The sequence below is a fragment of the Chromobacterium alticapitis genome, from assembly GCF_002924365.1.
Taxonomy (GTDB): Bacteria; Pseudomonadota; Gammaproteobacteria; order Burkholderiales; family Chromobacteriaceae; genus Chromobacterium; species Chromobacterium alticapitis.
On sequence record NZ_PQWB01000042.1, the window covers coordinates 1 to 57671 of the forward strand.

At 61.9% G+C, this 57671-nt stretch carries 52 protein-coding genes and 1 pseudogene (1 of these 53 running past the window's edge); 32 read left to right on the forward strand and 21 right to left on the reverse strand.

Annotated features, from left to right (window positions below):
- Positions 1-131, forward strand: a pseudogene (locus C2I19_RS10870) (IS5/IS1182 family transposase); the annotation flags it as partial.
- A gap of 399 nt (positions 132-530) precedes the next feature.
- Positions 531-1292, forward strand: a complete 762-nt coding sequence (locus C2I19_RS10875) for a substrate-binding periplasmic protein (RefSeq protein ID WP_103902718.1) — start codon at positions 531-533, stop codon at positions 1290-1292.
- A gap of 94 nt (positions 1293-1386) precedes the next feature.
- On the opposite strand, the gene C2I19_RS10880 is transcribed toward C2I19_RS10875, so the two are convergent.
- Positions 1387-3372: a methyl-accepting chemotaxis protein gene (locus C2I19_RS10880; protein WP_103902719.1), complete on the reverse strand. Its 1986-nt coding sequence runs from the start codon at positions 3370-3372 to the stop codon at positions 1387-1389.
- 372 nt (positions 3373-3744) lie between these two features.
- On the opposite strand from C2I19_RS10880, the gene C2I19_RS10885 reads away from it, so the two are divergent.
- The 5 genes from C2I19_RS10885 to C2I19_RS10905 are packed head-to-tail and all read left to right on the forward strand — an operon-like array spanning position 3745 to position 8852.
- Positions 3745-6114 carry a HAMP domain-containing protein gene (locus C2I19_RS10885; RefSeq protein ID WP_103902720.1) on the forward strand — a complete coding sequence of 790 codons (2370 nt, stop codon included), beginning with the start codon at positions 3745-3747 and terminating at the stop codon, positions 6112-6114.
- Positions 6111-7088 carry a chemotaxis protein CheX gene (locus C2I19_RS10890; RefSeq protein WP_103902721.1) on the forward strand — a complete coding sequence of 326 codons (978 nt, stop codon included), beginning with the start codon at positions 6111-6113 and terminating at the stop codon, positions 7086-7088. Before C2I19_RS10885 ends, C2I19_RS10890 begins: the two co-directional genes overlap by 4 nt.
- Positions 7089-7114: 26 nt before the next feature.
- Positions 7115-7483, forward strand: coding sequence for a response regulator (locus tag C2I19_RS10895; RefSeq protein ID WP_103902722.1), 369 nt, complete (start codon positions 7115-7117; stop codon positions 7481-7483).
- A 14-nt stretch (positions 7484-7497) separates the two neighbouring features.
- On the forward strand, positions 7498-8286 hold the full coding sequence (locus C2I19_RS22470; protein WP_103902723.1) for a methyl-accepting chemotaxis protein: 789 nt from the start codon (positions 7498-7500) through the stop codon (positions 8284-8286).
- Entirely contained in the window at positions 8283-8852 is a 570-nt protein-coding gene (locus C2I19_RS10905) for a hypothetical protein (RefSeq protein WP_103902724.1), read from the forward strand. The genes C2I19_RS22470 and C2I19_RS10905 overlap by 4 nt, the downstream gene beginning before the upstream one ends.
- A gap of 88 nt (positions 8853-8940) precedes the next feature.
- On the opposite strand, the gene C2I19_RS10910 is transcribed toward C2I19_RS10905, so the two are convergent.
- Both C2I19_RS10910 and sgrR read right to left on the reverse strand, forming a co-directional pair.
- Positions 8941-9675, reverse strand: coding sequence for a dienelactone hydrolase family protein (locus tag C2I19_RS10910; protein WP_103902725.1), 735 nt, complete (start codon positions 9673-9675; stop codon positions 8941-8943).
- A 65-nt stretch (positions 9676-9740) separates the two neighbouring features.
- Positions 9741-11426 (reverse strand): HTH-type transcriptional regulator SgrR, encoded by a 1686-nt coding sequence (gene sgrR, locus C2I19_RS10915; RefSeq protein WP_103902726.1) that lies wholly within the window; start codon positions 11424-11426, stop codon positions 9741-9743.
- A gap of 86 nt (positions 11427-11512) precedes the next feature.
- On the opposite strand from sgrR, the gene C2I19_RS10920 reads away from it, so the two are divergent.
- Positions 11513-11728, forward strand: coding sequence for a hypothetical protein (locus C2I19_RS10920; protein ID WP_146056783.1), 216 nt, complete (start codon positions 11513-11515; stop codon positions 11726-11728).
- A 3-nt stretch (positions 11729-11731) separates the two neighbouring features.
- On the opposite strand, the gene C2I19_RS10925 is transcribed toward C2I19_RS10920, so the two are convergent.
- From C2I19_RS10925 to hflK, 5 genes are all read right to left on the reverse strand, one after another.
- Entirely contained in the window at positions 11732-14122 is a 2391-nt protein-coding gene (locus tag C2I19_RS10925; RefSeq protein WP_103902728.1) for a chitinase C-terminal domain-containing protein, read from the reverse strand.
- A gap of 282 nt (positions 14123-14404) precedes the next feature.
- On the reverse strand, positions 14405-15490 hold the full coding sequence (locus tag C2I19_RS10930) for a TerC family protein (RefSeq protein WP_103902729.1): 1086 nt from the start codon (positions 15488-15490) through the stop codon (positions 14405-14407).
- 22 nt (positions 15491-15512) lie between these two features.
- Positions 15513-16766 carry an NRAMP family divalent metal transporter gene (locus C2I19_RS10935; protein ID WP_199181148.1) on the reverse strand — a complete coding sequence of 418 codons (1254 nt, stop codon included), beginning with the start codon at positions 16764-16766 and terminating at the stop codon, positions 15513-15515.
- On the reverse strand, positions 16763-17641 hold the full coding sequence (hflC, locus tag C2I19_RS10940) for a protease modulator HflC (RefSeq protein WP_103902730.1): 879 nt from the start codon (positions 17639-17641) through the stop codon (positions 16763-16765). Before hflC ends, C2I19_RS10935 begins: the two co-directional genes overlap by 4 nt.
- Complete coding sequence (hflK, locus tag C2I19_RS10945) at positions 17641-18672, reverse strand: FtsH protease activity modulator HflK (RefSeq protein WP_103902731.1); 1032 nt, start codon at positions 18670-18672, stop codon at positions 17641-17643. The genes hflC and hflK overlap by 1 nt, the downstream gene beginning before the upstream one ends.
- Between hflK and C2I19_RS10950 the strand changes: the two genes are divergently transcribed.
- From C2I19_RS10950 to C2I19_RS10965, 4 genes are all read left to right on the forward strand, one after another.
- Positions 18665-18895, forward strand: coding sequence for a hypothetical protein (locus C2I19_RS10950; protein ID WP_146056784.1), 231 nt, complete (start codon positions 18665-18667; stop codon positions 18893-18895). The two genes, hflK and C2I19_RS10950, sit on opposite strands and share 8 nt — an antisense overlap.
- Positions 18896-18907: 12 nt before the next feature.
- On the forward strand, positions 18908-19807 hold the full coding sequence (locus C2I19_RS10955) for a prohibitin family protein (protein WP_103902733.1): 900 nt from the start codon (positions 18908-18910) through the stop codon (positions 19805-19807).
- 104 nt (positions 19808-19911) lie between these two features.
- Entirely contained in the window at positions 19912-20127 is a 216-nt protein-coding gene (locus C2I19_RS10960) for an HP1242/YdcH family protein (RefSeq protein ID WP_103902734.1), read from the forward strand.
- Between the two features lie 113 nt (positions 20128-20240).
- On the forward strand, positions 20241-20522 hold the full coding sequence (locus tag C2I19_RS10965) for a hypothetical protein (RefSeq protein ID WP_103902735.1): 282 nt from the start codon (positions 20241-20243) through the stop codon (positions 20520-20522).
- Positions 20523-20525: 3 nt separating this feature from the next.
- Here C2I19_RS10965 and C2I19_RS10970 read toward each other — a convergent pair whose 3' ends face one another.
- The 3 genes from C2I19_RS10970 to C2I19_RS10980 form a co-directional block, all read right to left on the reverse strand.
- A complete protein-coding gene (locus C2I19_RS10970) occupies positions 20526-20918 on the reverse strand; it encodes a YybH family protein (RefSeq protein WP_103902736.1) in 393 nt (130 codons plus the stop codon).
- Between the two features lie 18 nt (positions 20919-20936).
- Positions 20937-21683, reverse strand: coding sequence for a substrate-binding periplasmic protein (locus C2I19_RS10975; RefSeq protein WP_233201166.1), 747 nt, complete (start codon positions 21681-21683; stop codon positions 20937-20939).
- A 66-nt stretch (positions 21684-21749) separates the two neighbouring features.
- Entirely contained in the window at positions 21750-22526 is a 777-nt protein-coding gene (locus tag C2I19_RS10980; protein WP_103902737.1) for a 2OG-Fe dioxygenase family protein, read from the reverse strand.
- A gap of 167 nt (positions 22527-22693) precedes the next feature.
- Here C2I19_RS10980 and C2I19_RS10985 point away from each other — a divergent pair, with 167 nt between their 5' ends.
- Positions 22694-23377, forward strand: coding sequence for a DUF1345 domain-containing protein (locus tag C2I19_RS10985; RefSeq protein ID WP_103902738.1), 684 nt, complete (start codon positions 22694-22696; stop codon positions 23375-23377).
- Between the two features lie 60 nt (positions 23378-23437).
- Here the strand turns inward: C2I19_RS10985 and C2I19_RS10990 are convergent, their stop codons facing one another.
- The 3 genes from C2I19_RS10990 to aceB form a co-directional block, all read right to left on the reverse strand.
- Entirely contained in the window at positions 23438-24049 is a 612-nt protein-coding gene (locus C2I19_RS10990) for a glutathione S-transferase (RefSeq protein ID WP_103902739.1), read from the reverse strand.
- 90 nt (positions 24050-24139) lie between these two features.
- Positions 24140-24832, reverse strand: a complete 693-nt coding sequence (locus C2I19_RS10995; RefSeq protein ID WP_103902740.1) for an SIMPL domain-containing protein — start codon at positions 24830-24832, stop codon at positions 24140-24142.
- A 145-nt stretch (positions 24833-24977) separates the two neighbouring features.
- Positions 24978-26573, reverse strand: coding sequence for a malate synthase A (aceB, locus tag C2I19_RS11000; protein WP_103902741.1), 1596 nt, complete (start codon positions 26571-26573; stop codon positions 24978-24980).
- 129 nt (positions 26574-26702) lie between these two features.
- Here aceB and C2I19_RS11005 point away from each other — a divergent pair, with 129 nt between their 5' ends.
- Together C2I19_RS11005 and treR are read left to right on the forward strand one after the other, a co-directional pair.
- Entirely contained in the window at positions 26703-27599 is an 897-nt protein-coding gene (locus C2I19_RS11005; RefSeq protein WP_103902742.1) for a LysR family transcriptional regulator, read from the forward strand.
- Between the two features lie 79 nt (positions 27600-27678).
- The gene (gene treR / locus C2I19_RS11010; protein ID WP_103902743.1) at positions 27679-28383 is read left to right on the forward strand and encodes a trehalose operon repressor; all 705 of its coding nucleotides are present in this window, start codon (positions 27679-27681) and stop codon (positions 28381-28383) included.
- Positions 28384-28573: 190 nt separating this feature from the next.
- Here treR and C2I19_RS11015 read toward each other — a convergent pair whose 3' ends face one another.
- Positions 28574-29989, reverse strand: a complete 1416-nt coding sequence (locus C2I19_RS11015; RefSeq protein WP_158253692.1) for a TolC family protein — start codon at positions 29987-29989, stop codon at positions 28574-28576.
- A gap of 165 nt (positions 29990-30154) precedes the next feature.
- Between C2I19_RS11015 and C2I19_RS11020 the strand changes: the two genes are divergently transcribed.
- From C2I19_RS11020 to bcaP, 16 genes are all read left to right on the forward strand, one after another.
- Positions 30155-32287, forward strand: a complete 2133-nt coding sequence (locus tag C2I19_RS11020; protein WP_158253693.1) for a type I secretion system permease/ATPase — start codon at positions 30155-30157, stop codon at positions 32285-32287.
- Between the two features lie 430 nt (positions 32288-32717).
- A complete protein-coding gene (locus C2I19_RS11025) occupies positions 32718-34136 on the forward strand; it encodes an HlyD family type I secretion periplasmic adaptor subunit (RefSeq protein WP_103902746.1) in 1419 nt (472 codons plus the stop codon).
- Between the two features lie 281 nt (positions 34137-34417).
- A complete protein-coding gene (locus tag C2I19_RS21745; protein WP_146056785.1) occupies positions 34418-35020 on the forward strand; it encodes a hypothetical protein in 603 nt (200 codons plus the stop codon).
- 2 nt (positions 35021-35022) lie between these two features.
- Complete coding sequence (locus C2I19_RS22800; protein WP_146056786.1) at positions 35023-35412, forward strand: hypothetical protein; 390 nt, start codon at positions 35023-35025, stop codon at positions 35410-35412.
- Between the two features lie 107 nt (positions 35413-35519).
- A complete protein-coding gene (locus C2I19_RS21755; RefSeq protein ID WP_146056787.1) occupies positions 35520-35783 on the forward strand; it encodes a hypothetical protein in 264 nt (87 codons plus the stop codon).
- Positions 35780-36478 carry an SPM autocatalytic domain-containing protein gene (locus C2I19_RS11030; protein WP_146056788.1) on the forward strand — a complete coding sequence of 233 codons (699 nt, stop codon included), beginning with the start codon at positions 35780-35782 and terminating at the stop codon, positions 36476-36478. The genes C2I19_RS21755 and C2I19_RS11030 overlap by 4 nt, the downstream gene beginning before the upstream one ends.
- A gap of 94 nt (positions 36479-36572) precedes the next feature.
- Entirely contained in the window at positions 36573-37463 is an 891-nt protein-coding gene (locus tag C2I19_RS11040) for a helix-turn-helix domain-containing protein (RefSeq protein ID WP_146056789.1), read from the forward strand.
- 84 nt (positions 37464-37547) lie between these two features.
- Positions 37548-37961: a hypothetical protein gene (locus tag C2I19_RS21760; protein ID WP_146056790.1), complete on the forward strand. Its 414-nt coding sequence runs from the start codon at positions 37548-37550 to the stop codon at positions 37959-37961.
- A gap of 953 nt (positions 37962-38914) precedes the next feature.
- On the forward strand, positions 38915-39328 hold the full coding sequence (locus C2I19_RS11045) for a hypothetical protein (protein ID WP_103902750.1): 414 nt from the start codon (positions 38915-38917) through the stop codon (positions 39326-39328).
- A 7-nt stretch (positions 39329-39335) separates the two neighbouring features.
- Positions 39336-43274: a calcium-binding protein gene (locus C2I19_RS11050; RefSeq protein WP_146056791.1), complete on the forward strand. Its 3939-nt coding sequence runs from the start codon at positions 39336-39338 to the stop codon at positions 43272-43274.
- Positions 43275-43350: 76 nt separating this feature from the next.
- The gene (locus C2I19_RS11055; RefSeq protein WP_199181150.1) at positions 43351-44583 is read left to right on the forward strand and encodes a glycosyltransferase family 4 protein; all 1233 of its coding nucleotides are present in this window, start codon (positions 43351-43353) and stop codon (positions 44581-44583) included.
- 380 nt (positions 44584-44963) lie between these two features.
- Complete coding sequence (gene treP / locus C2I19_RS11060; RefSeq protein WP_103902800.1) at positions 44964-46418, forward strand: PTS system trehalose-specific EIIBC component; 1455 nt, start codon at positions 44964-44966, stop codon at positions 46416-46418.
- On the forward strand, positions 46411-48060 hold the full coding sequence (treC, locus tag C2I19_RS11065) for an alpha,alpha-phosphotrehalase (protein WP_103902752.1): 1650 nt from the start codon (positions 46411-46413) through the stop codon (positions 48058-48060). Before treP ends, treC begins: the two co-directional genes overlap by 8 nt.
- A 105-nt stretch (positions 48061-48165) precedes the next feature.
- On the forward strand, positions 48166-49431 hold the full coding sequence (locus C2I19_RS11070) for a carbohydrate porin (protein WP_103902753.1): 1266 nt from the start codon (positions 48166-48168) through the stop codon (positions 49429-49431).
- Between the two features lie 109 nt (positions 49432-49540).
- On the forward strand, positions 49541-50005 hold the full coding sequence (locus C2I19_RS11075) for a hypothetical protein (RefSeq protein WP_146056792.1): 465 nt from the start codon (positions 49541-49543) through the stop codon (positions 50003-50005).
- 269 nt (positions 50006-50274) lie between these two features.
- Positions 50275-51672, forward strand: coding sequence for a branched-chain amino acid transporter BcaP (gene bcaP, locus C2I19_RS11080; protein WP_103902755.1), 1398 nt, complete (start codon positions 50275-50277; stop codon positions 51670-51672).
- Between the two features lie 65 nt (positions 51673-51737).
- On the opposite strand, the gene C2I19_RS11085 is transcribed toward bcaP, so the two are convergent.
- The 6 genes from C2I19_RS11085 to C2I19_RS11110 all read right to left on the reverse strand — a co-directional run bounded on the left by C2I19_RS11085 (position 51738) and on the right by C2I19_RS11110 (position 57312).
- Entirely contained in the window at positions 51738-52478 is a 741-nt protein-coding gene (locus C2I19_RS11085; protein WP_103902756.1) for a hypothetical protein, read from the reverse strand.
- 202 nt (positions 52479-52680) lie between these two features.
- Entirely contained in the window at positions 52681-53169 is a 489-nt protein-coding gene (locus C2I19_RS11090; RefSeq protein WP_146056793.1) for an AAA family ATPase, read from the reverse strand.
- A 209-nt stretch (positions 53170-53378) separates the two neighbouring features.
- A complete protein-coding gene (locus C2I19_RS11095; protein ID WP_103902758.1) occupies positions 53379-54836 on the reverse strand; it encodes a DegQ family serine endoprotease in 1458 nt (485 codons plus the stop codon).
- Positions 54837-54959: 123 nt separating this feature from the next.
- Positions 54960-55592 (reverse strand): endonuclease III, encoded by a 633-nt coding sequence (nth, locus tag C2I19_RS11100; RefSeq protein WP_103902759.1) that lies wholly within the window; start codon positions 55590-55592, stop codon positions 54960-54962.
- Complete coding sequence (gene rsxB, locus C2I19_RS11105) at positions 55589-56359, reverse strand: electron transport complex subunit RsxB (RefSeq protein WP_103902760.1); 771 nt, start codon at positions 56357-56359, stop codon at positions 55589-55591. The genes nth and rsxB overlap by 4 nt, the downstream gene beginning before the upstream one ends.
- Before the next feature lie 26 nt (positions 56360-56385).
- A complete protein-coding gene (locus C2I19_RS11110; RefSeq protein ID WP_103902761.1) occupies positions 56386-57312 on the reverse strand; it encodes a LysR substrate-binding domain-containing protein in 927 nt (308 codons plus the stop codon).
- A gap of 107 nt (positions 57313-57419) precedes the next feature.
- Between C2I19_RS11110 and C2I19_RS11115 the strand changes: the two genes are divergently transcribed.
- A protein-coding gene (locus tag C2I19_RS11115) for a carboxymuconolactone decarboxylase family protein (protein WP_103902762.1) crosses the window boundary here: on the forward strand, positions 57420-57671 show its 5' portion. Its footprint extends 63 nt past the window's final position; 252 of the gene's 315 nt are visible here — the first part of the coding sequence; the start codon lies at positions 57420-57422; its stop codon lies beyond the right edge, outside the window.

Genomic DNA, 57671 nt, shown 5'->3' on the forward strand with positions numbered 1-57671 from the left:
TCGGAGGCCTTCGCAAAACCAAACTGATCGGCCGGGCCAAACTGGCCGGGCAAACTTTTTTAGCGTTTGCGACATATAACCTGATCCGCATTGGCAGCCTGTCCGGTTGCTGGGGCGGATCGCATGTATAGGGCGTATTGCGCCCAAAATCGCCGGATAACCGGCAAACAGCCTGAAAACCCAGGCAGAGAACGGATTTATTGGCATTCTGCCCGCTGAAACCGCCCATTTTTGTTCATATGGAAATGGGTTGGGGCAATATCGACGTGTTTCTCAACGGCCTGCTAAGCGGAAAAAATGGGCGGGTGGGGGCACTGTTGCATAAATCCAGAACAGGGCGAGGCTCGGTCATCAAGCAGAACAGGGCGGAGTGGATATCAAGCCGGGTGGTTGGCTCGCGGTGCGTTGGTAAGTTTGACCGGGCTCATGGGGGCGGACCGTGCACGGGAAGCCGAATTCTGCAAGTCCGGCTACGATGAGGAGTAGCCTGCGGTTCTGTTGAGTCGCTTTGCCGTGGCGGGAAGGGGGTTATGAGGTCCATTCTGTTTTGGCTCGTCGCTCTCCTGGCGCTCTGCGCGCTGTCATCGGCGCGCGCCGCCGCGGTGGTGACGCTGGCCTCCGATGACTGGTGCCCTTTTATCTGCTCCGGCCCAGGCGGCATTGACGGCGGGTTCCTGGTCGAATTGGCGCAGCAGGCGCTGGCGACACAGCGTTATCGCGTGGATTCCAAGCTGATGCCCTTAAGCCGAGCGATGGCGATGAGCGAGAGCGGCGAGCTGGATGGCGTGTACGCGCCGCCTGTCGACGACACTTTGTTGCAAAGCAAGCCGCTGGCCTATTCCCGCGCCTGTTTCTACACGCCAAAGCAAAGCCATTGGCGGTATGCCGGTCTGTCCTCGCTGCGGGGGCTGAAAATCGGCGCCATCGTCGACTATGGCTACGATGGGGGCGAATTCGACCGCTTGTTGGCCGCCAAAGGGCATGGCGGATTGACCCTGGACTTCAATACCGGAGAAAAGGCTGGCAACAAGAATCTGCGCAAGCTGCTGCTGGGGCGCTACCCCGTTCTATTGGAGCACGAGGCGGTAATGGCGCATATAGAAAGCGCGGTGCCGGGCGGCGGCCAGGTGCGCGAGGCGGGATGCCTAGAGCGGCCGTTGCCGCTGGTCATCGGTTTCGGGCGGCATGGCGAGAGTGGCGTCGAAATGGCGCGCGCGCTCGACGCGGGCATGGCGCGTCTCTCTGCCTCCGGCCAACTGGAAAAACTGAAAAGAAAGTACCGGATCAAATGAGGGCGGGGGCCTTGGCGTCTGCCAGGCCCGCGGCCGGTATCGCCTGAATAAAGCGCCGGACTGGGCGCGGCGGGGCGGGCCGCGCGCGGGATGCTTAGTCTTGCAGATGCTGGAAGCGGTCCACCAGCTTGACCAGCTCGCTGGCCGAGGCGTTGAGCCGGTCGGACAGCCGGGCTACCTCCTGCACCAGGCTGGCATTGTCTTCGGCCAATGAGGCGATCACGCTGATATTGGTGGCCACCTCATTGCTGGCGGCGGTTTGCTGCGCCATGGCGCTGGCCGTGTCCTGGCTTTTGCTGGCCGCATGGCCCGCCTCGGTGTGGATGTGCTCCAGATCGTCCACGGTGCGGCCGACCAGCTGCAGCCCCGATTCCATTTTCTCGCGCGCTTCCAGCATGTGGCGGGCGGCGGTTTGCGTTTCGCCGCGGATATCCTCGATCAGCGCGGCGATGTCCAGCGTTTCCTTGCCGGTGCGCTCGGCCAGCTTGCGCACCTCGTCCGCCACCACGGCGAAGCCGCGGCCGGTTTCGCCGGCCCGGGCGGCCTCGATGGCGGCGTTCAAGGCCAGCAGATTGGTTTGGTCGGCGATCTCGCGGATGGCGGTGATGATGGAGCGTATGCCCTCGGATTTCAGGCGCAGCGCCTCTATGCGGTTGCCGGCGTCGCCCAGCACCGATGAGGTCTGGTTCATGGCCGAGGTGGTGTCGCCCATGCGGCTGCGGCCGTCGCTGACGCTGTGCTGCATCTGCTTGGCCAGGCTCAGCGATTGCTGGGTATTGGCGGTGACGGACTCGATGCCGGCCGACATCTGCTCGACGGCGGCTGCGATTTCCGTCGCCGACTGGCTCTGCGTTTCCGATGCCTTGGCCGCGCGGTCGGCGATGTCCAGCATGGCGTGGGCGGCCTCCACCAGCGTGTGGGCGTTGTGGTTGACCTGGTTCAGCGTATGGGCGAAGGCTTCCACCAGGTGGTCGAAAGCCTGGCCCATGCGCGCGATTTCGTCCTGGCCGCGTATCGCCGCGCGCGGCCGCAGATCGAAGTCCTGGCTCATCGTCGTCATCAGCGTTTCCAAGCGGCGCACCGGCGAGTGGATGCCGCGGTAGATGGCGAAGCCCAGGCCGCCCAGCAGCAGGATGACCAGCGCGGAGCCGCCCAGCGTCAAGGAGAGATCGGCGCGCGCCTGCGCCAGTTTGGCCGCCACTTGGCCTGCCATTTGCTCCAGCAGCTGGTCCTGCTCTTTCTTCAGCGCGTCGATGCGCCGACTGGTGGTTTGGAACCATTCGGCCGGCGTCACGCCCACCGGCTGTCCCAAAGGCTGGCCCATCACCTTGGCGCGCAGCGCCTGCGCCGCGCGGCTTTCCTCGCCTTCATCCAGCGCCTCCTTCTGGCTGCGCAGCGCGTCGTCCGCGATCAGCTTGAACTGGCTGGCGCAGGCATCCTGCTTGGCGCTTAGCCCGGCGAGTTGGGCCAGGTTCTGCTGGTTCAGCGAGCCGCCCTGCAGCAGGCCGTTGACGTAGCCGCGCTCGCGGCCGGCGAATTCCTTTTCGCACTGCAGGTTCAACAGGGCCATGGTGCTGCGCAGCAGGTCGCCGTCGTCATTGGCCTGGGCCAGGCCGGCGATCAGGCCTATCAGCGCGTCGATGTCTTTGGAATAGGCGGCGAAGGCGCCGGGGGCGGCGACGCCGCGCCGCTCGACGTCGGCGCGCAGCTGCGCCAGCGCCTGCAATTGCCCGTTCAGCGCGCCAAGACGGGCGTCCAATCGGGCATCGCCTTGTTCGCCGCTTGCGGAGGCGAAGCCGGCCAAGGACTTATCGGCATTGGCGCGGGCGGTTTGCAGCGCTTGGGGCAGCGCGGTTGCCTGGCCGCTCAAAAAGCCGTTGCTGAGACCGCGCTCGGTCTGCAAATCGTGTATCAGCTGGCTGGCGCCGCCGGCGATGACGATCAGCCGATCGGAATGCTGCAAGGCGCGCAAATTATGCGCGCGATCCAGCGACAGAACCGCGGCGAGAAAGATCAATGCGCAAGAAAAAGGGAGCAGCAACAGCAATAGCTTGCTGGCGATGGGCAGTCTGGACAGCATGGAGCCTCCCGCGGCGGATGGACCGGGCGCCGATTCCTACTATAGGAAAAATTGCCGCCTATGCGCATGCGGTGGGTTCGGATAGCTTGCGATGCGTCCCATGCATGGCGGTCAGTCGCTGGCGACGCGGATTGGCTTTCAGGGCGGGGGTAGTGCTGGTTTCTCAGGGCGGGATAGCTTCTATTCATGATTTTTTTGAATGAATGGCTGCCTGGATGGCTCGTGGGATGGTTAAGCATTGGCTTAGCAATCCAATCGATACTGCATGGATGGTTGTCATAAGGGTGTCATCGAGGTCTGAAAAAATGGCTTGCGTAATTATTACCAAGCAGACTGTTTAAACTTTGACAATCTCTTTGCCTTGGGCAAGCCATGAATATACGTAATAGGATTCTCTTGCTGGTGTCGGTCAGTTTCTTGTCCATCTTGGGCGTGGGCGGCTATGCGGTGTGGAAGTCTCATGCCGGCGCCGCCGCCGTGAAAACGGTGACTGAAGTGGAGGTGCCCAGCGCTTTGGCCTCGGCCGATCTGATTTCATCGCTGAAGGACGTGCAATTGGCCATGATGGCGTTTTTGCAGGCTACGGACGCCAATCCGCGCGCCCAGGCGCAAGAGCAGCTGGCCGCCGCCGAGAAGGCCTTGCAGGCGCAGCTGGCTTTGCAGAGGAAGATGGCCGGCAGCCCAACCCAGCGCGGCCTGGTCGATCAAGCCCAGGATGTCTACGACAGCTACGCGTCTTCCATCAGCGACACCATCAAATTCAAGCAGGGCGGCCAGAACGATATGGCCGACGCTAGCTACGCCGGCGGCGTGCTGCAATACCATGACAATCTGCAGCAGATCGTCTCCACGCTGCGCGTGGAAAAGAACCGCAACAAGGACGAGGCGATCCAGGCCCTGAACCGCAACCTGGCGGGCGCCGTGATGACGCTGGCCCTGGTGACGCTGGCGACGCTGCTGGCGCTGGGCCTGCTGGGCTGGCTGCTGTACCGGCAGATCGCGCGGCCGATACGCCATATGCAGGACACCATGAGCGAGATCGCCGACAGCCAGGATTTCTCGCGCCGCATGCCGGTGGAGCGCGAGGATGAAATCGGCAAGTCCATCGTCGCTTTCAACAGCATGGTGGCGCGCATCGAGGAGAGCAGCGCGCTGGTGCGGCAGAAGAGCAACGATATCCAGGCCATGCTGCAGAACATTCCGCAGGGCATCCTGACCATAGTCGACGGCATGAAGGTGCATCCGGAATACTCCGCACACCTGGAAGCCATTCTGGAGCGCCGCGACATCGCCGGCCGCGACATCATGGATGCCCTGTTCGCCGGCTCCAGCCTGGGCGCGGACGCGCTGTCGCAGGTGGGGGCCGCCATCGCCTCCTGCCTGGGCGAGGACAGCATGAACTTTGAATTCAACCGCCATCTGCTGGTAGGGGAACTGGAGCGCCAGGGCAAGGTGTTGGACCTGAGCTGGTCTGTGATCGTGGACGAGCAGGACCGCGTGGAGCGACTGATGCTGTGCGTGCGCGACGTCACCGAGCTGAAGGCGCTGGCTGCCGAAGCCAATGAGCAGAAGCGAGAGCTGGCCATCATCGGCGAGATTCTGGCGGTGAGCCAGGACAAGTTCCATGACTTCATCGCCGGCGCGGTCCGTTTTATCAGCGAATCCGAGCAGCTGATCCGCCAATACCCCAACGGCGACGTGGAGGCGGTGAAACAACTGTTCCGCAATCTGCACACCATCAAGGGCAACGCCCGCACCTACGGCCTGTCGCAGCTGACCGATATCGTCCACCAGGCCGAGCAGAGCTACGAGCGGCTGCGCCAGCCCAAGCCGGATATCGCCTGGGATCAGACGCAGCTGCTGCAGGAGCTGGAGGCAGTGCGCGACAGCGTGGAGCATTACGCCCGCGTCAACGAAGTGAGCCTGGGCCGCAAGGGGCCGGGCCGGGTCGGCGGCGCCGATTTCCTGCTGGTGGACCGCGGCTTGGTGCGAGAAATGCTGCAGCGCCTGGAAACCGTCAACACCGGCAATCTGCATGAGTTGATATCCGTGCACAACAGCGTGCGCCATGTGCTGAGCCGCATGGGCACCGAGCCGCTGACGGAGATTCTGGCCGGCGTGCTGGATTCGCTGCCCTCGCTGGCGCATGAGCTGGGAAAGGACGCGCCGCAAGTGCGGATCCGCGACAACGGCTACGCGCTGCGCAACCAGGCCTCCGCCACGCTGAAGAACGTATTCATGCATTTGATGCGCAACGCGCTGGACCACGGCCTGGAAATGCCGGACGAGCGCGTGGCGCTGGGCAAGCCGCCGCAGGGCGCCATCGCGCTGGACTTGCGCGTATCCAATGGCCGGCTGGAATTGGCGCTGGCCGACGACGGCCGAGGCCTGGCTTTGGGCCGCATCCGCGAGCGCGCCATCCAGCAGGGGCTGATCGCCGCCGGCGAGACGCTGAGCGACGAAGACACCGCGCAGCTGATTTTCCGCCCAGGCTTTTCCACCGCCGCCAAGCTGACCGCAGTGTCCGGCCGCGGCGTGGGCATGGACGCCGTGCAGGCCTTCATCAAGCGCGAGCAGGGCCGGATAGAACTGCGCTTCCTGGACCGTGAGCAGGGCATGGACTTCCGTCGTTTCGAGACGGTGGTGGTGTTGCCTGACAGCCTGGCGGTGGCCATCGAGGCGCGCGCCGGCGCGGCGGAATCCGCTCCGGCCGCCATCACGCCTGCGGCGAACCCGGCATGAGAGAGGATGCGATGGAAAACCACCTGCGCACCAAGATGCTGGCGCTGGAAGACAGCCAGGCCTATGTCGGCAGCCTCAAGCACTTCTGCCGCGACCACGAGCTGATCTGCATCCGGCCGCAGAAGGCCGGCGCGGACAGCGTGATGAATATCCTGCGTTCCAACGTGGACTTGGGCGGCATCCTGCTGTTCGAACATTACGGCGGCCGCCAGGCCGGGCTGGAGCTGGCGCGGCAGATCCACGCCGCGCGGCCGGAATTGCCGATTTTCCTGCGCCGCGAGCAGACGCCCAGTCTGGCGGGCCTGTCCGAACGCGACGCGCCGCGTTTTTGCTGCGCCTACACGCTGAATGATTTGCACATTCTCAGCGACGCGCTGGCTTCGTCCATTTTCAGCCGCGTGTATCCGAATCAACTGGTGCGCGGCATCGCCGAGATGAGCCGCGACGCGCTGGCCCAGCTGTTCCCGCGCTGCGAGGTGACCGCGCAGTCGCCTTTCCTGGCGGTGAAGGACCGGCTGGTCTACGGCGAGATGTTCACCTTGATCGCCATCGAAAGCGGCTGGTGCCGCGGCTACATGATGTTGCAGGCGGAGGAGGCGCCGCTGATGGCGTTGCTGGAGCCGGCCGGCGAGGCCGCAATGGATTTCCGCCAGCTCAACGCCGCGCTGGGCGAGGCCACCAATTTGATCTGGGGCGCGTTCAAGAACCGCTACGCCGGCGGCGGCGCGCAGAATCCTGCGCTGTTGACCCAGGTGCCCATCATCGTCAATCACCAGCGGCGCTACATATCGTTCGGTTCGGAAGACCCGCAGCTGTGCATCAAGTACCAGCTGCGCGAGCGCGATGCGGCCGATGGGCGGCACGTCACGCTGATGCAGCGTTTCGTGTTCAACCTGTGCTGGTCGCCTGGCGATTTTCAGGAAACCCCTAGCATTGAGTCGCTGGTCGAATCCGGCGAGCTCGAATTGTTTTGAAATTCTAATCAAGAAGAGGAAGTGAAATGGCTCAAGTTCTGATGGTGGATGACTCCAGCACCGTGCGCAACGAAGTGGCGGATTTCCTGAAGGCCAACGGCCTGACCGTAGTGACCGCGGTGGACGGCAAGGACGGCCTGGACAAGTTGCGCGCCAACCCCGGCATCAAGCTGGTGGTCAGCGACGTCAATATGCCCAATATGGACGGCCTGACCATGGCCGAGAAAATCCGCAACGAGCTGAAGAACGCCGTGGTCAACGTCATCATGCTGACCACCGAAAACAGTCCGGCGATGAAGGAGCGCGGCAAGGCCGCCGGCGTCAAGGGTTGGATCGTCAAGCCTTTCAACGGCGCGGCCGTAATGCCCACCTTCAAGAAGCTGGTAGCCGGCTGAGCGGAAAGAACGAGATGGACGCAGTCAGCATGATCGCTTTCGCCTGCGCCGGCTTGTGCCTGGCGCTGTTCGTCGTGGCTTGCGCGTTGGCGCGGCGGGCCTCTGGCCGACATCGACGCTCGCTGGCCGAGCGCGACGCCCGCATCGTCGAGCTGGAGCGGCGGGAGCATCCGGATGCCGTGGCCGAGCGCTGGCGGCGGCAACTGGAAGCCGCGGAAGCGGCGCATGGCCGCAAGCTGGACGAAATGAAGGCCCAGCTGGAGCAACTGGAGGGCAAAGCGCTGCAACTGGCTGAGGCGGCCAGGGATGCCGCTCGCAGCGAATCGCGCGAGGAGGCATTGCGCTCGCTGCAAAGCGTGCGCGCCGAGATGCGCCAGGAGCAGGCGGCGCTGGCTGGCGATGTGGAGCTGCTGTTGGGTCTGGTGCAGACCATAGAGCGCTGGCACGAGGAAATGCAGGGCATACTGGTCAACAACCGGCGCTTGAAGGAGCAGAACGAGGACTTCGCCACCATCGTCAAGAGCGTGGTGATGCTGGCCTTGAACGCCTCCATCGAAGCCGCCCGCGCCGGCGAATACGGCCGCGGCTTCTCGGTGGTGGCCGATGGCGTGCGCCAGCTGGCCAGCAACGCGGCCGACCTGTCCGGCGAGTACAAGAAAAACCTGGAGCGCAATGATCTGGTGACCACCACCACCTTCCAGGACCTGCAGGCCTGCGGCAATATGATCCGCACCGCGGTGTTCGGCCTCAAGGCCTCCAGCGAGCGCATCCTGGCCAAGCTGGAGAACGGAGAGGCGGCATGATCAGCGCCGCCGCGGCGGAGTCGCTGGAGAGGATTTGCGAGCAGGCGCTGCGCGAAGGCTGCGGGGGCGGCGAGGACGGCCCTTGCGTGGTTTCGCCGCTGGGCGAGCGGCTGCCCAGGCTGGAGGCCATCGGCGACGAACTGATTCTGCTGAACATTTCGTCCTACCATTTCCGTTTCGCCATGCTGTTCCAGTTCGAGGACGATGCTGCGATGAAGGACAGACTGGCGCGCTGGGTGCGCAGCGGCTCGCCGCTGACGGCCGCCGCGCTGCGGGACGCCCACGGCGAGCTGGCCAATATGATTTGCGGCGCGGTCAACCGCGCCTTGTGCGCCGTGTTCCGCCACGTGGGCATGTCCACGCCGCTGAGCGTGGGCGCCAGCTGCCTGCAGCACCTGGAGTTGTTGAACAGCGCGCTGCGCCGCAGCTGGCACGTGGACATGGGCGGCGGCGCGCATTTCTGGCTGACCGCCTGCCTGTCCTTGTCCAAGGGCGCCAGCCTGGATTTTCGCTATCAGCCGCCGGCGGCGGAGGAAGAGGGCGTGGGCGAGCTGGAGTTGTTCTAAGCCCGGGCCTTCTCTGACCCTGCATCGGGCCTCTTGCTGCGCGGCTCGCGCTGCCGTAGTCGGCTGGCGCGCTTGGACCCTGAGGGCGTTAAGCCAGCAGGCTGGACAAGAAGTCCGCAGTCAGCGCCCGCGCTTCGGGCAGGTTGTACAGCGTGTGCGGGGCCTGCGGCAGCAAGACCAGCTTCGCCCGAGGCATGCCGGCCAAGGCGCGCCGGCTGTCGCCGTCCACGTCCAGGCTGCGGTTGTATTCGCTGTCGCGGCCGAAGAAGGGGTCGGCGTCGGATAGGACATTCAGCAGCGCGCAGTCTGGGTCAAAGCCGTTATCGGCTTGTTCAACGAAGTAATTGTCCTCGCAGCTCCAGCCGTAGACCAGGCGCCCGGCGAACTCGCGTCCTCGCCAGCGCGCTACGGCCACGCCGCCCTCGCTGCTGCCGGCCAGCAGCAATTGCCGGGCATCCACCCACGGCATGAGCGGCAGCGCCGCCAGCGCCATCTGGATCTCCGCCAGCCGCAACGCATGCACCGCCTCGTATTCCGCCACCGGCGCCGGGCTCTGATAGCGAGGCCGATTCGGGCGAGCGAAGCTGTCCGGCGCCAGCGAGGCGAGGCCGAGCGTGTCCGCCAGCCAGCGCTGGTAGGCCTGGGTTTGCTCGTTGAGGCCGGAGGAACCATGCAGGAACAGCAGCAGGGGGCGCGGCGGGCCTGGGACATGGCTGGGCAGCGCTTCCAGCCGGCCTGCCCAGGCTGGTTCGCCGCAGGCATGGGCAGGCAATGTCAGCATGGCCTGGCGCAGCGGCGGTGGCAGATCGTCGAATTCGGGCATGGCGTTTGAGGCGTAATCAGCTTGTATGAATTGTGCCCGCCGCAGCGCGGGCGGGCAACGCCGCGTCAGCCGTCTTCTGGTCGCAGCCAGGCGGATTTGAAGTCGAACCAGCCCATGCTGTTGAGGCGGAAGTCTTCGATCTGGCCGGGGCCTTTCAGGCGCAGCCAGTTATGGAACAGCGGCAGTATCCAGTGCCGCCGCACGGTTTGCGCCGCCAAGCCGGCGGCCGTCTGTTCTCCGCCGCGCCAGCCGCGCTGCCAGTCGTCCAGCGGCAGAGCAGACTCCAGGCCGCGCCGCAATAAGGGCATGCCCAGCAGCCAGGCCGGCACCGAGTAATCCACGCCGCTGCTGAAGTTGATTGTGCCCAGCCATAGGTCAGCCTCTGCGTTGCCCAGTTCCCAATCGTTGTAGCTGAGCACCTCGCAGCGCAGCGCGATGTCGTGTTCGGCCAGGCATTGCGCGATGGCGTCTGCGATCTGGCGGTATTCCGGATGCTGTTCGTAATAGGCCAAGCGCAGTTGTTTGATCGGCGGCGCGCAGGGGACGGACTGCGGCTGGGCGTGGTGCCAGCGCGGCAGGAGGCCTGCGGCCGCCACCCAGTATTGCCGCGTGTCCGGCGGCGTGCGCTGCATGATGGCCAGCGGCGATAGCGCCTGCGCTAGCCACTGGCGGACGGCGTCGTCTCGCATGGCGGCGGCGCGGCCATCGCACAGCAGGTAGTAGACGCCGGTTTCCAGCGCCATCTCGGTCTGTTCTTCCACCGGCAACGGATTGATTTCCACGGATAGGCCACAGGTGCCGCTGACGTTGAGAGATAGCTGATCGCCCAGCTGCGGCATCATCCAGATGTCTACCTGATCCAGCAGCGCGCGGTAGCCGAAGTAGTCGTCGAAGGCGGCGAGCGACAGCCGGCGCGCGTCGTTGGCCGCCACGCGGTAAGGTCCGGTGCCTACCGGATGAGAGCTGAAATCCGGCCGGGACGCGTGATCCTCCGGCAGGATCAGCGCCGCCGGGTCCGCCAGCAGCCAGGGCAGCCAAGGGTCTGATTCATCCAGCTCCAGCGCGATGCTCTGCGGAGATAGCCGGCGCACGCCGCGCAGATGGGCGAAAAAAGGCTGTTGCCGCAGCCTGGCCACAGTGGCGGCGATATCGTCCATTCGCAGTTCGCGGCCATCGTGCCAGCGTACGCGCGGCCGCAGGTGAAAGTGCCACTCATGAGCGGAGTATGGTTCCCAGTGGTGAGCCAGATCGCCTTCTATTTCCCCTTTTTCCTCGTTTAGCCGGGTCAGGCCATTGAAAATCTGTCCGACCAGATGGCGCTCGGAGCGCCTGAGCGGCGCGCCGGGATGCAGCGTGGGCAGGGGGCGGTAATAGGGCACGCCCAGCACTTGGCGGTCCGCGTTCCAGCGGCGGCCCAGCCGCGACAGCAGCAGCGGGGCCAGCTGTTGCGGATCGTCCTCCAGCAGCGCCACCGCCTGCTCCACCCGGCCTTGCTCCAGCAGCTGCGAGGCTTGCAGCCGCTGCAGTTCGTCAGCCTCGCGTAGAAAGCGCAGGCCGGAGCGGCTGCCGCGGCCGGCGCGGGCGCGCCAGTCCAGCCAGCCCAGTTCCTGCATCTGCGCCAGCAAGTTGCGCATGTGGCGGCGGGTGCAGCACAGCAGATCGGCCAGCTGCTGCAGCGAGGCGGCGCTGTCCTGGCCTGCGTAGTGCCGGTGCAGGCGGCTGTATTGTTGCAACAGGCGTTTATGGCTCATAAAGAGGAATTTTGTAGGAAAATGTCAGCAATTTTTCCTTCATGTTATCAGCGCGACAATACGGTTTCCACCGCAAGGAGCGCAGCATGAAGACCGAAACATTGTCCCGTTTCTTCCAGCAATACCTGGGCCGGCAGCGCCGGCTGTTAGGCATGGATCCGGCCGAGGCCCTGGCCTGGCTGAACGAAGTCATGCAGTGGCAGGAGGACGACGCAAAAAAAGCGGCCGGGGACGAAACCCGGCCGATACGAGGGGAGCAGCAGAGGAAACTCGCCGGCCCGCCGTCGAGGCGGGCCGGATAAGGCTTATTGCAGATAGGGCAGGTAGGGCGACTCGTCGCGGATGGCGTAGGTCTTGCCGTTCAGGCCCACCGTGTAATGGCTGGGGCCGGAGATCGGCAGGTAGTACACCACGTCCAGCGTCACGCTTTGGCCAGGGGCCAGGCTCTGCCAGCTGGGCAGCTTCACCGACACGCGGTTGAAGTCGCCCTTCAGGCCGCCGACATTGCTGCCGCTATGGCCGACGCTGATCACCTTCAGGCCGAAGCCGGACTGGTCGGCGATATTGGCCGGCGCCGAGGTCGGCACGTCGAACTGGAACTCGGTGCCGCCGGGCAGCGTGGTCTTGGTCGAACGGTTGACGATGGTCAGCTTGGGGTTGATCGGATAGTTCTGATCGCCCAGGGCGAAGCCGCCCAGGCTGAAGCCCACGTCTATGGCCGCGGTCGGCGCCGGCGCGATGTCTGCGCGCTTGGCGCTCGCCTTGGCCGGCTGGCTGAAGGTGTTGTAGAGCAGGTTGGTCAGGGTGTTGCCCATGTAGTACTCGCCCTGGCCGTTGTTGCGCTGCGCGTTCCAGTCGTAGTCGCCGGCCAGTTCCCAGAACATCACGCCGCCCACGTTGTTGGCGTCAATCCAGGCCGCCTTTTGCGCGATGGACTGTTCGTCCTCGGTGGACAGGAATACGTTCTTGCTGGCGTTCCACAGCCACGGCGCGGCCAGCGCGCTGTTGTAGTTGCGCTGGTAGTTGCCGCTGAGCTGGTTGATGGCTTGGCTGGTGTCGATGCCGTAGGACGCGAGGTAGCTGCCGGCGATGCCTTTCTCCAGGTTCTTGGCGTGCCACATCGGATTGGAGCCGCCCGGGATCTCCTTGCCGTTGTCGTCCAGGTCATGCCAGATATTGTCTATGCCCACCGCGCCGTCGCCGCACTCGGTGAGTCCGGTCGGGCAGTTGCTGCCCACCGCGCTGCCCCACAGGCCGTTGCTGCCGCCGGTGACGTTTTTCCAGCCGCGGGTGTAGTAGGGCACGCCCATATTGACGCGGGAGGCTGGCAGGCCGCCGCGGTAGTAGTGGTAGGCCCAGTCGGTGTTCAGGTAGCCGATATTGCCGTACTGCGCGGTGCCGTAGACGTTCCAGAACGAGAGTTCGGCATCCTTGCCATCGTCGTACAGCGCGGCGTTGGGGCCGACAAAGCGGTTCCACGAGCCGTGCAGGTCATACGACATCACGTTGACGAAGTCCAGATACTTCAGGCCCGGGAAGGTTTCCATGCCGCGCAGCAGGTAGCCGGAGGCCGGCACTGCGGCGGTGATCTGGTAGTAGTGGCCGTCCTGGGCGGCGGCGCGGTCCATCCGGTCGCGCAAGGTCTGCAGCAGCGCCACATAGCCCTTGGTCAGGGAGCCCAGGCGGGCGTTGGAGAAGCTCCAGTCCAGCGGGTTGCCGGCGTTGCTCATCGAGGTCGGGTATTCGAAGTCGATGTCCAGGCCGTCGAAGCCGTATTTGCGCAGGAAGGCGACGGCGGAGTCGGCGAAGACGTTGATGCCGGCCTGGTTGACGCTGCCGTCGGCGTTTACGGTCATGCTGTAGAAGCCGCCGCTGGCCACGCGCTTGCCGCTGGCGTCGAAGTAGCCGCCGGTTTCGGCCCAGCCGCCCACTGAGATCAACGTCTTCACGCCCGGGAATTTGCGCTTGTACTGGGTCAGCAGGTTGAAATGGCCCTTGTACGGCAGGTTGGGGTCCATCTCGGCGCCGGCCACGCCGGGCCAGGTCATGTCAGTGGCGGAGTTGCCCGGCGCGGTCTCGTTGGCCGACAGCTTGTTGCTGCCGTCGACATGGGCGAAGGCGTAGTTGATGTGGGTGAGCTTGCCCCAGGGGATGTTGTTCACCAGATAGGCCGGGCTGCCGTCCTTGCCGGTGCGCCAGCTGGTGAAGTAGCCGATGATGCGGCGGCGGCTGCCGTTGGCCAGCTGTTCCGCGCCGCCTTGCTTGTAGGCGGCGCAGTAGGGCACGTCCACGCCGCTGGTCTGCGCCAGCGCTTCCGGCCGGCACAGCGCGTTGCCGGTGGGGGCGGGCACTTGCACCAGCGGCGGGTCAACCGGCGGCGGATTGGTGCCGCCGCCGCACTGGCCGATCAGTTGCCAGGGGCTGGCGTCGCTGCTGGCCGGGGTATTGCCTTGGGTCCACCATTTGGCTTGCCAAGTCTGGTCCTGGTAGCTGACGCGCTGGCCGCCGTTGTAGACGGAAGACGCGTTCCAGGCAGGGTCGGTACAGCTGCTGGCCGCAGTCTTCACCAGATTGGCGGCCGACATCGGCAACGCGGCCGAGCCGCTATTCAGCGCGGCGTGGCCGGCCAATAGCGCGGCGCCGCCGACGGCTCCGGCGGCCAGGCCGCCTTTGATCAACATCAGGGTCTTGCTCACACAGTTCTCCTCTGTAGTGGATGCAGCCAAACGAGTCCAACTTGTATTTAATTGGTATTAATGTGGACTGTAGATGGTCTGCATGAAGGAGGGACTGTACTTTTTGACAGGATGGCGCGTGGGAATAATCACATTGGCAAGCGGAGGGCTTGTCGCTCTGCGCGCTGCGCGGGCGTTCAGGAGAGGGGGAAGGTCTGGCAGGGTGGCAAAAGGACGGCCGCGCCGGCGCGGACATCGAAGCCGCGCGGCGTGGCCGCATGACGCAGAGAGGATGGAGCAGTCTTAGCGCAAGGTCTTGGGGGGATGCTTGGGCGCGGGCAGGAAACCCTGGCTCAGCAAATGCCAGGCCAGCCACAGCAGCGCCAGCGTGCCCAGCAGGGCCGCCACGCCGACCAGCAGCTTCAGCGCCGGGCTGAGCCGATTGCGGCCGCTGCGGTCTTCTTCCTGCTGTTCGGCAGCTTCGGCGGGGGCGTTTCGAACGGCGACACTGGCCTGCTCAGCCTGCGGGGCGGCGGCGGGCGGCGTTTCCGGCGCCTTGAAGGCGACGGTCGGCGCGGTATCGGTCGGCGCGGGGAGCGGGAGCGCGGCCTCATCCTGCAGGATGGCGGCCTCGCCCAGGCTGCTCAGGCGGCGGGTCAGCGGCTCCAGCGGCCGCCAAGGCGGCATAGGCGCGAGCTTCCGCCGCTGCTCGCGGATGATGCGGCTTTGCAGCAACACGAAGATGGCGCCGAGCATGGGCAGCACGACTTGCAGCGCGGGCGCTTGAGCGGCCACCCAGTCCCCCCACAGCGCGTCGCTGGCCGCCAGGCTGCCGGCAAGCCAGCCCAGCACGGCGGAGCCGGCGGGGATCAACAGCGGGTAATCGTCCATCAGCCGCGACAACAGCAGGCTGCCGTACATCAGGAGCGGCACGCTGAGCAGCAGGCCCAGCAGCAGAAACAGCACGCTGCCCTGGGCCGCCGCGGCCAGCGCCACCACATTGTCCAGGCTCAGCGCCAGGTCTGCGCCCACCACCAGCATCACGGCGTTCCAAAGCTGCTGGCTGTGGCCGGCCTGCTCCGCCAGCGCGGCGCCGTCGTCTTCCTCGTCCTCTCCCAGCAGCAGCTGGATGGCGATGAACAGCAGGATGGCCGCGCCGGCCAGCTTGAGCAGGGGCACCATCAGCAAGACGCCGGTGACGGCGGCCAGCAGCGCGCGCAAGACGATGGCGCAGCCGGTGCCCCACATTACGGCGCGGCGGCGCAGCGCTTCCGGCAGCGAGCGGCAGGCCAGCGCGATCACCAGCGCGTTGTCGCCGCTGAGGATAAGGTCCAGGAACGATACCTGGAAGGTCAGCCCAAAGGCGTGGGCGAAGCTGTCGGGTTCCATTTTTGAATCCTGAAGTCGGGGGTCAGCCCAGGCTGCCCATCATGCCGGCGTACAGGCTGAAGCCGGCGAGCAACAGCAATATGGGGCCCAGGACCATCCGGTAGCGGCGGCTCAGCCGCAGCGGCGGGGGCAGCTCGCGACAGGCCAGCCAATACAGGCCGCCCAGCATCGCGGGCAGTAGCAAGGCGTTGGCGACGGCGGTGGCGATGGACAGCTTGACCAGATTGATGCCGGACGAAACCAGCACGCCGGTGCCGGCCAGCATGATGGCGAAGCTGCCGTAGAACCAGGGCGCTTCCAGCGGGCGCTTTTCCAGCGATTCGCGCTGTCCGGCCAGCTCGCCCAGGGTCCAGGCGCTGGTCAGGCAGACCACGATGGTGGCCACCAGGGCGCCGCCGGACAGCGCCAGCGCGAACAGCAGCTTGCCGCCGGCCGGGCCGAGCAGGCGGGTGAAGCCGCCGGCTATCTCCGGTATGGCGTCGAGGCTCTGCCCGCCCGCGCCCTGGCCGAAGGCCACCGCGGCGGCGATCAGGATGCCGGCGGTGATGACCTGGCACAGGATGGCGCCCAGCAGGGTGTCCAGCCGCGCCGGTTTCAAGTCGTCCAGCGTCAAACCCTTGTCCAGCATGGCGGACTGCTGGTAGCAGATGGTCCACGGCATGATGCAGGTGCCGATATTGGCGGCGGCCAGCAGCAGGAAGTCGTGGTTGCCCAGCGGCAGCTGGCCGAGCTGGGCCAGCATCTGCCCCGGCTCCGGCCGCGCCAGCCAGGCTTCGGCCAGAAAGGCCAGTTCGAACACGCCCAGGCAGATGGCGGTGCGCTCCACCGAGCGGTAGCTGCCGGTGCAGACCATGGCGAAGATCAGCGCGCAAAGCAGGCACATGGTGCGCCAGACGGGAATGCCGAACAATTGGCCGACGCCGGCGAGGCCGCCGAGCTGGGTGGCCAGCGCGCCCAGGCAGCTGATCAGCAGCAGAGCGGCCGATAGTCTGGACGCGGCCGGGCCCCAGCGGCGGCGCACCAGTTCGCCGTAACTCATGCCGGTGCCCAGCGCCAGCCGTATCGTCAGCTCCTGAACCAGGTAAAGCACGGGGATGAGCAGGGCGAGCAAGGGCAGCAGGCGATAGCCCCAATGCGCGCCGCCCTGGGCGGCGGCGATCACGCTGCCGGTTTCGGTGTCGGCCAGCATCACCACCAGGCCGGGGCCGAGCGTGGCCGCCAGGTGGCGCAGGCGGCGCAGCGTGGAGGCTTGCAGCGGCATGTCCGCCCCGCTCATCGCTTGCCGCCAGCCGGGCCGTTTTTCAAATCATGCAGCAGCGCGGAATCCGGCGACAGCACCAGGGTGGGCGCGGAATCGGCCAGGGACTGGCGATAGGTCTGCAGCGAGCGGTAGAACTTGTAGAATTTCGGGTCTTTGCTGAAAGCCTGGGCCAGGGTGCGGCCGGCCTCGGCGTCGGCTTCGCCATGGATGATGGCGCTTTGCCGCTGCGCCTCGGACAGGATGACCGTGCGGTCCCGCTCGGCCTTGGACTGGATTTGCTGCGCCCATTCCGCGCCTTGGGCGCGCAGCTCTTTCGCTTCTTGCTGGCGGGCGGATTTCATCCGGTCGTAGATGGCCTGGCTGGTTTCCAGCGGCAGGTCGGCGCGGTGCAGCTGAACCTCGGTCACTTCCAGGCCCAGCGGGCGGGCGCGCTCCACCACTTCCTGCCGGATGCGCGCCACGATGGCGCTGCGGCGCGGCGACAGCAGATCGGTCAGCGGCGCCTTGCCCAGCTCGCGCCGCAACGAGGTGCTCACCAGCTGGGTCAGCTGGACGCGCGCCTGTTCCTCGGTGCGCAGCGCCTGGTAGAAGCGCAGGGTGTCGGCGATGCGGTAGCGGGTGTAGGTTTCCACCTCCAGCCGCTTTTCGTCGCCCAGGATCACCTGTTCCGGCGGCGGGGCCAGCATTTGCAGCCGGGTGTCGTAGTACTGCACGCTGTCTATCAGCGGCAGCTTGAATTTGAGGCCGGGCTCCGCGTCCACGTTGACCGGCGCCCCCAGCCGTATCATCAGCGCCTTCTGGCCCTCGTTCAGCGTGTATTGCGCCGACAATGCCAGCCAGACGGCGGCGATGCCAGCCACCCAGCCGATTCCTCGCCATTGCCTGTCCATCAGCGGCTCTCCTTGCCTGCGGCCTTGGGTTTGTCCTGCAGCTGCAACAGCGGCAGCACGCCCGCGCCGTTCTTGCCGGTGCCGTCTATCACCACTTTGCTGGCCTTCTTCAGCATGTCGTCCATGCTTTCCAGATACAGCCGCCAGGCGGTGACGTCCTTGGCCTGGGCGTAGGTCTGGTACACCGAGTCGAAGCGCTTGGCCTCGCCCTGCGCCAGGTTGACCACCTGGCTGCGGTAGGCCTCGGCTTCCTGGCGGATGCGGTCGGCTTCGCCGCGCGCCTTGGGCAGGATGTCGTTGCTATAGGCCTGGGCCTCGTTGCGCGCGCGCTCCTGGTCGGCGCGGGCGCGCTGCACGTCGTTGAAGGCGTCTATCACGGCAGCGGGCGGATCCACCCGCTGCAACTGCACCTGGGTGATCAGGATGCCGGCTTGCTGCTCGTCCAGCCTTTGCTGGATCAGGCCGCGGGTTTCCTCGGCCACCTGCTGGCGGCGGTTGGACATGGCGGCCTGGATGGGCGTGCGCGAGATCACTTCGCGCAGCGCGCCTTCCGCGGTGATGCGCAGCGCCTCTTCCGGCTTGTTGGCGCGGAACAGGAACTGGCCGGCGTCCTTGATGCGCCAGAACACGGCGCAATCTGCCTCGACGATGTTTTCGTCGCCGGTCAGCATTTGCTTTTCGCGCGGGTCGGCGCCGTCCGCCGGCGCGCTCTCGTACAGATTGGCCAGCTTCAACTGCTTGATCTGGGTGACCTTGGGCAACTGCACGGTTTCCAAGGGCCAGGGCAGATGGTAGTGCAGGCCGGCCGAGGTGGTATCGCTCCAGCGGCCGAAGCGCTGCACCACGCCTTGCTCGTCCGGCTCCACCCGGTAAATGCCGGACGCCAGCCAGGCGACGGCGATCATGCCGGCCAGCAGCCTGCCTCCCTTGCCGCGCATGCCCATCAGATCCAGGGTGTAGGCCAGCCGCAGGCGGAAGGCCGCGAAGGCGGACGGGGCGGGTCGGTCGGGGGGAGAGGCTGGGTTGGGCATGCTGGATGGGTTCCTGTTTTTAACCATGTTGCTTGTCGGGTTTAACGCGGCGGCGGCCACTCGGATGACATGCCTTGTCAATTTTAGCGATGGCGACCGTTTTGGTCATCTTCGCGCTGTCGATTTGATTATCCATATTGCATTGCGCAATGCGGCGGACGTATGCTGGTTTCAGGCAGACGGCCGGCGGAAGACGCCGGCGTCGCTGTTGTCAATTCAATAAGGAAACACCAAGATGCAACCGCTTAAAGCTTGGTTGTGGAAAATCGCCGCGGCCCTGCTGGGGCTGATCGTATTGTTCAATATTCTGGAAAAGTCCGTGCTCAGCTGGACCGTGATCAATCCGGGCTACACCGGCATCAAGATCAACCGCCTGATAGACCGCGGCGTGAGCAAGGAAAACGTCGTCACCGGCTTTGTGTTCTACAACCCGATACAGAGCGTGGTGGTGGTCTATCCCACCTTCGTCCAGCGCGAGGTGTGGACCCGGTCGCCCAACGAGGGCGGCGCCGCCAACGAGGAGCTGAGCTTCAATACCAAGGATTCGGTGCCGGTCACCATAGACGTGGCGGTGTCCTACCTGCTGGACGCGCGCAAGGTGCCGGAGTTTTACACGCGTTTCCGCGCGGACGATATTTCCAGCTGGACCCACGGCTATCTGCGCGACACTGCGCGCAACGTGGTGGTGGCGCTGGGTTCGGAATACGCCTTCGACGACATCAATGGGGTAAAGAAGGAGGAGTTTCTGAACCGGGTGGCGGCGGAGTTGAATCATCGCACCATGCCGATAGGCGTTTCCATCCAGCAGTTCGGCCTGGTCGGCGCGCTGAGGCCGCCGCCGGAGCTGGCCAACGCGGTCAACGCCAAGACCAAGGCGATCCAGGATTCCATCCGCACCGAGAACGAGGTGAGGGCGGCCCAGGCCGAGGCGCGCAAGAAGGTGGCGATAGCCGAAGGCGAAGCGGCGGCCAACCGCGCTTTGGCCTCATCGCTGGACGATAGGCTGCTGGCGTGGGAGAGGCTGAAGCTGCAGCGCGCCTACATCGACAAGTGGAATGGCCAGATGCCCAATGTGGTGGGCGGCGAGGGCGGCGGCATGCTGCTCAATCTTCCGGCGCCGGGCGCGCAGAAATGAGGCGCGGCCAGCTGAGGCAGATCAAGCGGCCGGCGGCGGTTTGACGCTAGCATGAAGTCGTGGCCGGCGAGGCCGGCCCCGTCAACCCACCGAGGAGGCTGCTGATGTTTCCCGAATACCGCGATCTGATTTCCAGATTGAAAACCGAGGATGCGCATTTCGCCAAGCTGTTTGACCTGCATAACCAGCTGGACCAGCAAATCCGGAACATGGAAGACCGCATCGTCAGCGCGAGCCAGCAGGATATCGAGGTGCTGAAAAAGGAAAAGCTGAAACTGAAGGACCAGCTGTACACCTTGTTGAAGTCGCGCGTGTCTTGAGGCCGCGCGCCGCGTCCCGACAGCCGGAACCTTGAGTTCCGGCTTTTTTGCTGCATGCGGAAATAGTTATGGCTAGAACTAAGAAAAGACCATTCTGCCACGGGGAAGCCGCCATGCATTTCGATGAAGTCCACAGCAAGCATTTCATTACACTGAGCCGCACGCCGCATCCGCACACGCTGATGGAGCAGACCTTGGTCGCCATGGGCGGCGGAGGCAATGACGGCATGAATTTCCGCAAGCAGGCCCTGGCCGCCGCCGGCTGGCATTACGACGGCCTGGTGCCTTTCGCCAAGCACCCGGAACATGCGGCCAAGGCATTCAACAAGCTGAGAAAAGCTTTTGCCAAGGCCGCGACGACGGACGAACTGCTGCAGGCGCTGAAGCACCATTGACGCTCAGGCTGGGGGCGGCTCCAGCAAGCGATGGCCGTAGGAATTATCTATGGTGCAGCGCCAGGCGCCGTCCGCATCCTGGGCGAAGACATAGGTGGCCTCGCGCGTGATTTCGTCCATTTGGCCCGCGTTCAGCCGGGTTTTGGCCAAGGCCAGCGCGCTGGCGCCGCTATGCAGGATGTGCACGGCGTCCTGGCTGACTTGCAGGCTGTGGTTGAAGTGGGCGGCGATGGCGACGAAAGCCTGGCGGATCTGCTCCTTGCCGCAGGCGTTGAGGCCGGGGCGTATCACCAGCACGGCGTCGTCGGCGTAGAAATCCATCAGCCGGTCGAAGTCTTCGGCGTTGATCGCGGCGTCGGCGGCGGCGATCAGCTGCGCGACGGGGTGGTCTTGCATGGCGGTCTCCTGGGCGATTCACTCATTCAGATAGCGGCGCATGATGGCCTGCGCCCGGCCGTCCGCGCCGATTTTATCCAATGCGCTCTGCAGCCGTTTGCGCCAGTCCGGCGGCGAGTTGGGATTCAGGGCGAACCAATATTGCTGTTTGCCATCCAGCAGCCAGGCCGGCTCGACGGTGTTCGCGGGCAGGTGCAGCTGACGCAGCTGCCAGGCCATGGCCCAGTCCAGCATCGCCACCATGTCCAGCCGGCCCAATACCAATTTCTGCAGGTCGCTGGTGTCGCTGTGGCCTATGTCCAGGCTGTCGCCGGACAGGCCCATTTCGGCCAGTTGCTTGGCGGCGGCGGATCCGGCCAGCGCGCCATTGCGGTAGCGCGCCAGTTCGGCGGAGGAGGCGATGCGGATGTCGCGGCGCTCGGCCAGCTTGTACAGATAGATGCGGCGAGGGCTGATCGGCCCCACCCACTGGAACTGGCTTTCCCGTTCCGGCGTGCGCACCAGCGTATACAGCAGCGCGCCGGGCGTGCTCCTGGCCCGGGCATAGGCGCGCAGCCACGGCAGCGTTTCTATATCAAGTTCGAAGCCGGCCTCCTTGGCCACCAGTTGCAGCAGTTCGGTCGAGAACCCCTTGACGCGGCCATGGTCCAGATAATTGAGCGGCGGCACATCCTCGGTGAACGCCTGCAGTCTTTCCGCGCGCGCGGGCAGCGGCATCAGGCCGCACGCGGCGACAGCGAGGCAAAGCATGGTTTTCAGCGCCATTCTGGGTCCTTTGCGCGAGCGCCATATGTTTCAGGATAGGACGATTGATGGTCGAGGACAGCCCGTTCAGTCCGCGCGGCGGCGGAAGCTCAGCAGCAGCACGTCGCGTATGCCGTCGCGGCTTGGATCCAGTTGGGCGACGGGGGTCACGCCGTGCAATACCCGTTCGTCGTTGACCAGGGCCAGGTCCAGGGGCTCGCTCAGCGTGAATTGCGCCAGCTGCTCGTGCTCCAGGCTGTACAGCTCGGTGGCGCCGTTCACCAGATTGCGGCGCCCCACCATCATCATCAGCAGGAAATGCACGCCGTCGCGGTGTATGCCCTCAGGCGTCGGTTTGCCGCATTGACGGTTTATCGCTTCTATCCGGTATTGGTGGGCCTCGATATGCCAGGGCGTGTACGGCGACAGTTTGCCGAACACGGAGCAGGCAAAGTTCAGCACGGACTGCATGGTGGGGCCAAGCAGGATTTCGTTGCGTATCGGTTCGTAATGGCGCATCGCGCCGCCGTTCAATGGGTTATAGAAGCGGCTCTGGTAATGAGGCTGATGCGCCTCGGCGCGGGCGCGGCAGGCTGCCGGTTCCGCGCTCAGCGTGGCATGCAGGCGCTTGCGGTAGCGCCCGCCATCCGCCATGAACTTATCCAGCTGCAAATGATTCCAACTGTCATGAAATTCGTCCCAGTCGTCCAGGGCGGAGGCTTGCCCATGCCGCAGCAGCCGGCAGGCCTGCTCTGCGGGCAGCAGGCAGAAATCTTGGCGCGCCAACTGCTGGCAGACGCTTTCCAGCAAGCTGCGCTCGTCTTGGAAACTGCTTGGCTGGATGGGGGATGAGGTATGCGTCATGCATTTTCCTGGCGAGAATGGACATTGAAAGTTATTTCAAGAACAATTAAGCATGTTTCATGTAAATTTCTCATGACAATGGGAATTTATCAATCCGGGCGCTTGCCATCCAGCATTTGGCCGAGCTGTGGCGATGTGTTCCGCAGCCTGGTCCAAGGAGTCAATTCATGCATTTAGCCACCATGGCCCGTCATTTCCTGATTATTAGGCTGCTGCTGGCCCGACCTCGGCTGGTCTGGTCCGCCGCGTTCGGATCGTTGGTGATTCTATGCCTGCCATATGTCACAGTTATGCACGATGTGACGCGCTACATCGTGGGCTGGAACGCCGGCGCCTGGCTGTATCTCGCTCTGGTCGGCAGCATGATGTTCGGGCCGCGCCGGCAGCCGGTGCGGCGCTGGGCCAAGCTAGAGGACGAGGGGCAGTGGCTGGTGCTGTTGCTGGTGTGCGCGGCGGCGGCGGCCAGCTTGTCCGCCATCGTGATGGAGCTTGCCGTGGTCAAGGACATGCATGGCTGGCTGCGCGCCGGCCATATCGTCCTGGCAGTGATGACGCTGCTGTCGTCGTGGGCTTTCACCCACGTGATGTTCGCCTTGCACTATGCGCGGGCCTATTATGCGGAGGAGGCGCGCGGCCGGTCCGGCGGGCTGGAGTTTCCCGGCGCCGAGCAGCCCGATCACGGCGACTTTCTGTACTTCGCATTCATCATCGGCACTTCCGGGCAGACTGCCGACGTCAGCTTCACTAGCGGCGCGCAGCGCCGCACCGGCACCGTCCATTGCGTGCTGGCCTTTTTCTTCAACGCCACCGTGTTGGCGCTGATGATCAATATCGCGGCCGGCTTGATCTGACCGCGCCAGCAAAAACGCCACCGTAAGACGGTGGCGTTTGGCTTGCGGGCCGGCTAAGGCCTAGGCTTGAGGCGGCGCGGAGTCGATGAAGGATTGCCGCTGATGCAGCTTTTGCAGCAGGGTGTCCAGATTGGGGTGGGCGGCGCGCCAGTCGATCTCCGGCGCGCGGAAATCCAGGTAGCCCAGGCAGCAGCCGACGGCGATGTCGGCCAGGCTGTAGCCGTGGCTGGTGCACCATTGCCGCTCGCCCAAGTCCTCCGACAGCGTTGCCAGGCTGCGCAGTATCTTGTCCAGCTGGCGCTGCACCACTTCCTGCATCTGCTTTTCCGGCGGACGCCGCCTTTCCAGCACGATGATGACCATCGCGTCTATGATGCCGTCCGCCAGCGCTTCCCAGCGTCTAGTGTTGATCAGCTGGCGGTTGTCCTGCGGCAGCAGCCGCGAGACCGGCGAGCTGTTTTCCAGATACTCGACGATCACGCGGGAGTCGTACAGCGTGGAGCCGTCGTCCAGTTCCAGCACGGGCACCTTGCCCAGCGGGTTGTATTCCTGCACGCGGGTGTGCTCGCTCCAGGGCATGTCTTCCTCGAGCGGGCAGTCGATTTTCTTTTCAGCCAGCACGATGCGCACTTTGCGGGCGTAAGGGCTGGTCAAAGAGGCGATCAGTTTCATGTTCGGGCGATGGGAGGTGAGGGGCGGTTGCCGGCGCCTCAGGCGCGGCCGGCATCTAACTTTAGCGCAAGCCGTTCAGGGCCGAAAGCCTTACTTGAGTTCCACCTTGCCGCTGACCTGCAGTTGCAGCTGGCTTTGGCCGGGCTGCAAATCAGGCTGGCTGACGTTGGCCTCAGCGCCGGCCACTGCCGCCTTCATCATGGTGATGGGCGGGCGGAAGCCGTGGTATTGCTGGCCGATATCCAGTTGTTGGATATTGACCACGCTCTTGCCCAGGGCTTTGGCGGCGATTTCGGCCTGGCCTTTCAGGCTGGCGATGGCCTCCGGAATCATGTCCTGTTCAGCCTTGCGGCGCGCCTTGTCCGATACGCCGAATTGCACGCCCTGCAGCAGCATGGTCTGTTGCAATTTGGCGATTAACTCCGCGGCGTTGGTGAAATTGCCGCTTTTCAGCTGGATTTCCGAACGGCCTTGCCAGCCGGTGATCTTGCCGTTCTTGTCGTAGCTGGGCCAAGTGTTGTAGCTGCCGCTGGACAACTGCACGTCCTTGAAGCCGCGTCCCAGGGCCAGGCCATCGTTGGTGACGCGGTTCAGCCTGTCCGCCAGCGCAGCGGCCTTGCTGTTGCTTTGCTGCACATACAGAGTAGCGGATAGCTCGTCGTTGGGCACCTCGCGCTGGGCGTTGGCGGACAGATTCAGCTGGATGCCGTCGGCGGCGGCTAAGGGGGCGGCGCTGGCTAGCGCGCAGCACAAGAGAATGGACTTGGCGCGGAATTTTTTCATTTCGACTCCTGGGCGGGGGGTGGCTGAAAGTAGACTCCGCTTCGATCCGCTTGGCAAGCGCAGGTTCCATGCTCCATGGTATTTTCATCGAGGCTGAAAATGCCAAACGGCCCGCAAGGGGCCGTTTGGACGGGGCGGAGCCGTATCAGGCGATGTACTCGTAGCCTGGCAGGGTCAGGAATTCGACAAAATCGTCCGAGGTGGTCAAGAGGTCGAACATTTTGGCCGCGTCCTCGTATTGCCGGGTCCAGCGCGCGCCGTATTCGGCCTTGAGCTTGGCGATTTCCTGTTCCTGAAGCGAGCGGAACAGCTCAACTGTCACCTTGCGGCCATCGTCCAGCACGCCCTTGGGCGAACGTATCCATTGCCAGATCTGCGAACGCGAAATCTCGGCGGTGGCGGCGTCTTCCATCAGGTTATGGATGGGCACGCAGCCGTTGCCGGAAATCCAGGCGCCCAGGTATTGAATCCCGACATTGATGTTCATGGCCAAACCGGCTTCGGTGATCGGCGCTTCCGGCTGGAAGTTCAGCAGATCGGCGGCGCTCGCCTGCACGTCCGGGCGCTGCTTGGCGATCTGGTTGGGCGCGTCGCCCAGTACGGTGCCGAAAGCCGCGGCGGCGATGGGCACCAGGCCCGGGTGGGCCACCCAGCCGCCGTCGTAGCCGTCGGTGGCGTCGCGGTCTTTGTCCGCCTTGACGCCGGCCAGCGCCTTTTCATTAGCGGCCGCGTCGTTCTTGATCGGAATCAGCGCCGCCATGCCGCCGATTGCAGGCGCGTCGCGGTGGTGGCAGGTCTTCAGCAGCAACAGGGCGTAGGCGCGCATGAAGGGCACGGTCATGGTGATTTGCGCGCGGTTGGCCAGGCAGAAGTCGCGGTTCTGCTTGAACTTCTTGATGCAGCTGAAGATGTAGTCCCAGCGGCCGGCGTTGAGGCCGGCGGAGTGCTCGCGCAGCTCGTACAGGATTTCGTCCATCTCGAAGGCGGCGAGGATGGTCTCGATCAGCACGGTGGCCTTGATGGTGCCTTGCGGGACGTTCAGCTCGTTCTGGGCGAAGACGAAGACATCGTTCCACAAGCGCGCTTCCAGATGGCTTTCCATCTTCGGCAGGTAGTAATAGGTGGCGCTGCCGTTTTCGCGCAGGTAGCGGATGTTGTGGAAGAAGGACAGGCCGAAGTCGAACAGGCTGCCGGATACGATTTCGCCGTCCACCTTGACGTGCTTTTCCATCAGGTGCCAGCCGCGCGGGCGCAGCAGCAGGGTGGCGATGGTGTCGTTCAGTTGGTACTGCTTGCCTTCCGGGCTTTGGAAGGAAATGGTCTTGCGGTAGGCGTCGCGGACGTTGATCTGGCCGGCGATCTGGTTGTCCCAGCTGGGGCAGTTGGAGTCCTCGAAGTCAGCCATGAAGCTCTTGGCGCCGGAATTCAGCGCGTTGATCATCATCTTGCGCTCCACCGGGCCGGTGATTTCCACGCGGCGGTCCAGGAGGTCCGCCGGCAGCGAGGCGATCTTCCAGTCGCCGGCGCGCACGGCGGCGGTTTGCGGCAGAAAGTCCGGCAGCTTGCCGGCGTCCAGCTCCGCCTGGCGCGCCACGCGGGCGGCCATGCGCTCGCGGCGGGTGGCCTCGAAGCGGCGATGCAGCTTGGCGACGAATTCCAGCGCCTCCGGGGTGAGAATTTCGGCGTAAGCCGGAGTGATGTCGGCGAGGATTTCCACGCCCTGCGGAAGATTGGCTGCCATGCGCGCGCTCCTTGGGTAAGAGAGAAGAGGATGTGAGAATGCTGCAATGCAATGATTGACAGTCTATTCGGCGCGCGAGTAAAAAGAAATGGCGAGATTTGCATAACATTTTTTACTTTTAGGTAGCTAATGAGCGAGCTGAAGCAACTGGAGACCTTTGTCGCCGTGGTGGGCTTGGGTAGTCTCTCAGCCGCCGCGCGGCAGCTGGGCGTGGTGCCGGCCATGGTGGGGCGGCGGCTGGACGCGCTGGAAGAGCGGCTGGGGGTGCGGCTACTGGTGCGCACCACGCGCAGCGTGGCGCCGACGCAGGAGGGCGAGGCCTTCTATGAAGACTGCCAGCGCATCCTGGCCGAGCTGACGGAGGCCGAGGCGGCGGTGGCGTCCGGCAGCGGCAAGGCGCGCGGCCACCTTCGGCTGTCCGCCCCGGCCGGCTTCGGCCGCCGCCACGTGGCGCCGCATGTCGCCGCCTTCCAGCGCCTGCATCCTGAAGTCAAAGTCACGCTGGACCTGTCGGACCGGCTGGTGGACCTGCAGCGCGACCGGATCGACTGTTCCATCCGCATCTCGGACCTGGCGGACTCCAGCCTGGTAGCCATCCGGCTGGCGGAAAACCGGCGCGTGGTGGTGGCGTCGCCGGACTATCTGGCCGCCCACGGCGTGCCGCGCGCGCTGGCGGACTTGCAGCATCACCAGTGCCTGTCCCTGGGCGAGAGCCAGAGTCGAGGCTGGAGCTTTGTGATGGACGGCAAGCCGGTGAACCTGAAGGTGTCCGGCGCGCTGGAATGCAACGACGGCGCGGTGCTGCATGAGTGGGCGCTGCAGGGCCTGGGTTTGGCCTGGCGTTCCTTGTGGGAAGTGAAGGACGACCTGTCCGCAGGCAGGCTGCTCACGGTGCTGGACGATTGCGCCTCGCCGGACTACCCCGTCTACGCGGTGGTGCCGCAGCGGCGCCTGCTGCCGGCGCGGGTGCGCCACTTCATCGAGCATCTGAAAAACGCATACGCCCAACCGGGCTACTGGAACTGAGCCGGTTTGCCGAGCCGCGCCCGTCTTGCTAAGGTAAGGCCTTGCCGCGCAGGGGCCGCGCGATTCCAAGACGAACAACGTGAATAAATATCATCAGATCTATAGCGATATCGTCGCCGATATCGACAACCGGCGTTACGCCCAGGGCGAGCGCATCCCATCCGAAACCGAGCTGATGAGCAGCTACGAAGCCAGCCGCGGCACCGTGCGCAAGGCCGTGGACATGCTGCAGGAACGCGGCTATGTGCAGAAGATTCACGGCAAAGGCGTGTTCGTGCTCAAGCCGGGCAATATCGAGTTCCAGCTCAGCGGCATCGTCAGCTTCCAGGAAATGAACGAGCGCATGGGGCGCAAGGTGGTATCGCGCGTGGCGGAACTGGCGCGCGCGCCGGTGGACGCGCCGCTGGCCCAGGCCACCGGCCTGCCGCAAGGCGAGGAGATGGTCAGGATCAAGCGGGTGCGCAATATCGACGGCGAAAACGTGATCCTGGACATCAACCACTTCGTCGCCGGCCTGGTGCCCGGCCTGAACGCGGACATCGCCGCCGGCTCCATCTACCGTTACATCGAGCAGGATCTGGGGCTGACCATCAGCTACGCCCAGCGCATCATCGAGGCCCAGCCCTGCAGCGACGACGACCGCCGCTACCTGGACCTGAACGGCATGGACCACGTGATCGTGGTCAAAAACCTGACCCACCTCTACGACGGCCGGCTGTTCGAATATACCGAATCACGGCATCGCTTGGATAAGTTTTATTTCACGGATATTGCGCGGCGCTGAGCCCGCCATGATGATGGCTGAGACTCGGCGGAACGCCCGGCTTTGCCGGGATTCCGCCCTATGGCAGACGGTTTTAGTAGGGGGATGCCCCGCAGAGGAGATCCACCGCCGATGCAAGTTGCGCCTGGGATTTTGACGCCTTGGCTATTCCTCGCATCTTAAGACGGACGACGCGTTCAGCCAGGCGCGCTCAGCGCATGCTCTCCAATCCCAGCCGCCCCACGCTGGCGGCCAGCTGTAAGCGGGCGGACAGCCAGTCGGTCAGCGCCTCCACTCGCTGTTCTCGCGCCTTGGCCAGTTCCGTCTGCACATTCAGCAGTTCCAGTATGTTTCCCGCGCCTTTCTCGTAACGCGCCTTGCCGGCGGCGAAGGCCGCCTGCGCGCTGTCCAATAGCTCGCGCGTGATGCGGGTATTGGCGCTGGCCGTTTCCAAGGCCTGGTAGCGGGTCCACACCTCATGCGCCACCTGCATCTGGGCATCTTCCAGCTGGCTTTGCCGTTCCGCCGTTTCCGCGGCGGCCTGCCGCGCCTGGTAATGGCGGCCAAAGCCTTCGAACAGCGGGATGTCCACCTGGATGCCGACATAGCGATCCTGGCTGCGCGCGCCCACCTGCGGCAAGCCGGTGCCCAGGCTTTCCGGCTGCGTGTTGTGGCTGGCGCGGGCCACTAGGCTGAGCACCGGCCAGCCCTGGGCGCGGACTTGCGTTTCCTTGGCGCGCGAGGCGGCCACTTGCGCGCGCGCGGCCTGCAGGCTGGGATGTTCGCGCTGGGCGGCGGCCAGCAGCTCGGCCGCCGGGCGCATGGTTTCCGCGGCGGATGGGTCGAGCGCGCTGGCTGGCGGCAGGGTGAGCGGGCTGTCTGGCGGCAGGCCCATGTCCAGCGCCAGCGCGCCCTCGGCATTGCGCAGCGCGCCCGCGGCCTTGGCCAGCGCGTAGCGGGCCTGGGCGGCGGCGGTTTGCGCCTGTAGCTGGTCGCTGATGGCGGCGACGCCGGCCTGCACCCGGCGCGCGGCGGCGCTGGCGCTCTGCTCGGCGGCGGCTTGCGTCTCGCGGGCAGCCTGCCAGCCGGCTTGCGCCGCGACGGCCGCGTAGTAGTCCTGGGCCGTGGCGGCCAGCACTTTCTGCATGGCGACGTCCTCGCCGGCCTGGGCGGCGTCCAGCAGGGCGCGCGCATTGTCCCGTCCGGCCTCCCGCGCGCCGAAGTCATACAGGCGCCAGTTCAAGGACAGCGTATCGCTGCGATAGCGGCTGTGGCTGTCAGTGTCCAAATAAGGCATGGACGGCGTCTGGGTGCGGGCGTGCTCGCGCGCGCTTTGCAGCGTGGCGTTCAGCGTGGGCAGATACGCGGCCCGCGCGCCGCCCAGCTGGGCTTGCTGCGCCTGCACCTGGGCCCAGGCCTCGCGCGTTTGCGGATGGTGGCACAGCGCCTGGCTGGCCGCCGTGTACAAGGAGAGCGATGCGGCGGGCGGCAGCGCCGGGCAGGCGAACCATGCCGGGGCCGAAGCCTCGCTGCGCAGCGGGTCGTCCAGCCAAGAAGCGGCCTGGCAAGCGGCGATGGGCAAGATAAACAGCAGCGCGGAGAGGAGGGACTGGCGGTTTGGGAACATTGCGTGGTGGAAAATGCTGTTTTTAATCAGGTGAGGAAATTTATTGCTAAATGTTAATGAATTGTGAATTACATATGCTATATATGAATTTATATGGTATATTACTTTGACCTTAAATATCGCCGCAGTCAATAATGCCAGCCACGTTTTTACTGTGGTCATATGATGCAGCAAGCCATTTCCGGGACGGCGCCGGCCGTCCCTCTCGACGCCGGGCTGCTCAGCCTGGTCATGATTGCCCGCTTTCACGGCATCGCGGCGGACCCGGCGCAGATGCGCCACCAGTCCGGTTTATCCGAAACCTTCCACGAGGCGGACTTATTGCTAGCCGCGCGCCGGCTGCAACTGAAGGCGCGGGCGGTGACGCTGAAGTTCGACCGCCTGGCCCATGCCGCCTTGCCCTGCCTGGCCTTGAGCGAATCCGGCCGCCATTTCGTGCTGGCGCGAGTGGACGACAGCCACGCGCTGGTGCAATTCGCCGATGAGCCGGCGCCGCGCAAGCTGGCCTTGTCCGACTTGCGGGCGCAATGGCAAGGCCGCGCCATTCTGTTCGCCTCCCGCGCCTCGCTGGCCGGCGAGCTGGCCCGCTTCGACTTCTCCTGGTTCATTCCCGCCGTCGTCAAATACCGCCGCCTGCTGGGCGAGGTGCTGGGCGTCTCGCTGGCGCTGCAGCTGTTCGCGCTGGTGACGCCGCTGTTCTTCCAGGTGGTGATGGACAAGGTGCTGGTGCACCGCGGTTTCACCACGCTGGATGTGATCTGCGTGGCGCTGCTGGTCTGTTCCGTGTTCGAGGTGCTGCTGACCGGCCTGCGCAGCTACGTGTTCTCGCACACCACCAACCGCATCGACGTGGAACTGGGCGCGCGGCTGTTCCGCCACCTGCTGGCGCTGCCCTTGCCGTACTTCGGCGCGCGCCGGGTGGGCGACACCGTGGCCCGCGTGCGCGAGCTGGAAAGCATCCGCAACTTCCTCACCGGCCAGGCGCTCACCGCCGTCATCGACGTGCTGTTCTCCGTGGTGTTTTTGGCGGTGATGGCGGTCTACAGCGTGAAACTGACAGCCATCGTCGCGCTGTCCCTGCCATGCTATGCCGCGGTGTCCGCCTGGCTGGTGCCGCCGCTGCGCAAGCGGCTGGACGAGAAATTCGTCCGCGGCGCGGACAACCAGGCCATGCTGGTGGAAACCGTCTCCCATATCGAAACCGTCAAAGCCATGGCGGTGGAGCCGCAATTCACCCGGCGCTGGGACCAGCAACTGGCCAGTTACGTCAGCGCCGGCTTTCGCGTGGGCAACCTGGCCAATCTGGGCCAGCAGGGCATCCAGCTGATAGGCAAGCTGGTGACGGTGGCCACGCTGTGGCTGGGCGCCAAGCTGGTGATAGACGGCCGGCTCAGCGTGGGCCAACTGGTGGCTTTCAATATGCTGGCCGGCCGCGTCTCCGCGCCGGTGCTGCGGCTGGCCCAGCTATGGCAGGACTTCCAGCAAGTGGGCATCTCCATGCAGCGGCTGGGCGACATCCTCAACACCCGTAGCGAACTGCCGCAAAGCCGCCAGGCGCTGCCCGCCGTGCGCGGCGAAATCGACTTCGAAGACATCCGCTTCCGCTATACCCCGGACGGCCAGCAGGTGCTGAAGGGCATCAGCCTGCACATCCAGCCGGGCGAAGTCATCGGCATCGTCGGCCGCTCCGGCTCCGGCAAATCCACGCTGACCAAGCTGCTGCAGCGGCTCTATCTGCCGGAGGGCGGCCGCGTGCGCATAGACGGCATAGACCTGGCCCTGGCCGACCCGGCCTGGCTGCGCCGCCAGGTGGGCGTGGTGCTGCAGGAGAACATGCTGTTCAACCGCTCCATCCGCGACAACATCGCCCTGGCCGACCCGGCCCTGCCGCTGGACGCGGTGATCCAGGCAGCCAAGCTGGCCGGCGCGCACGAGTTCATCAGCGAATTGCCGGAAGGCTACGACACCAAGGTGGGCGAGCACGGCAGCGGCCTGTCCGGCGGCCAGCGCCAGCGCGTGGCCATCGCCCGGGCCCTGATCAGCAACCCGCGCATCCTGATCTTTGACGAAGCCACCAGCGCGCTGGACTACGAATCGGAACGGGTGATCCAGCAGAACATGCAAGCCATCTGCCAGGGCCGCACCGTGCTGATCATCGCCCACCGCCTGTCCGCCGTGCGCCACGCCCATCGCATCATCGCCATGGACAAGGGGCAGATCGTGGAGGCCGGCCCGCATGAACAGCTGCTGCGCCAGAACGGCTACTACGCCCGCCTGGTAGCGCTGCAAACCGCCTGAGGCGAGGCATGCCGACGCATTGGGCCATGCCGTATTCGCCGAGCGCGCCGTTCAGCTCCTCTCCCCCCGCTGGAGAGGGGGGGAGAGGGGGGGAGACGTCCCTTGCTCGGTTCGTCCGTGCCGTTCCGGGTTTGAAACAAGGCTCACGCCACCCCCGATCGATTGGCTCCAGGTTTTTGCCGCAGGGGAATCCCTTTCCCCCTGGGGGAGAGGGGTTGGGGAGAGGGGATGACGCCGCCTCTTGCACGGTTCGTCCGTGCCGCTCTGGGTTTGCAACAAGGCCCACGCCGCCCCGGTCGATTGGCTCCATGTTTTTGCCGCAGGGGCATCCCTCTCCCCCTGCGGGAGAGGGGTTGGGGAGAGGGGGCGACGCCGCCCGCGCCATTCACCAAAACCGCCATGCCGATTGGCGGAGGAAAATCGTTAAAGCATGAAACTGCGATTGCAAGCCATACAAGACCTACTGTCCCGCTACGGCCAAGTGTTCCGCGCCGCCTGGGACATCCGCCATCAACTGGACGCGCCGCCGCGCCAGGGTCATGAGCTGGCCTTCCTGCCCGCCCACCTGGAACTGGCGGACACCCCGGTCCACCCCGCGCCGCGCTGGACCATGCGGCTGATCGTGCTGTTCGCCCTGCTGGCCGTGCTGTGGTCCGCCTTCGGCAAGCTGGACATCGTCGCCACCGCCCACGGCAAGCTCGCGCCCAATGCCCAGGTCAAGATCATCCAGCCGCTGGACACCGGCGCCGTGCGCGCCATTCTGGTGCAGAACGGCCAACGGGTGAAGGCCGGGCAGGCGCTGGTGGAGCTGGACGCCACCCAGGCCGGCGCCGACGCCGCCAAGAGCCGCGCCGCCCGGCTGGACGCCGCCGCCACGGTGGTGCGGGCGCAAGCGTTGCTGGACGCCCAAGCCCAAAACCACCCGCCGCGATTGGCCAGCATCCCCGGCTTGCCGGTTAACCGCCAGGCCGAAGCGCAAAGGCTGGCCGAAGGCCAATACGGCGAATACCGCGACAAGCTGGCCGCCCAGCAGGCAGAGCTGCTCAAGCGCCAGGCCGAGCTGGACAGCACCCGCCGCCAGATCGACAAACTCAAGCAAACCGCGCCGCTGGCCCGGCAAAGCGCCGACGCCTATCGCGACCTGGCCAAGGACAGCTACGTCTCGCGCCAGGACTATCTGCAAAAAGAGCAGGAGCGCATCAGCCAGGAGCAAGACCTGGCCGCCCAGCAAAGCCACGCCCGCGAGCTGGCCGCCGGCATAGAAGAACAGCGCCGCCTGGTGGACGCCACCCGCTCCCAATTCCGCCGCGAACAACTGGACGAACTGAACAAGGCCCAGCAACTGCTGACGCAAAACCGCAGCGAGGAAACCAAGGCCAGCCAGCGCCAGCAACGCATGCGCCTCACCGCGCCGGTGGCCGGCACCGTGCAGCAGCTGGCCATCCACACCGTGGGCGGCGTGGCCACCCAGGCGCAGGCGCTGATGGAAATCGTGCCGGACGACACGCTGGAAGTGGAGGCCAGCATTGGCAACAAAGACATCGGCTTCGTCAACGCTGACCAGGACGCGGTGGTGAAAGTGGAAACCTTCCCCTACACCCGCTACGGCTACCTCACCGGCAAAATCATCAAAGTGTCCAACGACGCGACGCAGGACAAGAAACTGGGTCTGGTATTCTCGGCGCGCATCAGGCTGAACCAGAGCCGGATCAAAGTGGAAAACAAATGGGTGAACTTGTCGCCCGGCATGGCGGTGACAGTGGAAGTGAAAACCGGGCAACGGCGGGTGGCGGAGTATTTCTTGAGTCCGTTGGTGGAGTATGCGCAGGAGAGTTTTAGGGAGAGGTGATTCACCCCAATACCTCAAGGAGAAATCTAAATGGTCATAGAAATTACGCTCATTACATTATTCATCCCGTACACCATCTTAACTGCAGAAAAGCAGGGGTATTCAACTCAAATTTTACCCACAGGAAAAGCCTGAGAGAAATGAAAGATCGCAGGAGTCTAGTTGCAAGCATCGTCACCATGTTTAAATATGCATTTATTGCAATCGGTTTGATTGTTATTTTCATCAAATTTCATGCAGTCATAAATAAAAACACCCAACAAAGAGAGTAAAATACAAATATGGAATACACGGGGAAAAAAACGGCAGAAAAATTATCAACCATCGGGGAATATCTTGTAGAAAACACCTACAAGGTGTTTATTGCAACAATACTGATTTTATTCCTATCCAACAAGATATTTCCTTCTATTTACATCCTTGCAGGAGAATTCATACCGGACAGCCTACCAAGTTTTGAAATTTTTGGATATCACCCGTTCATAGGAATCAACGGGCCACTATCACCTCAATTCCTACGACTAGTTTCATTAATTTTATTCTTCTTCACGCATCTACTTTCGATTGAAACTCTTGTATGGGGTGGCGCAAGCCTGATAGCCGACCCAAAAAAACTGGCTGCGAGAGCATTAAACAGCAGAACAAAGGGAGCCCCTCCTTCTAGCGGTTTGATTCTAGGGCAGCGCATACTTTTCACAACAATGGCACCAGGCATGCTCTTCTTAGTATATGCATTTCATTTCACCGGAAGTTATTTCCATTCAAACAATGCAAATGCGCTAATGATTGGTGTGTTTTTCCCTGGAATAGCATTGCCAACATTTACCTATACACTTACCCACGTCATTTCGTTTCACTACTATTGCAAAGAAGAAAGAATATAAATATGAGAGTTGACCCGCATGGCTCCCCTTGGACTAATGGACCGGGTAGTTCAATACCCGAATCTCCATCCAATTCAGTTGACTGGAATACACTTGGGAAAGACATTGCAAGCGAAGTTGAAAATTTTTCCGGAAAAATAGGGGGCAGACCACGATTTTCGGTGAGGGAGGGATGTGTTGTTGCTTTGATTGATCGTAAATCGTGGTCTGTCCCTTACTTATTTTTTCGCATTCGCCTGAACCAAAACCGCATTCAGGTGGAAAACAAATGGATGAACCTGTCGCCGGGAATGGCGGCCACCGTGGAAATCAAGACCGGACAGCGGCGGGTGGCGAAGTATTTCCTTAGCCCGCTGAAGGAGTATGCGCAGGAGAGTTTTAGGGAGAGGTGAAACACATAGAAAGTCCAAGCGAAGCAATAAAACACTCGCAAATAGCATCAAATCAAACACTCCCTATTTGATCAGTATTTTTTATTATATTAATGCAGAGGATAAAAATGTCTAATTGGTATTATTCGGCCTATCAGATATTTAAAGTTGGCGCACTTCTATTTCTTGTTGCTACTCATTTTTTCAATATGAGATTTAGATCTGGCTTGCAAGATGCCGATAAGGGAGTTCTTGATTTTGGATATATAGACAACTTAAAAAAATTAAATCCAAAATTGCACAAAATTAAAGTTGCAAGAAATATAACAGCCCTGCTTGGCGTTCTTTTTACAGCCATTTCCATTTTTATTTATTTTTTAGGAGTTAAATGATGCCATTTACGGTGATAGGTATTGGGAAAGGCGCCGACGGACTTGGTGCAGCCTTTGGTGCTGCTAGCAGTGGGGTCGATGCATCCAACGCAGGGAACAGCTTCCAAATTATCAATGATGCAGGCCAAGCCATTGCTTCGTTTGGCAGTGCGTCTCCCATTACGGCCATACCAACAAATATGGCTGCAGGTTCGATGACCTTAATGAAAATGGAAATGGACTTGCAAGATGGAAAGATGATTGATCCTAATGATGTATTTACCGTCATGGGAAATGGTGCCGTTGTAGCTGGATGGTTTGTTGCGCTCGCGATTGGAAGTGAGGCTGTTCTTACGGGAGCTGCCATATATGGTGCTGCAATGGCACTAAATCAGGCTAGCGCTGCAGTTTACAAGGCCGTTCATGATGATTTCAAAAAGTCCACTTTCGACAGCAGCTGGGATCCTCTCGCCATTGATCTGACTGGCTCCGGTATCCACACCCTTGGAGCAGATCAATCCGGTGTGATGTTCGACACCAACGGCTCCGGTAATACCGAGCAACTGGGGTGGATTGCGCAAGGAACCGGTTTGTTGGTGTATGACCCCAATGGCACCACCACGCTGACCAGCGGCACCCAGCTGTTTGGCAACAGTACCTTGCTGCCCCAGAAAATAGGGGACAGACCACGATTTTTGGTGAGTAGGATTGGTTGATGTGTTGTTGCTTTGATCGATCGAAAATCGTGGTCTGTCCCTTACTTATTTTTCGCATCCGGCTGAACCAAAGCCGTATCCGGGTAGAGAAAAAATGGGTGAACTTGTCGCCGGGCATGGCGGTGACAGTGGAAGTCAAAACCGGGAAGCGGCGGGTGGCGGAGTATTTCTTGAGTCCGCTGATGGAATATGTGCAGGAGAGTTTGAGGGAGCGGTGATGAGTTTGCAGAGTGATGCTGAATCTATCGTGAGCCCGCTCTTGCCAAGGCGTTTGAAAATCTCTTCGACCAGCTTGGCGCATTGGGCGGAAGCAATGGCTTATCTTCCAAATGAACCAACATTGTTTCCAATATGGCTGGAGCAGCAGTTGAAACCATTGTTTGGTTTTGAAAAACTGTTTTGCGTGCACGGAGAGGTAGTGGCGGGCGAGGTCAGAATAACGCATTGGCTTTCGCTTGGGTATGAGTCAGATAGTTTTCAAAGCTATATGCAGAGCTTTGAATGGGAGCGGCGCGGATGCTTGAAATGGTGGTTGAAAAATCGCAAGCCGTTTCTGTTGAGCTATGCGTCTCCGCCGATATTTTCTAGTCAATTTGAGTTGAGTGAAATGGCGCGGATGGGTTTGCATACTATTGTCGGACATGGCTTGGTTAACCCATTGTCTAGGGAGGGAACCTACTTCAGTATGGGGAATGTGCGGACGCCTTTTGATCCAGGTTTGTTGGAAATGATGGAGCTGACAATGCCATTTCTGCATAGCCAGTTCATTGATTTTATCCATCAAAAATCAGCTATTTCCCTGGAAATGGATGGTGTCCCTCCCAGGCAAAGGGAGGTATTGCGCTATGCCTTGGCTGGATATCCCGACAAAAAAATTGCGCGCGAGATGGATATCTCTGAGAAAACGGTCAGGAACCAATTAAGCGAGTTGTATCGAATGTTTGATGTGCGCTCCAGGGCAGAGCTGATAGTCAAGTTGCGTTAAGTGGGACATGTGCCCTATGGACAAGATTTGTTGGGAGTGTTCAACTGAGCATGTTGTTTTCATGCCGGGATGGGAGAGTTGTGCGTGATGTTTGCAATTTTAGCTGTGGAGGCTCTCATGCTTGTTAATTCTAAAACAGCTATTTTATTGATGCTTTCTTTGATTTATGTTCAGACCTTCTCTGAAGGTGGGCAGTTGCTTTATATGATGCATGACATTTGCGAAAAACTAATCTATCCATCATTGATTAATAAGGGCCTATGTAGGAGTGTGAATGATTGTGATAAGAAAGATTATGTTTTTGCAACTAGCACCTCTGACTCGATTCGTATAGCACTGTATGGTGTGGTTGATAAGGGCTTAATTGCAGAAGTAGTGAATAAGTTAAATTCTAATAATTATCCTGTTTCATATGTGACTTTTTATAAAGAGCCGCACCAATTAAATGGCAGCATCTTATTAACTCATACTGTTGTGGCAAAATATAGATTGAGGTGATTTTATGAGTAACTATCCTCTGGCATAGCCTATAAGCAATCCAATCTCCTCAGTCGTCATAAAGTCTTACATTGGGAATGGCAGGAAAAATAGGGGACAGACCACGATTTTCGGTGAGGGAGGGATGTGTTGTTGCTTTGATTGATCGTAAATCGTGGTCTGTCCCTTATTTTCTCGTTAGGTGGGATATATGCCCTATGGACAAGTTTTCTTAGAAGTGTTCAACTAGTTTATGCTGTTTTTTGTCATGTTTTTAGAGTTTTGAAAAATTTTTAATTTTATTTTTTGAATTGCTAGGCTCATTTTAGCGGTGGAGACATTTATGTTTTCTAGGGTTCGGGTGATTCTATTATTGATTCTTGCTCTCTTTTGTGTGAGAGCATTTTCTGGTGATGGGCAGTTGCTTTATTTTCTAGATGAGGTTTGTAATAAATCGATTTTTCCCTTTATGGTAGAGAATAAGTTGTGCAGCAATAACATAGATTGTAGAAGTCGGGAAGTTGTATTTGCGACAAGTACCTCAGATGAAATGCGGATGGCTGTATATGGAGTGGCTGATAAAAAATAATAGATGGAATTGTGAATAGAATTAAAATTTCTGAAATACCTGTTTCAACAATTGTTTTTTATAAGGAGCAGCATAGAAGGAATTGGAATTTTTCTTTTTTATACACGGTTATTGCTAAGTATAAATTTAAATGAGGTGAAGCTACGAGTGTATATCATATTGCAAGTCCTGTTGACAGAAAAAGAAAATAGGGGTAGGTCACGATTTTCGGTGAGGAGGATGTGTTGTTGCTTTGAGCGATCATAAATCGTGGTTTGTCCATTCTTTCTTATTTGTTTTAACGTTAATCAGACTTAATATATTTAAATCCAAAGCAAGGAAATTCGTTTTAATTGGGCATTGTTTAAAAGGCTCAGGTTCTTTTTGCTTCTGATCGGGAGTGGGTATGACTCAATTTTTTTTTACGTATAGAAAGATGATTGGTAGATTGAAGTTTTTTATTGTCGTGGGTTTGGTGGCTATTCTTTTTCCTATTTTTTCGGTTGCAGGTAGCGGGCAGTTAATGTATATGGTCCACGATCTAAGTGATAGAGTGATTTTTCCTATCTTAATAGATGGTGGTGTGTGTAAAAACAATAAAGACTGCAAAGAGAAGGATATTGTTCTCGCAACTAACTCTGATGATGAAGTATTTATCTACGTTTATGGCGTGTCGAATACGGAGCTGATATTGAAGATTGTGAGTAAGTTAAAGAAAGAATCTAATCGAGTCAAGACGATTACTTTTTTTAAAGAGGCTCATGGTGAAAGTTTTTTGGACTTATTTCACACTGTAATTGCTAAGTATAACCTTAAATAGGTGTCTTATGGGAAAGAAATATAGCCCTGCTAGGCCGATTAATTTTCCAATTGATCATGTTGTTATTAAGTCCTACGTTGGTGGGCAGGATGAAGGGTGGATTCCTCATACTTTTCTTGAGGTCTATGATAAGAATGGAAATTCTTCTGATTTTGGATTCGCGCCAGATCCATCAGGATTGCTAGGGGCTGGTAAAATATTTGACAATCAGGGGCATGCTTGGTCGGATAGAACTGATTCAATATACTTGAATGATAGTCAGGCAGGTAGACTTGCTGACTACATTAATCAGTCTATTGAAAATCCCCCGTTTTATAATCTTCCTAATGGCAATCAGTGTGATGTATGGGCAGTTGCAGGTGTGTTGGGCTCATTGACGGGGGTCGATATTTCAAAGCAAATGCTTGCGGGAGGTATTGATTTGGGTGTGGCGGGTGTTGTGGAAACGGCAGTATTGAATCCATATACTCAGGCTTTATGGGATACAGCGTGGAAGGCAATGAAGGAAGCCGTGGGGGATATAAATAAAAATTGGAATAGTATCAAAAAAAATTTCCATGACTTATTTCAAGGATCTGTCTTTGACAGCAGCTGGGACCCTCTCGTCATCGATCTCACCGGAACGGGTATTCACACCCTTGGATCAGACCAGTCCGGCGTGATGTTCGACACCAACGGCTCCGGTAATACCGAGCAACTGGGGTGGATTGCGCAAGGAACCGGTTTGTTGGTGTATGACCCCAATGGCGCCGCCACGCTGACCAGCGGCACCCAGCTGTTTGGCAACAGTACCTTGCTGCCCGATGGGAAATATGCGCTGGATGGTTTTCAAGCGCTGGCCGCGCTGGATAAAAGTGGCAGCGGCCACATCGACGCCAGTAATCCGGAGTTTGCCAATCTGCGCATCTGGGTGGGCGCACCCGGCAATGGCAGTAGCAATAGCGCCTTGGCTACCGGTAAAATGATGACGCTGAAGGAGTTGGGCATTGTAGATATTTCACTGCATGCCACCAAAACTTGGGCGAATACCGGCGGCGCCGAGCACATGGCGAATACGGAATCCTCTTACGCGGTGGTGACTTGGGCAGATGGCCACACCACGACGATGGGAGACATCAACTTCGCCGCAGATCCTTTCTATCAGCACCTCAAGCCCATCGGCCCCTTGTCCGATGCGGTGAAAGTTTTGCCGGAAATGGCAGGCTGCGGCCCGGTTTACGACACCCAGCAGGCGGCACAGAAATCCCCAGCCTTTGCCGACATGTTGAAAAAATACAGCGCGCTGACCAGCCGCGCCGACCAGGTTTCCATGCTGCCGCAGTTGCTGAAAGCCTGGGCGGACAGCAGCGATTTCAAAGGGCTGATGGCGAGAAATGATTGGGATATTGCTTCCAATAATTACGTCTATGTCTTTGATAGTACCAAGATGTTTGCCGGGCAAAACCCTAGCAATCCCTTGTCTCTGCTTGCGGGCGGCGGCATCCCGCTGCAAGACCGGGATCAATGGTCCGACGTTTACAAGCAGATGGCGGACATGGTAGGCGTGCTTGAGGTATTCAATGGCCAAGCATTATACGAGCCCAGCCAGACAGACCTGATGTGGGGTCGGCATGCGGATGCCATCCACGTAGCCTTGATCTCCGGTGGTGGCGGCAGTGGCGATGGAGGTGGAAAAGCGGGCATCAAGCTAGGCGCTACCTATAAAATTGAAGTCAATGCCCAGCAAGTGGCTAACCTGCAACAAAGCTACCAGGCCCTGGAACAGAGTGTATATGAGGGTTTGCTGATGCAAACCCGGATCAAGCCTTACCTCGATGCCATTAAATTGAATATCAATCCCAAAACTGGCGCCCAATTCGATCTGTCTGGTTTAGATAAAATTCTTGATAACAAATATGCGGCCAATCCTATTGATGCTACGCTAGATTTGCTGGAGCTGACGGCCTATGGTCGGGATATGCTAGTGGCCACGGGATGGGATATGGCGACTAAACTAGGGCATTGGATCAGTGATTTGACTGCAAATGGCTCGTGGCAGAAAATATCCGCGCAGTTGCAGGATGGTCTGGATTCTCTGATTCATATTGACAAGGACGGTAAGTTTTCTCTGACGGATGCCCAAGGGAATGCGATCTACATCGCAAAAAGCGGTGACGATACGCTTCAAGGCGGTAGCGGGCATAATATATTATACGGTGGCAGCGGCAATACCATCATGTATGGCGCGGGGACCAGCAATACCTTCTACGGCGGCACCGGGCACGACACCATGCTCAGCCAGGGAGGCTGCGCCACATACATTGGCGGCAGCGGCTTTGATGTCATGGGCAGCAACGATTGCCGCAGCGCTACCACGACAGGACATACCACCGACGATAAGGGCAATCTCATCGGTAGTACCTATATCGCAGGCACTGGCGGCGGCATTATGTATGGTAGCGATGCCAACAACCTTTACCAGCTATCCCTGGGTTGCGGTTCGGATTCCATCTTCAGCGCCGGTTATAGCTGGTATGGGGATAACGGTATGGCAAACCGCAATGTCAACAATGTGCTGAAATTCGGGCCAGGCATCAGTGCCGGCAATATTTGGGCGGAGACCAGTGGCATTGATCTGATTCTGCACTATTCCGACAAAGATGCCGTCACGTTGAAGGAGTGGTTTGTCATTTCAGTGCAGCCTGTGCAAACAGTACAGTTTGCCGATGGCAGCTCAATGAATATCAAGGATTTGCTCAACAGTTTGTCTTTCAGTGCAGGCCACGCTGCCAATGGCGTGATATATGGGGTAGGCAAGCAAGAAAACCTGATGGCTGGCGATGGCAATGTTTCAGTGATGGGGGGCAATGGCGATGCCACATTGACTGGTGGATCCGGTAATGACTCCTTATATGGCGGCACGGGATCCAACACCTTCCATGGCGGCAGCGGCAATACCATCATGTATGGCGCGGGCGCCAGCAATACCTTCTACGGCGGCACCGGGCACGACACCATGCTCAGCCAGGGAGGCAGTGCCACATACATTGGCGGCAGCGGCTTCGATGTCATGGGCAGCGATGATTGCCGCAGCGTTACCACGACAGGACATACCACCGATGTCAAGGGGAATCCCATCGGCAGTACCTATATCGCAGGCACTGGCGGCGGCATTATGTATGGCAGCGATGCCAACAACCTTTACCAGCTATCCCTGGGTTGCGGTTCGGACTCCATCTTTAGCGCCGGTTATAGCTGGTATGGAGTCAACGGCATAGCAAACCGCAATGTCAACAATGTGCTGAAATTTGGCGCTGGTATCAGCGCCGATAAAATGTGGGTGGAAAATCGCGGCATTGATCTGATCCTGCACTATTCCGACAAGGATGCCGTGACTTTAGCAGAATGGGCGGTTATCTCCGTGCGCCCGGTGCAGACCGTACAGTTTGCCGATGGCAGCTCAATGAGCATCGACACCCTGTTGAGCAAGCTGCCCGTGCAGATTAACGGCACAAATGGTGTCTTCACCGGTGTCGGCGCAAACGAGTTGATGAAGTCTGATAGCCAGAACGACACGATGACGGGCGGCGCGGGTAATGTCAGCTACGAAATCTCCTCAAACGCCACGCACGTGACGATCAACAACGCGGCCAGCGGCGCTGGGCATGCCAGCTCGGTGCTATTCGATAGCGCATCCAGCAATCAATTGTGGTTCCAGCATTCCGGCAATGATTTGCTGGTAAGCGAGATTGGCACCACCACGCAAATCGACATCAGCGGCTGGTATGCCGGCGATGCCAACCATGTGCAGCAATTCCGAGCCTCGGATGGCAAGGTCCTGCTGGACAAGCAAGTGGATGCGCTGGTGAGCGCGATGGCCGGGTTTGCGCCGCCAGCGGCGGGGGCGGCCTTGCCGCAGAACGCGCAGGACGCGCTGCAGCCGGCGCTGGCGGCGAACTGGCACTAAGGGGGGCATCCGGTTGATGCACTATGGCGAGGGGCTGCGGCCCCTCGTTTTTGCGTGACGAGAACAAGATATTGCCGTGAAAAAATTGAAGCTGTTGTTCATTCATCAAAATTTCCCTGGACAGTTCAGCCATTTGCTGCCGCAGGTATGGAAATCGCATCAGGTAGAGGCGATGGGCCTGGGGGAGCGCCGCTGGGTCGGCGCGCATTTGAACCGGCTGCCGGCCGGCTTGCCGGTGCTGGCTTATGACATGCCGGAGGCGCCGGAGGCGGGGATGGATCCCTTCCTGCAGACCTGCGCGCAGGCCGTGGCGCGCGGCAAGCAGGTGGCGGTGTCCTTGCTGCGCTTGCGCGCGGAAGGCTTCACGCCGGATGTGGTCTACGCGCATCCGGGCTGGGGGGAATCTTTATTCGTCAAAGACGTGTTCCCCCAGGCGCGGCTGGCGCATTACTGCGAGTTTTTCTATCGCGCGGATGGCCTGGATGTGGGCTTTGATCCAGAGTTTCCGGACAGCTTTGAGGACAGGCTGAAGCTGCGCGTGCGCGCCAGCCATCATTTATTGAGCCTGGATGCGATGGATCTGGGCATCAGCCCTACGCAGTGGCAGCGGCAGTGCTTTCCTGAGGCGTATCGAGACCGCATCGCGGTGGTGCATGACGGCGTGGATACGGATGCGGTCAGGCCGGACCCCCATGCCGCGCTGCGGCTGCCCAATGGCCGGGTATTGACGGCGGCCGACGAGGTGGTGACTTTCGTCAACCGAAACCTGGAGCCATACCGGGGCTTTCATTCCTTCATGCGCGCTTTGCCGCAGCTGCAAAGGCAGAGGCCGGACGCGCAAATCCTGATCGTTGGCGGAGACGAGGTGTCCTACGGCAGGCAGGCGCCGCCCGGCTATTACCGGCAGCGCATGCTGGACGAGGTGGGCGCCGGCCTGAACCTGGAAAACGTCCATTTCCTGGGCAAGGTGCCGTATGCCGACTACCTGCGCATGCTGCAAATCTCCACGGCTCACGTCTATCTGACCTATCCCTTCGTGTTGTCTTGGTCCATGCTGGAGGCCATGGCCTGCGGCTGCGTGGTGGTTGGCTCGAAAACACCGCCGGTGGAGGAGGTGATAGCGGATGGGGAGAATGGCTTGCTGGTGGATTTCTTCTCGCGGCAAGCCATTGCCGATACGGTTGCTGACGCCTGCGCGCGGAGGGCGGTGTTGTCCGATCTGAGAGCGGCCGCCAGGCAGACCGTTCTGGAGCGCTTTGACCTGCGGCGGGTGTGCCTGCCGCGGCAACTGGCTTTGCTGGGCGTATAGGTTTTGCAACGACGTAGCCTGGATATTTCCATGATGTTTGCGACCAGGCGGAACTCCCGGCTTTGCCGGGATTCCGCCCTACGGGAGGCGGTTCTGTAGGGTGGATGCCCCGCAGGGGCGATCCACCGTTGTGTGCAAAATAGATGAATGAGACAGGCCCGGCGCGGAGTGATCCGCCCGGGCCTTCGTCTTTTCGCTGTTGCGAAATGGCGGCAGTCGGTTTGACTTTTCACAAACTCGTACAGACGAGCATTGACCATCTCGTATGTACGAGTTAACTTGCCTCCAGTTGTGATGCGGACAATCACCACAAACAGGCGGATTTCCGGCATGGTGGCCGGATGCGAACCCACCGCCGCGACCAGGGACAGGGAGGGATGATGAGTCAAAACTATCAAGCGATCGCCGCGCAGATACTGCAAAACATCGGCGGCGCGGCCAATATCCGCCAGGCGGCGCACTGCCTCACCCGGCTGCGCATTTCATTGCATGACGAGTCCAAGGTGCAGGGCGACGCGCTGCGCCAGGTGGAGCTGGTGAAGGGCCACTTCAGCAATGCCGGGGTGTTTCAGATCGTCATCGGCGCCGGAGATGTGGACCGCGTGTATGCCGAGATGGTGAAGCAGGGCGGGGTGGCTCGCGCCACCATCGCGGAGGTGAAGGCCTGCGGCGACGCCAAGCAGAACCGGCTGCAGCAACTGGTGAAGGTGTTTTCGGACGTGTTCATGCCTATCTTGCCGGCCATCATCATCGCCGGTTTGCTGATGGGCGCCAATAATCTGCTGGGCGCCAAGGGCATGTTCATCGAAGGCAAGAGCCTGCTGGACGCCTATCCGGGCCTGTCCGGACTGTGGGGGCTGATCAATATGATGGCCAACACGTCCTTTGTCTTCCTGCCGGCGCTGGTGGGCTGGTCCGCCGCCAAGCGCTTTGGCGGCAGCGAGATTCTGGGCATCGTGCTGGGCCTGCTGCTGGTGCATCCGGACCTGCTCAATGCCTGGAATTATGGCAAGGCTGCGGCGGGGCTGGATGGCGCGTCGGTGCCTTACTTCGACCTGTTTGGCCTGCATATCGAAAAAGTGGGCTACCAGGGCCAGATTCTGCCCATCCTGGCCGCCGCCTGGGTGATGTGCCGCGTCGAGCTGTGGCTGAGGCCTAGGGTGCCCAACGCGGTGCAGCTCTTGGTGGTGCCGATTGTCACCATCGCCATCAGCGGCTTCCTGGCGCTGGCGGTGATCGGCCCCTTGGCCCGCCATCTGGGCATCGCCGTCACCGACGCGCTGGTCTACGTGTTCAACCTGGCGCCGTGGCTGGGCGCGGCATTGTTCGGCGCGCTGTACGCGCCGCTGGTGCTGACCGGCATGCACCACATGTTCATCGCGGTGGACCTGCAGCTGATTTCCAGCCAGGGCGGCACCTTCATCTGGCCGATGATCGCCTTGTCCAATATCGCCCAGGGCAGCGCCGCGCTGGCCATGTTCTGGCTGGCCCGGAGCGCCAACGACAAGAATATGGCGTCGACCTCCGCGATATCGGCCTTCTTCGGCATCACCGAGCCGGCGATGTTCGGCGTCAATCTGCGCCACAAGCTGCCGTTCTACGCGGCGCTGGCCGGCTCTTCCTGCGCGGCGGTGCTGATCAGCCTGGGGCACGTCAAGGCGTCGGCGATCGGCGTCGGCGGTTTGCCTGCCTTCATCTCCATCATTCCGCAGTACATCCCGCTGTTCCTGGCCGGCACGCTGGTGGCCTTGGCCGTGCCGTTTGGCCTGACCTGGCTGCTGGCGCGCCGCCAGTTGGCCGCGGCCGCCCAAGCGGAGGCCGCGCAGCATGCCTAAGGACATGAAACGGGCGGTGGTCTACCAGATTTACCCCAAGAGCTTCAGCAGCCATCGCAACCAAGCCACCGGCGACCTGCTGGGGGTGGCGGACCGGCTGGACTACCTGGCCTGGCTGGGCGTGGACTATCTGTGGCTGACGCCGTTCTACCGCTCGCCGCAAAACGACAACGGCTACGATGTCAGCGATTATTACAGCATCGACCCGGCCTACGGCAGCATGGAAGACTTCGAGCTGCTGCTGGCCGAGGCCAAGCGGCGAGGCATCGGCGTGATGCTGGACATCGTGGTCAACCATACCTCCACCGAGCACGCCTGGTTCCAGCAGGCGCTAAAGGGCAGGGACAATCCCTACCGCGACTTCTACATCTGGCGCGACGCGCCCAACAACTGGCAGTCTAAATTCGGCGGCAATGCCTGGGAGAGGGACGAGGCCAGCGGCCAGTATTATCTGCACCTGTTCGACAAGACCCAGGCCGATCTCAACTGGGAAAACCCGGCGCTGCGCCAGGCGGTGTTCGAGATGATGCGTTTCTGGCGCGACAAGGGCGTGGCCGGCTTCCGGCTGGACGTGATCAATCTGATCTCCAAGGACCCGGCCTTTTCCGAGGACGACAGCGACGGCCGCCATTTCTACACCGATGGTCCGCGCGTGCATGAATACCTGCAGCAGATGCACCGCGAAGTGTTCGACGGCCATGAGCTGATGACGGTGGGCGAGATGTCGTCCACCTCGCTGGAGCACTGCATCGCCTACAGCCGGCCGGACCGGCGCGAGCTGAGCATGACCTTCAACTTCCACCATCTGAAGGTGGATTATCCGGACGGCGAGAAGTGGCGGGCGGGCGAGGTGGATTTCATCGCGCTCAAGCGCATCCTGTCGGACTGGCAAACCGGCATGCACGCCGGCGGCGGCTGGAACGCGCTGTTCTGGTGCAATCACGACCAGCCGCGCGCGCTGTCCCGCTTCGGCGACGATGGCCGCTACCGGACGGAGTCCGCCAAGATGCTGGCCACCGCGCTGCACGGCCTGCAGGGCACGCCCTACATCTATCAGGGCGAGGAGATAGCCATGGCTGATCCCGGCTTCAGCGACGTCAGCCAGCTGCGCGACGTGGAAAGCCTCAACGCCTACCGCCAGCTGCTGGCGGAGGGCTATGCCGACGCCGAAGCGATGGCGGTGATCCGCCAGCGCTCGCGCGACAACGCCCGCACGCCGATGCAGTGGGACGACAGCCCCAACGCCGGCTTCAGCGCGGCCGAGCCGTGGATAGGCGTGGGGGCTGACGCGGCCGAGATCAATGTGGCAGCCGCCATCGGCGATAAAAACTCCGCCTTGCACCACTACCGGCGCTTGATCCAGCTGCGCAAGCAATACCGCGTGTTCGCCGACGGCGATTACCGCTGCCTGACGCCGGACCACCCCAGCCTATGGGCCTACACCCGCCGCGGCGACGATGAAATGCTGCTGGTGATCAGCCACTTCGGCGCCGACAACATCCATTACCAGCCGCCGCCGGACGCCGTGCCGGAGGGCTGGACCTTGGAAGTATTGTTGTCCAATTACCCGCCGCAGGCCCTTGGCCAGTTGAGGCCCTGGCATTCGCTGCTGTACCGGGCCGCCCCGCCAGCCGCGACCTAACACCCCCGCCAAGACTCGCCCCGCCATGCCAGCCGTGAGGCCGGCAGGGCGGAGCTTTGCCCGCGGAAAACGGGCGCTATCACCCATTGGGACAAGGAGACGAAGATGAGGACAAAAACCATCAACTGGCTATGCCTGCTATTGCCGCTGAGCGCCAGCCTGCCGGCCTGGGCCGACCCGGCACCTGCCGCGCCGGCGCCGCAGCTCAGCGCCGAGCAATTGAGCGGCGCGGTGAAGCAGGCGCTGGACGAGATGGGCTTTCAGTTCGACGGCTATATGCGCAGCGGCTTTTACGGCAGCTCGGGCGACAATCAGCCCAAGAGCCAGTACCAGCTGGGCGGCGATCTGCAGCACTTCCGCCTGGGCAATGAGGGCGATACCTATATCGAACTGGGCATAGGCAAGAAATGGACGCTGGGCAACGGCGTCAGCTGGGGCGCTTACGTGATGCCCACCATCTACAACGGCAAGACCAGCGCCTCGCAAGTTTACGGCTACATCAGCGGGCTGGAGTTCGCACCCAATCTGACGCTGTGGGCCGGCCAGCGCTACCACCGCATCCAGGACATCCACATCGTGGACAACTGGCTGATGCAGGACGGCGACAATTACGGCGCAGGGGTGGACGGTATCGCCATCGGCCAGGCTAAGCTCAATCTGTCCGTCTCCTCGTCCGGCAACTACGCCAACGACAACGCCACGCTAAACAATGCGCGCCGCGCCAACTTCCAGCTGGCCGGCATAGCCACTAATCCGGGCGGCAAGCTGACCTTGACCGGCGCGGCCATCAGCGGCGATTTCGCCATCGGCAAGCCGGGCGCGGCGCTGGGCCTGTTGCACAATCAGAAGGATTTTCTGGCTCAGGGCGTCAATAATTCCTTGTTCCTGCAGACGTCTACCGGCCATGCCTCGCTATCCGGCCAGTTCTACAATCTGGACAATGCTGGCGCGGCGCAGGCCGGCGCGCGGCAGAGCCGCATCGCCGATGTGCTGGACTGGCAGCGCGGGCGCTTTGGCGGCCAGGCGGTGATGGGCTGGCAGACGGCCTCGCCGGACAATGCGGCCAAGTACCTCGATGCCACTTTGGGCGGCCGGCTGTCCTATGGCGTGGCGGCCAACGTCAAATTGTTGACAGAAATCGGCCTGACCAGCCGCGACACCGACAATCAGCCGCAGCAGCGCTTGAACAAAGCGACGGTGGCGGTGGCTTTCGCGCCCAATACGGACTTCTGGACCCGGCCGGAACTGCGGGTGTACGCCAGCCATTACAACTGGAACAACGCGGCGGCGCAGGCCAATCTGACCACGTTCGCCGCCAATGGCCGCACCCACGCCAATACCTTCGGCGTGCAGCTGGAGGCCTGGTGGTAAGCCAGGTGTGATGCTCTGGGTCTGGATAAACGGTGCCGCGACGCGAGTCGCGGCACTTTGTTTTGGGGCGGCTGTCTGTACTGGATATCGCATGGATTGGGAGAAGGGCATGAGGCTGGTTTTGGCCGGCGGCGCGGCGGTCGGCATGTTATGCGCTGGTCTGGCATGGGCGGGCGGCCAGGCGGCTTCCGCGCCAGCGGCGGCCGAGCGCAAGGGCGTCATGCTGGAATGCCTGCCCTCCGGCAATGCGGCGAGCGATTGGCGCGGCTGGATCGCCACGCGGCTGGCGCTGCGCGGGCTAGAGGAAGGCGCGCGGCCGGCTTGGCGCTTGTGCTTTGCCGAGAGTCTGGACCAGCAGTGGGTGGCCCAGCCGCCAGGCTGGCGCCATGACGGCTATTGGCGCGATCCGCCTTATCGATTGGAAAGTTGGCCGGCGCTGAGCATGACCGTGCGCGACGCGGATGGGGCGGTGTTCTGGTCCGGCCGCGAACGCCTAGGGGAGGGCGCTACGCCGCGCGAACAGCGGGAGAGGGCTGCGCGCCGGCTGCTGGAGCGCATGCCTTTGCCGCAGTAGTTGAATATAAACGAATTCTGAATTTTTCAGATTTGACCATTGCTGTTTTCCCGTATTGTGGCGACGTCCTCCTGCTGTACTATCGAAGGCCTCCGTAGACATGGCCTGCGTAAATAAAAGACAGGCCGGCGCGGAGGGACAAATCAGATCACTTTACAGCCTATCCGAGTATGAGGCGCCCGCCTGGACAGCGGGCGTCTCGTCGTTTCAGCGCGGCCGCTTTGCGTCCGCGCCGACCGGTGACGGCCACCATACGGGACAGTAAGACAATGAGTTTGATGCGCAAGAAGAGCGTCCAGGGCATGCTGGCTACCGCTCAGACTTCGCGCGGGCTGCGAAAAGAGCTCTCCGCGTTTGACCTCACCATGCTGGGCATAGGCGCCATCATCGGCACCGGCATCTTCGTGCTGACCGGCACCGGCGCCACCATCGCCGGCCCCGGCCTGGTGCTTTCCTTCGTCATCAGCGCCTTCGCCTGCGGCTTCGCGGCGTTGTGCTATGCCGAATTTGCCTCCATGCTGCCGATTTCCGGCTCCACCTACACCTATGCCTATGCCACCCTGGGCGAGCTGATCGCCTGGATCATAGGCTGGGACTTGCTGCTGGAATACCTGCTGGCCTCGTCCGCGGTGTCCGTGGGTTGGTCCGGCTACTTCCAGAGCCTGCTGGCCGGCTTCGGCGTGAGGCTGCCGGAGGCGCTGACCGCAGCCGCTGGCTCCGTGCCGGGCAAGGACACCTTGTTCAATCTGCCGGCCTTTTCCATCGCCATGATCATCACCGCGCTCTTGGCCTTCGGCATCAAGGAATCCAAGCGCGTCAACAATATCGTGGTGCTGATCAAGGTGGCCGTGGTGCTGCTGTTCATCGCCATCGGCGTGTGGCATGTCAAGCCGGCCAACTGGCAGCCGGCGCTGCCCTTCGGCTTCTCCGGCGTGTTCCACGGCGCGGCCATCGTGTTCTTCAGCTTCATCGGCTTCGACGCGGTGACCTGCGCGGCGGAAGAGGTGAAGAACCCGGCCAAGGATATTCCGCGCGGCGTCATCTGGTCGCTGGCCGTGTGCTCCATCCTGTACGTGGTGGTGGCCGCCATCATGACCGGCATCGTGCCCTATCTGCAGTTCGCCGGCGTGGACCATCCGGTGTCGCTGGCCCTGCAAGTGGCCAAGCTGAACTGGTTCGCCGGCTTTGTGGACCTGGGCGCCATCCTGGGCATGATGACCGTGATCCTGGTGATGACCTATGGCCAAACCCGCATCCTGTTCGCCATGAGCCGCGACGGCCTGCTGCCCAAGATCTTCTCCGACGTGAACCCGAAATACGGCACGCCGTACAAAGCCACCTGGCTGATCGGCACCGTGATCGCGCTGATCGCCGGCCTGGTGCCGCTGCACACGCTGGCCGAGCTGGTGAACATCGGCACCCTGGCCGCCTTCACGCTGATCGCGCTGTCGGTGATCGTGCTGCGCAAGCGCGAGCCGGACCTGCCGCGCAAGTTCGTCTGCCCGGCCGTGCCGTTGATCCCGGGCCTGGCCATCCTGTTCTGCGGTTTCCTGATGACGCAGCTGTCGCTGCTGACCTGGACCTGCTTCGCCATCTGGCTGGTCATCGGGCTGGTGGTGTACTTCGGCTACTCGCGGCGCAATTCGCTGCTGCACAATCCGGCCTGATCCGGCGGATGGAATGAAAAAGGGCGAGGCCGATGGGCCTCGCCCTTTTTCGCATGGAGCCGGCCTTACGGCGCAGAGGCGGCGGCGGTGTCCGTCTTGGTCATCGAGCGGATCAGTTCATCGGCCAGCATTTCCGCGCTGGCTTTCAGGCCGGAGTAGGCTTGGCCGATGTCCTTGCTGAGCGCCTCATAATCTTTGAATACATACGGGGAATCCCCCTGCGCGGCATTGGCTACGCGCACAAACTGCAAGGGTTTGGCATCCGGATGGTCATGATCGTACACGGTTACCACCACCTTGCTGAGCGGTTTGTATGGGTCGGTGGAGCTGGGCGCGAAGTAAGAGGTATTGAGTTTGTCCAGCACGACCAGTTTGTGGGTGCTGAGTTTTGACGCGTCGAAGCGGTATTTGAGCTCTTTGTCGTTGCTTTCGCTTTGCACGTCGTCGAAGCTCGCCACCTCTATCCCCGCCGTTTTCATGTCTTGCTCCAGCCTGTTGCGGAAGGCCTGCTGCAGGGTAGGCTGTTCAGGATGGGTTTGCAGATAGGCGTGATAGGCTTCTTGCAGGCTGCTGCTTTGCGATTTCATCTTGGCGACCGCCGCCGCGACATACAGGACGCCGAACAGCGTATAGCCGGTGGTGTTGAAGCTCACTTGCGGCAACGCGTCGTCGGTTTGGCGGAACAGCGACACCTGTTTTTCGCCAGCCAGTTGGCCACTGCCGATTTCCTGAGTCGTTTCAGTCTGGGCGAGGGTGGTTTGCGCCGCCAGCAGACCTAAAGCGGCTATCCATAGCTTGCGTTTCATATTTTCCCTTCCAATTGATTTGAGTTTTGGTTGCTGCTTTGGAATGTCAAATGATTTGCCGGCTCATTGTAAATGAAAAGCTACTACGGGGTATCTTGGCACGTGTCATTTTTGTCGTGAGCCCGTGAGGAATGAAAAAAAGCGAGACACCGGAGGCTCGCTTTTTTCATGGCGCTGTTTGGGGCTGCGGCGGAGGAGGGCATCAGAAGTGATAGGCATCGACTTCGATGACTCGACTGAAGCCTTCATCGAGTTGCGGCGGCTGCCATAGCGATTGGGTGTGATGAATGATGGTTTCCGGCACTTGTTGCGATGGCGGCCGCTGCGCATTGCGCGCCAGGGCCAGCGGCAAGGGCGCGTTGAGCCAGACGGCGATGGCTGGGCTGCCCGCGCTGCGCGCATAGTCCAGCGCTTTGCCGCGATGCTGGGGCGAGGGCAGGGCTGCGTCGAAGAAGATCATCCGCTCGCCCTGCGCGGGGTCTCGCCGGCGCACCCAGCTGCTCTTGCCCGATCCTTGCAGGCCGCAGACGACGCAGAGCGTGAGCCGGCCCTCTCCGTGGAGCAGCTGCCGTTCCAGCTCGGCATAGGCAAGCGCCCAGGCTTGTTTGCCTTGCTCTGGCGTTGGCAGTTGCTGATCGGTCCGATGCAGAAAATGATCCGGATTGATATGGTTGGCGGCGTGGGGCGACATATTCGTGGTTTCGATCAGGCTCGCGCGAGCCGCCTTGGCTTGCGTGATGGCCCGACGCAGGCGGATGGCAGCAGCAGCCAAAAGCCGGAGACCGTCATCAGCGCGACGCCATGCAGCTTGCTCCTGGTATCAAGCAGGGGCGGTCCAGGCTGAATGAAAAACGCCGTCCACCTTGCGGATGGACGGCGCCGCGAGCGGAGCGCGCCGGCTTAGTCGGTGCGCAGCGCGATGAACAGCACGGAGTCGCCGCGCTTGACCAGCAGGGCGGCATGGCCGCCAGAGCTGGCCAGCGCTTTTTCGAAGGCGGTGATGCTGGTGATGTCGTTCTGGTTCAGGCCCATGATGATGTCGCCGGGCTGCAGGCCGGAGCGGGCCGCTGGGCCTTGCGACTTCTGGATCAAGAGGCCGCCGCGGATGCCGAGATCGGCGCGCTGCTCGCTGGTCAGCTCGGACAGCGTCAGGCCCAGCTTGCCGAATTGGTAGCCCTGCGGCGTTTCGCCGCTGGCAGGCTTGGCGTTGTTTTCGTTGTCCGGCGCCTGCTCCACCAGCGTCGCTTCCATGGTTTTTTCGAAGCCCTTGCGCCACACCACCAGCTTGATCTTGGTGCCGGGGCCGAGCGAACCCACCAGCATGGGCAGGTCCTTGGAGCTGTCTATGGCCTGGCTGTTCATCTTCAGGATGATGTCGCCGGGCTGCAGGCCAGCCCTGGCGGCCGGTCCCTTCGGGTCCACCCGGACCACCAGCGCGCCGGCCGGGCGCGGCAGGCCGAAGGACTGGGCCAGCTCCTGCGTCACTTCCTGGATATTGATGCCGAGCTGGCCGCGGCTGACCTTGCCCTTGGTCTTCAGCTGGTCGGCCACTTGCATCGCCAGGTCGATCGGGATGGCGAAGGAAATGCCCATGAAACCGCCGGAGCGGCTGTAGATTTGCGAGTTGATGCCGACCACTTCGCCGCGCAGATTGAACAGCGGGCCGCCGGAGTTGCCGGGGTTGATCGCCACGTCGGTCTGGATGAAGGGCACTAGGGTCTCGTCCGGCAGGCTGCGGCCCTTGGCCGAAACAATGCCGGCCGTGACGGTGTTGTCGAAGCCGAAAGGCGCGCCGATGGCGGCCACCCATTCGCCCACCTTCAAGTCCGCCGGACTGCCTATCTTGACCTCCGGCAGATCGGCCGCCGCCACTTTCAAGAGCGCGACGTCGCTGCGTTTGTCCAGCCCCACCAGCTTGGCGCGCAGCTCGCGCTTGTCGGTCAGCGTGACGCGGATCTGGCGGCCGTCGGCCACCACGTGGGCGTTGGTCAGGATGTAGCCGTCGCTGCTGATGATGAAGCCGGAGCCGTAGGAGACGCTATCTTCCTGCTGTTGGTCCTGCGGCGGTTGATTAGGCATGAAGCGGCGGAAAAAGTCGTACAGCGGGTCGTCTTCCGGCACTGGCAGCTGGGAGGCGCTGCTGGGCTGCGGCGAGGCGTTCTCGCGCGAGGCCTGGATATTGACCACGGACGGGCCGTCGCGGGTGACCAGTTGGGTAAAATCGGGCAACAGCATGGCTACGCGGCCATCCTGCTGAGCGGGAATGGCTACGGGGGCAGGCTGGCTGCTGCCTTTGACGAACTGCTCTATCCGGTCGCAGCCGGACAGTAGCGAGGCCGCGAGCAGGGCGCCGGCCATGATGCGGAGACGGGTGGTCACGGGCGATCCTTTTGGGCTGATGCGGGAAGATAAATGAGGGCGGTTGTGCTTTTTTGCAATTGGCTTATTTTCATCTGCGCCCAGTTTCTCTCTCCATTTTTATCATAACGGTTTTGCCGGATATTCGCAGAGGTCCGCGATGACGCAGTGCTGACACTCCGGCTTGCGCGCCTTGCAGATGTAGCGTCCATGCAGGATCAGCCAGTGGTGGGCGTCCAGCTTGAACTCGGCCGGCACGAACTTGAGCAGCTTGTCCTCCACTTCGCGCACATCCTTGCCCGGCGCGATGCGGGTGCGGTTGGACACGCGGAAGATGTGGGTGTCCACCGCGATGGTGGGCTGGCCGAAGGCCGTGTTCAGCACTACGTTGGCGGTCTTGCGGCCGACGCCGGGCAGCGCCTCCAGCGCTTCGCGCGTTTGCGGCACCTCGCCGCCATGCTGTTCCAGCAGGATGCGGCAGGTGGCTATCACGTTCTTGGCCTTGGTCTTGTACAGGCCTATGGTCTTGATGAAATCGGCCAGGCCCTCTTCGCCCAGGGACAAAATGGCCGCCGGCGTGTTGGCGACCGGATACAGCCGGCGCGTGGCCTTGTTGACGCCGACATCGGTGGCCTGGGCCGACAGCAGCACGGAGATCAACAGTTCGAACGGCGTGGCGTATTCCAGCTCGGTGGTTGGGTGCGGATTGGCTTCGCGCAGGCGGCGGAATATCTCCAGGCGTTTGGCTGCGTTCACTCTTGGTCCTTGTCGGCTTCTTGCTGGGCGGCTTTCATCGCGGCGGCGCGCTCCATGGCGGCGCGGATCACCGCCATCTTGTCCGAGGCGGTGGTGGCGGCCACCGGGGCCTGCTGCTTGGCGCGTTCCATCGCCTTGCGTATCAGCTCGTTCTTGTCCAGCGCCGCGGCGGCCGGCGTCGGCGTTTCGACTTGGGCTGGCGCGGATGCCGCCGGGGCCGGCACGGCGGCGCGTTCGGCCAGCCGCCTGGCTTTGTCCGCGGCGTCGCGCGCCTTGCGCGCCTGGCGGGCGTCGTAACGCTTGCGGGCCTGGGCGGCGCGCGCCATCACCCGTTCGCGTTTGGCGTCATCCGGGTCCGCCACCGGCACCAGATCGATGCAGTCCACCGGACAGGGCGCCAGGCAGAGCTCGCAGCCGGTGCACTCGTCGGCGATGACTGTATGCATCAGCTTGGCCGCGCCCACGATGGCGTCGGCCGGGCAGGCCTGGATGCACAGCGTACAGCCGATGCAGCTGTCTTCTCGTATCACGGCCAGCGCGCGCGGCTTGGGTTGCGGGCCGGCCGGGTCGAAGGCGACGACGGGCAGGTTCAGCAGTTCCGCCAGCGCGCGGACGCCGTCCTCGCCGCCCGGCGGGCAGCGGTTGATCGGGTCGCTGCCTGCCTCCAGCGCTTCGGCATACGGGCGGCAGCCGGCGTGGCCGCACTGTCCGCACTGGGTTTGCGGCAGGAGGGCGTCGATCCGTTCGACGAGGGGGATGACGGTCATGCTGTCGGATTCCGCTTCAAAAACCGCTAATTATCGTCGTTAGCCGCATTCGCTTCAACACCCGGACGGTCAAGCGCCTGGACGACGCGCGCTTCCAGGCTGTCCAGCAGGATGCGGCGCAATTGCTCGGCCTGCGGCGGCAGCGGCGTCTGGGCGCACCGTAGCGCCAGCTCCAGCCGCGGCAAGGGAGGCAGGCCGGCAAAGGCGGGGGGCAGCGGCTGAAGATCGGCGGGAAGGCCCAGGGCCGAGCGCGCGCTGATCCCCAGTCCGGCGCGCACGGCAGACCACAGTCCGGCCAGGCTGCTGCCGCTGACGGCGATGCGCCAGGGCCGGCCGGCCTGGTCCAGCGCGTCGCAGGCCAGGCGCCGCACCAGGCAGGGCGCATCGAACAGAACCAAGGGCAAGGACCGCCCATCCGCCTGCGGCGGCGGGCCTGCGGGAGCTATCCAATGCAGCGGGATCTGCCCCAACTGGTCTTGATGGGGCCAGGGCGAGCCGTCGCTCCACAGCAGGGCCAGGTCCAGCTGGCCGGCTTGCAGCGCGCGCTGCAACTCCAGGCTGCGTCCCACCCGCACCTCGACATGCACCTCCGGGCAGGCGCGGGCGAAGCGGCCCAGCACATGCGGCAGCATGCCCTCGCCGAAATCTTCGGCCAGGCCCAGCCTTGCGCCGCCGGACAAGGCCGCGCCGCGCACGGCCTGCAACGCCTCGTCGTTCAGCTCCAGCAGCCGGCGGGCATAGGACAGCAGGGTTTCGCCGGCCGGCGTGGGCGTCAGGCCGCGGCCGTTCTTTTGCAGAATCGGCGCGCCGGCTTGTTCCTCCAGCTTTTTCAGCTGGGCGCTGACGGCAGAAGTGGAGCGGTGCAGCCGTTCGGCGGCGCGGGCGAAGCTGCCCAGCTCCACGCCGCAGGCGAAACTATGCAGCGCGTCCAGATCGAACAAAGGCTTGCGCATTAACTATCCTGAATTTTGGGATGGACTATGAAAATATATGCGATTTTCAGCATGGATGGCTAGGGCTATAGTCAGCGCGTCTCTTCTCCGCAGCCAAAGGAATCCCCATGTTTTCCGCCCCCGAAGCCCTGCCGCGCCTCGCGCCCAAGCTGGACCAATTGACGCGCGAAGTCTTGTTCGACGATGTCTGGAAGCGAGGCGCGCTGTCGCCGCGCGAGCGCAGCCTGATCACGTTGGCCGCCGTGCTGGGCCAGGCCCGTCCGCATGCCCTGGATTTCCACTTGCGGCGTGGGCTGGACAATGGTTTGCGCGCCGAGGAACTGGGCGAGCTGCTGACCCATCTGGCTTTCTATGTGGGC

Coding starts and splice junctions, on each gene's coding strand:
- C2I19_RS11030 (WP_146056788.1), top strand. CDS start 35,780: ATGATGCCATTTACGGTGATAGGTATTGGGAAAGGCGCCGACGGACTT.
- C2I19_RS10930 (WP_103902729.1), bottom strand. CDS start 15,490: ATGGAACCCGACAGCTTCGCCCACGCCTTTGGGCTGACCTTCCAGGTA.
- C2I19_RS11025 (WP_103902746.1), top strand. CDS start 32,718: ATGAAACTGCGATTGCAAGCCATACAAGACCTACTGTCCCGCTACGGC.
- bcaP (WP_103902755.1), top strand. CDS start 50,275: ATGAGTTTGATGCGCAAGAAGAGCGTCCAGGGCATGCTGGCTACCGCT.
- hflC (WP_103902730.1), bottom strand. CDS start 17,641: ATGGACAGGCAATGGCGAGGAATCGGCTGGGTGGCTGGCATCGCCGCC.
- treC (WP_103902752.1), top strand. CDS start 46,411: ATGCCTAAGGACATGAAACGGGCGGTGGTCTACCAGATTTACCCCAAG.
- treP (WP_103902800.1), top strand. CDS start 44,964: ATGAGTCAAAACTATCAAGCGATCGCCGCGCAGATACTGCAAAACATC.
- C2I19_RS11110 (WP_103902761.1), bottom strand. CDS start 57,312: ATGCGCAAGCCTTTGTTCGATCTGGACGCGCTGCATAGTTTCGCCTGC.
- C2I19_RS10880 (WP_103902719.1), bottom strand. CDS start 3,372: ATGCTGTCCAGACTGCCCATCGCCAGCAAGCTATTGCTGTTGCTGCTC.
- C2I19_RS10990 (WP_103902739.1), bottom strand. CDS start 24,049: ATGAAACTGATCGCCTCTTTGACCAGCCCTTACGCCCGCAAAGTGCGC.
- C2I19_RS11050 (WP_146056791.1), top strand. CDS start 39,336: ATGGGAAAGAAATATAGCCCTGCTAGGCCGATTAATTTTCCAATTGAT.
- C2I19_RS10995 (WP_103902740.1), bottom strand. CDS start 24,832: ATGAAAAAATTCCGCGCCAAGTCCATTCTCTTGTGCTGCGCGCTAGCC.
- C2I19_RS11075 (WP_146056792.1), top strand. CDS start 49,541: ATGAGGCTGGTTTTGGCCGGCGGCGCGGCGGTCGGCATGTTATGCGCT.
- C2I19_RS10955 (WP_103902733.1), top strand. CDS start 18,908: ATGCAACCGCTTAAAGCTTGGTTGTGGAAAATCGCCGCGGCCCTGCTG.
- C2I19_RS11020 (WP_158253693.1), top strand. CDS start 30,155: ATGCAGCAAGCCATTTCCGGGACGGCGCCGGCCGTCCCTCTCGACGCC.
- C2I19_RS11045 (WP_103902750.1), top strand. CDS start 38,915: ATGACTCAATTTTTTTTTACGTATAGAAAGATGATTGGTAGATTGAAG.
- C2I19_RS10935 (WP_199181148.1), bottom strand. CDS start 16,766: ATGAGCGGGGCGGACATGCCGCTGCAAGCCTCCACGCTGCGCCGCCTG.
- C2I19_RS10970 (WP_103902736.1), bottom strand. CDS start 20,918: ATGCAAGACCACCCCGTCGCGCAGCTGATCGCCGCCGCCGACGCCGCG.
- hflK (WP_103902731.1), bottom strand. CDS start 18,672: ATGCCCAACCCAGCCTCTCCCCCCGACCGACCCGCCCCGTCCGCCTTC.
- C2I19_RS10885 (WP_103902720.1), top strand. CDS start 3,745: ATGAATATACGTAATAGGATTCTCTTGCTGGTGTCGGTCAGTTTCTTG.
- C2I19_RS10875 (WP_103902718.1), top strand. CDS start 531: ATGAGGTCCATTCTGTTTTGGCTCGTCGCTCTCCTGGCGCTCTGCGCG.
- aceB (WP_103902741.1), bottom strand. CDS start 26,573: ATGGCAGCCAATCTTCCGCAGGGCGTGGAAATCCTCGCCGACATCACT.
- C2I19_RS11005 (WP_103902742.1), top strand. CDS start 26,703: ATGAGCGAGCTGAAGCAACTGGAGACCTTTGTCGCCGTGGTGGGCTTG.
- C2I19_RS11095 (WP_103902758.1), bottom strand. CDS start 54,836: ATGGCCGGCGCCCTGCTCGCGGCCTCGCTACTGTCCGGCTGCGACCGG.
- C2I19_RS10910 (WP_103902725.1), bottom strand. CDS start 9,675: ATGCCCGAATTCGACGATCTGCCACCGCCGCTGCGCCAGGCCATGCTG.
- C2I19_RS10960 (WP_103902734.1), top strand. CDS start 19,912: ATGTTTCCCGAATACCGCGATCTGATTTCCAGATTGAAAACCGAGGAT.
- C2I19_RS10890 (WP_103902721.1), top strand. CDS start 6,111: ATGAGAGAGGATGCGATGGAAAACCACCTGCGCACCAAGATGCTGGCG.
- C2I19_RS11090 (WP_146056793.1), bottom strand. CDS start 53,169: ATGTCGCCCCACGCCGCCAACCATATCAATCCGGATCATTTTCTGCAT.
- C2I19_RS21745 (WP_146056785.1), top strand. CDS start 34,418: ATGGAATACACGGGGAAAAAAACGGCAGAAAAATTATCAACCATCGGG.
- sgrR (WP_103902726.1), bottom strand. CDS start 11,426: ATGAGCCATAAACGCCTGTTGCAACAATACAGCCGCCTGCACCGGCAC.
- C2I19_RS11085 (WP_103902756.1), bottom strand. CDS start 52,478: ATGAAACGCAAGCTATGGATAGCCGCTTTAGGTCTGCTGGCGGCGCAA.
- C2I19_RS10905 (WP_103902724.1), top strand. CDS start 8,283: ATGATCAGCGCCGCCGCGGCGGAGTCGCTGGAGAGGATTTGCGAGCAG.
- C2I19_RS10965 (WP_103902735.1), top strand. CDS start 20,241: ATGCATTTCGATGAAGTCCACAGCAAGCATTTCATTACACTGAGCCGC.
- C2I19_RS10980 (WP_103902737.1), bottom strand. CDS start 22,526: ATGACGCATACCTCATCCCCCATCCAGCCAAGCAGTTTCCAAGACGAG.
- C2I19_RS11040 (WP_146056789.1), top strand. CDS start 36,573: ATGGGTGAACTTGTCGCCGGGCATGGCGGTGACAGTGGAAGTCAAAAC.
- rsxB (WP_103902760.1), bottom strand. CDS start 56,359: ATGACCGTCATCCCCCTCGTCGAACGGATCGACGCCCTCCTGCCGCAA.
- C2I19_RS10975 (WP_233201166.1), bottom strand. CDS start 21,683: ATGGCGCTGAAAACCATGCTTTGCCTCGCTGTCGCCGCGTGCGGCCTG.
- C2I19_RS11070 (WP_103902753.1), top strand. CDS start 48,166: ATGAGGACAAAAACCATCAACTGGCTATGCCTGCTATTGCCGCTGAGC.
- C2I19_RS22800 (WP_146056786.1), top strand. CDS start 35,023: ATGAGAGTTGACCCGCATGGCTCCCCTTGGACTAATGGACCGGGTAGT.
- C2I19_RS21755 (WP_146056787.1), top strand. CDS start 35,520: ATGTCTAATTGGTATTATTCGGCCTATCAGATATTTAAAGTTGGCGCA.
- C2I19_RS10920 (WP_146056783.1), top strand. CDS start 11,513: ATGAAGACCGAAACATTGTCCCGTTTCTTCCAGCAATACCTGGGCCGG.
- C2I19_RS10985 (WP_103902738.1), top strand. CDS start 22,694: ATGCATTTAGCCACCATGGCCCGTCATTTCCTGATTATTAGGCTGCTG.
- C2I19_RS11015 (WP_158253692.1), bottom strand. CDS start 29,989: ATGTTCCCAAACCGCCAGTCCCTCCTCTCCGCGCTGCTGTTTATCTTG.
- C2I19_RS22470 (WP_103902723.1), top strand. CDS start 7,498: ATGGACGCAGTCAGCATGATCGCTTTCGCCTGCGCCGGCTTGTGCCTG.
- C2I19_RS10895 (WP_103902722.1), top strand. CDS start 7,115: ATGGCTCAAGTTCTGATGGTGGATGACTCCAGCACCGTGCGCAACGAA.